General features: G+C 56.9%; 39 protein-coding genes (2 of these 39 only partly in view). 18 read left to right on the forward strand and 21 right to left on the reverse strand.

The annotated features are described in order from the left end of the window. From dnaQ to IEI95_RS26560, 5 genes are all read right to left on the reverse strand, one after another. Positions 1–221, reverse strand: the 5' end (the start) of a protein-coding gene (dnaQ, locus tag IEI95_RS26540; RefSeq protein WP_156531668.1) for a DNA polymerase III subunit epsilon. Its footprint begins 490 nt before the window's first position; 221 of the gene's 711 nt are visible here — the first part of the coding sequence; it begins with the start codon at positions 219–221; its stop codon lies off the left edge, out of view. Positions 222–321: 100 nt separating this feature from the next. Then, entirely contained in the window at positions 322–909 is a 588-nt protein-coding gene (gene coaE / locus IEI95_RS26545; RefSeq protein ID WP_156531669.1) for a dephospho-CoA kinase, read from the reverse strand. Then, positions 906–1,766, reverse strand: a complete 861-nt coding sequence (locus IEI95_RS26550; protein ID WP_156531670.1) for a shikimate dehydrogenase — start codon at positions 1,764–1,766, stop codon at positions 906–908. Before IEI95_RS26550 ends, coaE begins: the two co-directional genes overlap by 4 nt. Next, complete coding sequence (locus IEI95_RS26555) at positions 1,759–2,358, reverse strand: Maf family nucleotide pyrophosphatase (protein WP_087729506.1); 600 nt, start codon at positions 2,356–2,358, stop codon at positions 1,759–1,761. The genes IEI95_RS26550 and IEI95_RS26555 overlap by 8 nt, the downstream gene beginning before the upstream one ends. Positions 2,359–2,389: 31 nt before the next feature. Continuing rightward, positions 2,390–3,211, reverse strand: a complete 822-nt coding sequence (locus IEI95_RS26560; RefSeq protein WP_071205335.1) for a pyruvate, water dikinase regulatory protein — start codon at positions 3,209–3,211, stop codon at positions 2,390–2,392. A 400-nt stretch (positions 3,212–3,611) separates the two neighbouring features. On the opposite strand from IEI95_RS26560, the gene hemE reads away from it, so the two are divergent. The 8 genes from hemE (at position 3,612) to IEI95_RS26600 (ending at position 12,449) form a co-directional block, all read left to right on the forward strand. Further along, on the forward strand, positions 3,612–4,652 hold the full coding sequence (hemE, locus tag IEI95_RS26565; RefSeq protein ID WP_015917604.1) for a uroporphyrinogen decarboxylase: 1,041 nt from the start codon (positions 3,612–3,614) through the stop codon (positions 4,650–4,652). A gap of 1 nt (position 4,653) precedes the next feature. Further along, the gene (hemJ, locus tag IEI95_RS26570) at positions 4,654–5,193 is read left to right on the forward strand and encodes a protoporphyrinogen oxidase HemJ (protein ID WP_156531671.1); all 540 of its coding nucleotides are present in this window, start codon (positions 4,654–4,656) and stop codon (positions 5,191–5,193) included. Between the two features lie 195 nt (positions 5,194–5,388). Then, positions 5,389–6,654: a transcription termination factor Rho gene (rho, locus tag IEI95_RS26575; protein ID WP_015917602.1), complete on the forward strand. Its 1,266-nt coding sequence runs from the start codon at positions 5,389–5,391 to the stop codon at positions 6,652–6,654. 148 nt (positions 6,655–6,802) lie between these two features. Next, complete coding sequence (mnmE, locus tag IEI95_RS26580; RefSeq protein WP_156531672.1) at positions 6,803–8,113, forward strand: tRNA uridine-5-carboxymethylaminomethyl(34) synthesis GTPase MnmE; 1,311 nt, start codon at positions 6,803–6,805, stop codon at positions 8,111–8,113. Positions 8,114–8,147: 34 nt separating this feature from the next. After that, a complete protein-coding gene (gene mnmG, locus IEI95_RS26585) occupies positions 8,148–10,013 on the forward strand; it encodes a tRNA uridine-5-carboxymethylaminomethyl(34) synthesis enzyme MnmG (protein ID WP_156531872.1) in 1,866 nt (621 codons plus the stop codon). Positions 10,014–10,017: 4 nt separating this feature from the next. Next, positions 10,018–10,653 carry a 16S rRNA (guanine(527)-N(7))-methyltransferase RsmG gene (gene rsmG / locus IEI95_RS26590; RefSeq protein ID WP_015917599.1) on the forward strand — a complete coding sequence of 212 codons (636 nt, stop codon included), beginning with the start codon at positions 10,018–10,020 and terminating at the stop codon, positions 10,651–10,653. 18 nt (positions 10,654–10,671) lie between these two features. Then, positions 10,672–11,466, forward strand: coding sequence for a ParA family protein (locus IEI95_RS26595; protein WP_015917598.1), 795 nt, complete (start codon positions 10,672–10,674; stop codon positions 11,464–11,466). 104 nt (positions 11,467–11,570) lie between these two features. After that, complete coding sequence (locus IEI95_RS26600; protein ID WP_015917597.1) at positions 11,571–12,449, forward strand: ParB/RepB/Spo0J family partition protein; 879 nt, start codon at positions 11,571–11,573, stop codon at positions 12,447–12,449. A 98-nt stretch (positions 12,450–12,547) separates the two neighbouring features. Here IEI95_RS26600 and holA read toward each other — a convergent pair whose 3' ends face one another. The 3 genes from holA to leuS form a co-directional block, all read right to left on the reverse strand. Continuing rightward, positions 12,548–13,591, reverse strand: coding sequence for a DNA polymerase III subunit delta (gene holA / locus IEI95_RS26605; protein WP_156531673.1), 1,044 nt, complete (start codon positions 13,589–13,591; stop codon positions 12,548–12,550). A 275-nt stretch (positions 13,592–13,866) separates the two neighbouring features. Next, positions 13,867–14,391 carry an LPS assembly lipoprotein LptE gene (lptE, locus tag IEI95_RS26610; protein WP_015917595.1) on the reverse strand — a complete coding sequence of 175 codons (525 nt, stop codon included), beginning with the start codon at positions 14,389–14,391 and terminating at the stop codon, positions 13,867–13,869. After that, the gene (leuS, locus tag IEI95_RS26615; protein ID WP_194417210.1) at positions 14,381–17,011 is read right to left on the reverse strand and encodes a leucine--tRNA ligase; all 2,631 of its coding nucleotides are present in this window, start codon (positions 17,009–17,011) and stop codon (positions 14,381–14,383) included. Before leuS ends, lptE begins: the two co-directional genes overlap by 11 nt. Positions 17,012–17,211: 200 nt before the next feature. Between leuS and IEI95_RS26620 the strand changes: the two genes are divergently transcribed. Next, on the forward strand, positions 17,212–17,871 hold the full coding sequence (locus tag IEI95_RS26620) for a YggS family pyridoxal phosphate-dependent enzyme (RefSeq protein WP_156531675.1): 660 nt from the start codon (positions 17,212–17,214) through the stop codon (positions 17,869–17,871). Positions 17,872–17,960: 89 nt separating this feature from the next. On the opposite strand, the gene IEI95_RS26625 is transcribed toward IEI95_RS26620, so the two are convergent. After that, entirely contained in the window at positions 17,961–18,656 is a 696-nt protein-coding gene (locus tag IEI95_RS26625; protein WP_156531676.1) for a DUF1013 domain-containing protein, read from the reverse strand. Positions 18,657–18,945: 289 nt separating this feature from the next. Between IEI95_RS26625 and acs the strand changes: the two genes are divergently transcribed. Continuing rightward, positions 18,946–20,901: an acetate--CoA ligase gene (acs, locus tag IEI95_RS26630; protein ID WP_015917591.1), complete on the forward strand. Its 1,956-nt coding sequence runs from the start codon at positions 18,946–18,948 to the stop codon at positions 20,899–20,901. A gap of 332 nt (positions 20,902–21,233) precedes the next feature. Next, a complete protein-coding gene (locus IEI95_RS26635) occupies positions 21,234–21,677 on the forward strand; it encodes a metallopeptidase family protein (protein WP_015917590.1) in 444 nt (147 codons plus the stop codon). 180 nt (positions 21,678–21,857) lie between these two features. Here IEI95_RS26635 and pyc read toward each other — a convergent pair whose 3' ends face one another. Both pyc and IEI95_RS26645 read right to left on the reverse strand, forming a co-directional pair. Beyond that, positions 21,858–25,319 (reverse strand): pyruvate carboxylase, encoded by a 3,462-nt coding sequence (gene pyc, locus IEI95_RS26640; protein WP_194417211.1) that lies wholly within the window; start codon positions 25,317–25,319, stop codon positions 21,858–21,860. Positions 25,320–25,425: 106 nt separating this feature from the next. Next, on the reverse strand, positions 25,426–26,166 hold the full coding sequence (locus IEI95_RS26645) for a helix-turn-helix transcriptional regulator (RefSeq protein ID WP_194417212.1): 741 nt from the start codon (positions 26,164–26,166) through the stop codon (positions 25,426–25,428). Between the two features lie 275 nt (positions 26,167–26,441). On the opposite strand from IEI95_RS26645, the gene IEI95_RS26650 reads away from it, so the two are divergent. Further along, entirely contained in the window at positions 26,442–28,193 is a 1,752-nt protein-coding gene (locus tag IEI95_RS26650) for a glucan ABC transporter ATP-binding protein/ permease (protein WP_156531678.1), read from the forward strand. A gap of 113 nt (positions 28,194–28,306) precedes the next feature. Here the strand turns inward: IEI95_RS26650 and IEI95_RS26655 are convergent, their stop codons facing one another. Beyond that, on the reverse strand, positions 28,307–29,446 hold the full coding sequence (locus IEI95_RS26655; RefSeq protein WP_156531874.1) for a M20 aminoacylase family protein: 1,140 nt from the start codon (positions 29,444–29,446) through the stop codon (positions 28,307–28,309). 598 nt (positions 29,447–30,044) lie between these two features. Here IEI95_RS26655 and IEI95_RS26660 point away from each other — a divergent pair. Continuing rightward, positions 30,045–38,546 carry a glycoside hydrolase family 94 protein gene (locus IEI95_RS26660; protein ID WP_194417213.1) on the forward strand — a complete coding sequence of 2,834 codons (8,502 nt, stop codon included), beginning with the start codon at positions 30,045–30,047 and terminating at the stop codon, positions 38,544–38,546. A gap of 87 nt (positions 38,547–38,633) precedes the next feature. Here the strand turns inward: IEI95_RS26660 and IEI95_RS26665 are convergent, their stop codons facing one another. Further along, positions 38,634–40,010 carry an MFS transporter gene (locus IEI95_RS26665; protein WP_194417214.1) on the reverse strand — a complete coding sequence of 459 codons (1,377 nt, stop codon included), beginning with the start codon at positions 40,008–40,010 and terminating at the stop codon, positions 38,634–38,636. A gap of 102 nt (positions 40,011–40,112) precedes the next feature. Beyond that, entirely contained in the window at positions 40,113–44,906 is a 4,794-nt protein-coding gene (locus IEI95_RS26670; RefSeq protein WP_194417215.1) for an NAD-glutamate dehydrogenase, read from the reverse strand. 237 nt (positions 44,907–45,143) lie between these two features. On the opposite strand from IEI95_RS26670, the gene pdxY reads away from it, so the two are divergent. Both pdxY and IEI95_RS26680 read left to right on the forward strand, forming a co-directional pair. After that, positions 45,144–46,022 carry a pyridoxal kinase PdxY gene (gene pdxY, locus IEI95_RS26675; RefSeq protein WP_015917582.1) on the forward strand — a complete coding sequence of 293 codons (879 nt, stop codon included), beginning with the start codon at positions 45,144–45,146 and terminating at the stop codon, positions 46,020–46,022. Positions 46,023–46,093: 71 nt separating this feature from the next. Further along, a complete protein-coding gene (locus IEI95_RS26680) occupies positions 46,094–46,735 on the forward strand; it encodes a carbonic anhydrase (protein WP_156531682.1) in 642 nt (213 codons plus the stop codon). A 113-nt stretch (positions 46,736–46,848) separates the two neighbouring features. On the opposite strand, the gene IEI95_RS26685 is transcribed toward IEI95_RS26680, so the two are convergent. The 3 genes from IEI95_RS26685 to IEI95_RS26695 form a co-directional block, all read right to left on the reverse strand. After that, positions 46,849–48,705: a di-heme-cytochrome C peroxidase gene (locus IEI95_RS26685; RefSeq protein WP_234934270.1), complete on the reverse strand. Its 1,857-nt coding sequence runs from the start codon at positions 48,703–48,705 to the stop codon at positions 46,849–46,851. 217 nt (positions 48,706–48,922) lie between these two features. Further along, positions 48,923–49,741: a lytic murein transglycosylase gene (locus IEI95_RS26690; RefSeq protein WP_041697284.1), complete on the reverse strand. Its 819-nt coding sequence runs from the start codon at positions 49,739–49,741 to the stop codon at positions 48,923–48,925. A 128-nt stretch (positions 49,742–49,869) separates the two neighbouring features. Continuing rightward, entirely contained in the window at positions 49,870–50,904 is a 1,035-nt protein-coding gene (locus tag IEI95_RS26695) for an aspartate-semialdehyde dehydrogenase (protein WP_015917578.1), read from the reverse strand. 498 nt (positions 50,905–51,402) lie between these two features. Between IEI95_RS26695 and IEI95_RS26700 the strand changes: the two genes are divergently transcribed. Then, entirely contained in the window at positions 51,403–53,286 is a 1,884-nt protein-coding gene (locus IEI95_RS26700; RefSeq protein WP_015917577.1) for an MFS transporter, read from the forward strand. 67 nt (positions 53,287–53,353) lie between these two features. Here the strand turns inward: IEI95_RS26700 and IEI95_RS26705 are convergent, their stop codons facing one another. From IEI95_RS26705 to IEI95_RS26720, 4 genes are all read right to left on the reverse strand, one after another. Next, a complete protein-coding gene (locus IEI95_RS26705) occupies positions 53,354–54,160 on the reverse strand; it encodes a phosphatase PAP2 family protein (RefSeq protein ID WP_071203175.1) in 807 nt (268 codons plus the stop codon). Positions 54,161–54,294: 134 nt separating this feature from the next. Then, entirely contained in the window at positions 54,295–55,407 is a 1,113-nt protein-coding gene (leuB, locus tag IEI95_RS26710; RefSeq protein WP_015917575.1) for a 3-isopropylmalate dehydrogenase, read from the reverse strand. A 175-nt stretch (positions 55,408–55,582) separates the two neighbouring features. Further along, positions 55,583–56,188, reverse strand: coding sequence for a 3-isopropylmalate dehydratase small subunit (leuD, locus tag IEI95_RS26715; RefSeq protein WP_071203173.1), 606 nt, complete (start codon positions 56,186–56,188; stop codon positions 55,583–55,585). Between the two features lie 128 nt (positions 56,189–56,316). Next, a complete protein-coding gene (locus IEI95_RS26720; protein ID WP_156538258.1) occupies positions 56,317–56,565 on the reverse strand; it encodes a TrbG/VirB9 family P-type conjugative transfer protein in 249 nt (82 codons plus the stop codon). A 114-nt stretch (positions 56,566–56,679) separates the two neighbouring features. On the opposite strand from IEI95_RS26720, the gene IEI95_RS26725 reads away from it, so the two are divergent. Beyond that, the gene (locus tag IEI95_RS26725) at positions 56,680–57,579 is read left to right on the forward strand and encodes an HpcH/HpaI aldolase/citrate lyase family protein (RefSeq protein ID WP_156538257.1); all 900 of its coding nucleotides are present in this window, start codon (positions 56,680–56,682) and stop codon (positions 57,577–57,579) included. Between the two features lie 5 nt (positions 57,580–57,584). Then, positions 57,585–57,671, forward strand: the 5' portion of a protein-coding gene (locus IEI95_RS26730) for a DUF1737 domain-containing protein (RefSeq protein ID WP_156538256.1). The gene runs 120 nt beyond the window's last position; only the first 87 of its 207 coding nucleotides appear in the window; it begins with the start codon at positions 57,585–57,587; the stop codon falls past the right edge of the window.

Raw genomic sequence — 57,671 nt, forward strand, 5'->3', positions numbered from 1 at the left:
ACAATATCGGCGAAGACGGGTTTATCCTTCAAAAACTCCGGTGTAATGCCGTGAACCGCCAAGGCATCCGGGTGAATGGCCCGGTCGGCAGGATTGATATAGACATGAAAACTGCGACCGGTCGGGAAATGATTGAACAATTCGATGCCACCGATTTCAATCACCCGGTCCAGCTTGCTTTCCAGTCCGGTGGTTTCCGTATCGAAAACGATTTCCCGCATTATTGCTCCATTGTCAGGTTTTGTGTTTGGATTCGGCTGCTGGCAGATCGCTATTCCAGACGCCACGCCATTTTCCGACGAAAACTCTGGTGGTTTAATTTTAGGTTTCCCCACGAAGGGTGGAAACAATGGCTTTTACCTGGGTCTGTGCGACCTTAAGGCCTTGTCCGGTTTCGATCACAAAATCCGCACGGGCCCGCTTTTCGGCATCCGGCATCTGCCGCGACAAAACCAGCGCAAGTTTTTCTTCGCTCCAGCCTGGTCGCGCCAGAACCCTACGCCTTTGTGTATCGGCATCGCAACTGACGACAACGACCTTATCAAGCCGTTTTTCTCCGCCGGTTTCAAACAGCAGCGGAATATCGAAAACAACCAGATCGGCGCCCGCCAATTCCTGATCTTCCAGAAAGTCCTGCTGCTTGTCACGCACCAGTGGGTGAACGATTGCCTCGAGCTGCTTAAGTTTACCCGGATTCTGAGCCAGAGTCCGACTGAGAATTTCCCGATCCACAACGCCAGAAATAACCGCTTCGGGAAACACCGCGCCGATCGGAGCGACCGCATCACCCCGGTATAAGTCATGCACGGCCGCATCCGCATCATAGACCGGCACACCTTCCTGGCGAAAAAAATCTGACGTCGTTGTCTTGCCCATGCCAATAGAGCCCGTGAGGCCGATGCGGATCATGGCTGCTTCTCCAGATCGGCAATCAACAACTGGCGTAACTCATCCGTCACCTGTGGCCGGACGCCGAACCATTTTTCAAATCCGGGTACCGCCTGATGCAAAAGCATACCCAGACCATCCACCGTGGCAAAGCCCGCCGCCCTCGCCTGCCGCAGCAGACCGGTTTCCAGCGGCGTGTAGACGATATCCGTTACCAAAGCGCCAGGAGAAAGCTTGTCCCAGTCGATTTGTGGAACATCTTCGCCATTCATGCCGAGAGAGGTGGTGTTGACCAAGAGGTCCGCGCCCTGCAAAACCTCCTGCAACTCGTCCCTCCCATGCGCATGGACGGCAGTGCCAAAATGATCCGCCAGATCCTGGGCTCGCGCCAGCGTCCGATTGACAACATGAATGGGGTCCAATCCCCGATCGAGTAACCCCTGAATGATCGCCCGACTGGCACCACCCGCCCCAAGAACGACAGCCTTGCGCGCCTTGTCCCAGCCTGCATGGCCCTGATCAAGATTGGCCAGAAAACCGTAAACATCGGTATTGGTGGCGTGAATAAGACCATTTTCAAGCCAAAGCGTATTGGCAGCCCCAAGCTGCTTTGCCACAACGTCCGGGACATCCGCTATCTGAAAGGCCGCCTCTTTATGCGGAATGGTAATGTTACCACCCCGATAGCGGGTCTTGCCTGACTTCATTCGGGCGAAGAAATCCGCGATGTCTGCAGGGTCGATCTCCAGTTTATCATAGCGACCTATGAGACCGTGCTGTTGAAGCCAATAGCTGTGAATGATCGGCGACCGTGAATGCTTGATTGGATAGCCGGCAACAAAGGCGCCCGTCAGAAATGTTTCACGTGAATCATGCATGCACAATATCCAATTCGCGTAGTTTCTCCATCAAAGGCAAGAGCGGCACACCGACGATGGTAAAATAGTCCCCGACGATATCCGAAAACAACTGCACGCCCAAGCCTTCGATCTGGTAGCCACCAACGCTTTTCAGGATCGCCCCGCCTGCCCGATCGAGATAATCGTCCAGAAACGTCTCACTGAACATCCGCATCGTCATGCGGGCCTGGGAGACATGCCGCCAGATCACTTCACCCTGTTTCGCCAGCGCCAGCGCGCTATAAAGCACATGGGTTTCACCCCGCAGGCTGAGCAATTGGTCACGAGCGGAGCTGAGATCCTTCGGTTTATGATAGATCCGTTCGCCCAGAGCCAAAACCTGATCGCCGCCGATCACAAGACCATCCGGCGCCTGTCGGCTCACGGCCAAAGCCTTTTCGCAGGAAAGCACCTGAGCCAGCTCTTGCGGCGACACGTGCTGATGTTCGGCCCGACCTTCGATTTCGCGCTCATCGATATCCGGTGCCATGGCCGTGAAGCGCAAACCAGCCTGCTCCAGCAATTGCCGGCGGAAAGGGCTGGTCGATGCAAGAATAACGGGAATTGTCATGATTGCCTCAACTTTAAAAAACCATCCGGCATTAGCGCGGCTTGGCACGTAGCGCAATGATTGCCGCCGCTGTCTCTTCAATTGATCGCCGTGTCACATCGATCACCGGCCAATTGTGACGGGCACACAGCGAACGGGCATATTTCAATTCTTCTGCAATGCTCGCCCTGTCCGTATAATCACTTGGATCGAAACCACTGACAGTCCCCAATTCACGATGGCCGCGAACTTGTGAAATCCGATCAGACGTGGCGATCAATCCAACGATCAATGGCCCTTTTGCAGCGAGCAGCGATTCCGGTAAGGGCGAATCTGGCACGATGGGAATATTGGCGGTCTTAATGCCACGATTGGCAAGATAGATGCTGGTCGGGGTTTTCGACGTACGACTGATCCCTACCAGAACGACGTCGGCCTGATCGTAATCCTCGGCCATCTGGCCATCATCGTGATCCATCGTGTAATTCAGCGCCTCAATACGCGCAAAATAATCGGCATTCATCACATGCTGGGCGCCGACGCGCCGACGCGCCAGTGGACCAAGATAGGCCTGAAACGTCCCGATAACAGGCTCAAGCACGTTAACGCTGGGTACACCAATCTCGATACAACGACGGTCAATAAAGTCCGCCAGCTCCGGATCGACAATGGTGTAAAGCACGATGCCGGGTTCCTTATCGATCGATTGGAGCACGGCATCCGCCTGCCGGCGGTTGCGCACCAGTGGATAGACATGCTCGATTGGATTGGAATGCGGAAACTGAACCGCTGCTGCCCGTCCAGCCGAGATCAGGGTTTCTCCCGTTGAGTCAGAAATGAGGTGCAGATGAAAGAAGTTTTTTCTGTTCTCCACGCTATCCTGACCCTGCTGTTGATACACCTGTAGAAATCAGCCTCACTTTTCCCCCGGCGTTTCGCCCTGGGGATATCAGCCGGTTTTTCCACAGCACTAACCCGTTCAGCGTCGTTTTCACAGGCCCTGTGCATAAGGTGGCCGTTTTTTATCTGTTCAGCCCAAATCCCCACTCTATCCACAGGCCGAGCTATTCTTTATGCTGACCTTATCATTCTGATTATAATTGGCTTTTTATGATATGTCGGTACAATTATCCAAATTCCCCATCGTTCACTCCCCGCCGCAGGCCTTCCCGCCTTAAAACATCGTTAATCTGTGCATTGTCTTTAACCCTTGCTACTCACAGACTCTTAGAAATAGAAAAAAGAAAGATCTCTCTTTTTATAATTTGAAAGGCATGACTTTGAGCGCTGAAAACCGTAAAGTCCTGAAAGTGCTTGAAGGCCAGAGCCTTTCACCACCGCCAATCTGGCTGATGCGTCAGGCTGGCCGCTATCTTCCCGAATATCGTCAAACGCGGGCACAGGCCGGAAGTTTCCTCGATCTCTGTTATTCACCCGAACTGGCGACGGAAGTCACGCTCCAGCCAATCCGCCGTTACGCATTCGATGCTGCCATTCTGTTTTCCGACATTCTCGTCATTCCCGATGCCCTGAATCGAAACGTCACCTTCACCGAAGGCAAAGGCCCTGAAATGACGCCGATCACCGCCGATGAGATTCTGGCTTTACCCGAACAATCGGTTTTCCCGCATCTGAACCCGGTGATCGAAACAGTGTCGCGATTGCGCCAGACATTGCCGGATGAAACCACTCTGCTTGGATTTTGTGGTGCCCCCTGGACTGTGGCAACCTATATGATCGCCGGGCATGGCACACCCGACCAGGCCCCGGCCCGGCTGTTTGCCTATCGTCATCGCCAGGCTTTCCTGCGGCTTCTGGATCACCTCGCTGATCTTTCTGCCGAATATTTGCAGGCCCAGATCGATGCTGGTGCAGATGCGGTGCAAATCTTTGATTCCTGGGCTGGGGTTCTGGGCGAAGAGGAATTTGCGGATTTTTGTGTCAAGCCGGTCAAACGGATCATCGACAAACTGCGTCTCAGCCGCCCCGACGCGAAAATCATCAGTTTTGCGAAAGGGGCTGGAACACTCCTGAAGGATTACCGTCGCCGGACCGGAGCTGACGCAATTGGGCTGGATTGGAGTGTGCCTTTGTCCTTTGCCGCCGAGTTGCAAAAAGACGGACCTGTTCAGGGTAATCTCGATCCGATGCTGGCGGTTGCTGGTGGTCAGGCGATGCGTGATGGCATAGACCGGATCCTGGATCGGCTCGGGACCGGTCCGCTGATCTTCAATCTGGGCCATGGGATTACGCCACAAGCCGATCCGGAAACGGTGCGAGAGCTCGTGCAGCATGTCAGGCAAAAGGTGCAATGAGATGAGTGGCAGGCAAAGCGGAGAAACAGCTGGGAAGACCGCACGCCTGCGGGCCTTGGTGGCCCTTGCCATTTTTTGCCTGATCGTGATTGCCTTGTTTTGGGCTGGTCCCGATCAATCCTATCTCTGGATAAAGGCCTTGCATGTCATCGCGATCATCTCCTGGATGGCGGGTCTGCTCTATATGCCGCGGCTGCTGATCTACCATTTCGATGCCCCGAAGGGATCGCTCCAAGCCGAGACATTTGCGGTTATGGAGCGTCGCCTGATGAATGTTATCATGCGCCCCGCTATGGCCCTATCCTGGATTCTAGGTCTTTATCTCGCCTGGTCGGTTTTTGGACTCCAAGGCGGATGGCTGCACGCAAAACTGGCTGCGGTTGTTTGTCTCACCCTCGCTAACGAATATCTCGGCATGGCCACAAAATCCTTTGCCAAAGGCAATTATTTGAAAACCCCGCGATTTTGGCGGGCTTTCAATGAAATCCCGACAGTCCTGATGATCGTGATTGTCATTCTGGTCATTGTAAAACCCTTCTAAAGCAAGGTTCTCACTGACAAGTTGACCGAAATGTGAATGAAATTTCTGCCGCCTCTTGCGGCGCGCCCTATGAATCGCTATTTTCCCGCTACCCCTCTTCATGGCATGCATTTCTCGTATTCGCCGGTTTCGCTGGCAGAACCGAATTTATCCCCCGCACGCCTTCCCCAACAGTTTTAAATTATGGTCCCCTTCATGGCTGAAATGAAGCTACAAGAACTCAAGAGCAAATCGCCAACCGATCTGCTGGCCTTTGCGGAATCGCTTGAGGTCGAAAATGCCAGCACGATGCGCAAACAGGAATTGATGTTTGCCATTTTGAAAATGTTGGCCAGCCAGGATGTCGAAATCATTGGTGAAGGCGTTGTCGAAGTCCTGCAGGATGGTTTCGGGTTTATGCGTTCGGCCAATGCCAACTATTTGCCGGGTCCGGACGACATTTACATTTCGCCGTCTCAGATCCGTCGGTTTTCGCTGAAGACCGGCGATACCGTCGAAGGACCGATCCGCGGACCCAAGGAAGGCGAGCGCTATTTCGCGCTGCTGAAAGTCAATACGATCAATTTCGAGGATCCGGAAAAGATCCGCCATAAGGTCCACTTCGATAACCTGACGCCGCTTTACCCGAACGAGCGGTTCAAGATGGAACTGGAGATTCCTACCTCCAAGGATCTTTCCTCCCGGGTCATCGATCTGGTCGCGCCGCTTGGCAAAGGCCAACGTGGTTTGATCGTCGCGCCGCCGCGGACTGGTAAAACTGTCCTTCTCCAGAATATCGCTCATTCCATTACCGCCAACCATCCGGAATGCTATCTGATCGTTCTTCTGATCGACGAACGTCCTGAAGAAGTGACGGATATGCAGCGCTCCGTGCGGGGCGAAGTCGTTTCATCGACCTTTGACGAACCGGCCGTGCGCCACGTTCAGGTCGCGGAAATGGTCATTGAGAAGGCCAAACGGTTGGTTGAGCACGGTCGTGACGTTGTCATCCTGCTCGATTCCATTACCCGCCTTGGCCGCGCCTATAACACTGTCGTTCCGTCTTCTGGCAAGGTCCTGACGGGTGGTGTGGATGCCAATGCGCTGCAACGCCCCAAGCGCTTCTTCGGCGCAGCGCGTAATATCGAAGAAGGTGGTTCGCTGACGATTATTGCAACGGCATTGATCGATACCGGCAGCCGTATGGACGAAGTGATCTTTGAAGAGTTCAAAGGCACCGGCAATTCCGAAATTGTGCTTGACCGCAAGGTTGCCGACAAGCGTATCTTCCCGTCCATGGATATTCTGAAATCCGGAACGCGCAAAGAAGACCTGCTTGTGCCGCGTCAGGATCTGCAGAAGATCTTTGTTCTTCGCCGGATTCTTGCTCCAATGGGAACAACCGACGCTATCGAATTCCTGATCGACAAATTGAAACAGACGAAGACCAATGGCGACTTCTTCGAATCGATGAATACCTGATTGCTCTCGCTTTCTTAAGCCGGATTCATAGTTTCAACCTCCGACCGCAAGGTCGGGGGTTTTGCATTTGGGGCACACTGTTGATTATGAAGGTTTTGGCGTGCCCAAGCACAAGGCAGGTTGCGCGTTCAAGGAGTAAGTTCAAGCAATGGCAGGCGATACTATTTTTGCCCTCTCGACCGGATCGCTTCCGAGTGGTGTAGCCGTCATTCGGTTATCGGGTCCTGATGTCCAAGCCGTTGTAACAGAACTCTGTGGGATGGTTCCTGAGCCACGCCAGGCCACGTTACGATCGATTCGGCACCGTGATGGACTGGTGATTGACCGCGGACTGGTCCTTTTCTTCTCCGGCCCCTCCTCGTTCACTGGTGAGGATTGCGGGGAACTGCATGTGCATGGAAGTCGGGCCGTGGCAAGTGCTTTGCTTTCGACACTGGCCTCGTTCTCCGGTTGCCGGCTTGCAGAACCTGGAGAGTTTTCGAGACGGGCTTTTGAAAACGGCAAGCTGGACTTGGTTGAAATTGAAGGCCTAGCCGATCTGCTGGCAGCGGAAACAGAAATGCAGCGGCGTCAAGCTCTAGCCCAAGCCAGCGGTCACGCGACCGGTATCTATGAGAGCTGGCGTGAGAAATTGATCTATGGCCGCGCGATGATTGAGGCTGAGTTGGATTTTGCTGATGAAGGCGATATTCCCGGCTCGGTGTCAGACCAGGTTTGGGATACCGTTACAGACCTTCGCACGCAGATTTCAGCGGCTATTGTCGATGACCGGCGGGGTGAGATTATTCGTGACGGTTTCAGCGTTGTGATTGCTGGGCCTCCTAACGCTGGCAAGTCGAGCCTCATCAATGCGCTTGCCGGTCGGGATGTAGCGATTGTTACCCATTATGCCGGGACGACACGGGACATTCTGCAATGTGATATAGACCTTGAAGGATATGTTGTTCGCCTGTATGACACCGCCGGTATTCGAGAGACCGAAGAGGTCATCGAACAGGAAGGCATACGGCGGGCATTACGCAAGGTTGAAGAAGCCGATCTCGTTCTGTTGCTTGATGACGTTTCATCTCCAGGCCACACAATTAATATTGTTTCGGTTCCGTTTATCACCATAGGCACAAAAGTTGATCTCGTGTCGGCAAATGATGAGATTGGACGAGATCTCGTCATTTCGACTTACGTTGCAGATGATGTGGATAGGGTTCGAAGCGTAATTCTTGATTCGATTCGGAAACGGTTTGGTCAGAGTGAATCAGTGATCCCAAGTCGTTTGCGACATATTGAATGCCTGCGAGATGCAGTTTCATTTATTGATCAGGCCTTGGATGGGCGACTGAACTTGGAAATCAGGGCGGATTTCCTGCGTTTAGCCAGTGACTCGCTTGGTCGTCTGGTTGGGCGTATCGATACCGAAACGCTTTTGGGCAAAATCTTTTCGGAATTTTGTGTCGGAAAATGATTCACGTGAAACACTGGTGGTCGAGATGAAAATGATGCCGCGGCGATTTGATGTGATTGTGATTGGCGGTGGGCATGCGGGCAGTGAAGCTGCCTATGCGAGTGCGCGGCTTGGTGCGCGAACATGCCTAGTAACGCATCGGCACGATACGATCGGTGTTATGTCTTGTAATCCGGCCATTGGCGGTTTGGGCAAAGGGCATCTTGTCCGGGAAATTGATGCGCTCGGGGGCCTCATGGGCAGATGTGCTGATGCCGCAGGAATTCAGTTCCGGTTGCTTAACCGTAAGAAAGGACCGGCGGTACGAGGGCCGAGAACTCAAGCCGACCGAAAGCTTTACCGCCAAGCCGTACAAAATGTTCTCTTCAATCATCCGCAGCTCGAGATCATCGAAGGGGATGTGTTCGATCTTGATGTCGAAAATGGCACGGTTAAAGGGGTTATTTTGGCAGATGGGCAAAGCCTGTCCAGCGCGTCAGTGATATTGACCTCCGGTACTTTTTTGCGCGGTCTCATTCATATTGGACAGACAAAAATTCCGGCCGGACGTGTTGGCGAAGCCCCTTCGCTCGGTTTGAGCGCGACATTGGGGCGGTTGGGCCTAAGGCTGGGTCGGTTGAAAACCGGAACTCCGGCCAGGTTGGATGGTCGAACTATTGACTGGGCACAGCTCGAAATGCAGTCAGCTGATGAGCAACCAGTCCCGTTCTCATTCATGACCGATCGGATTACCAATCCGCAGATCGAATGTGGAATCACCCGTACCACTGCCGCAACCCACACAATCATTCGAGATAATATTCATCTCTCTGCCATGTATTCTGGGCAGATCGAAGGTGTCGGCCCACGCTACTGTCCTTCGATTGAGGATAAGATCAGCCGGTTTGGAGATAGGGATGGCCATCAGGTTTTTCTTGAGCCTGAGGGTCTGGATGACCATACGGTTTATCCGAATGGAATATCGACGTCTTTGCCGGAGTCCGTGCAGAGAGAGTTCATGAGAACACTGCCTGGCTTGGAAAATGTGACCATTCTCCAGAGCGCTTATGCAATCGAATATGACCACATAGACCCGCGGGAATTGTCGGCGAGCCTCGAGTTGAAACGCCTGAGTGGTCTTTATCTCGCTGGGCAGATCAATGGAACCACTGGTTACGAAGAAGCTGCGGCACAAGGCCTGGTGGCAGGATTGAATGCCGCACGCACGGCAGGCGGCCAGGATGTGGTTCATTTCAGCCGGGCTCAATCGTATATTGGCGTGATGATTGATGATTTGATCAGCCATGGCGTGACTGAACCCTATAGGATGTTCACCTCGCGTGCGGAGTTTCGTTTGTCGCTTCGGGCAGATAATGCCGATATACGTTTGACGCCTATTGGCATCGCGCTCGGATGTATCGCTTCAGACCAAGAAAAACGGTTTAAAGACTACAGGCATCAGATTGATGACACGATCAATATGCTTGAGACGAGGAAACTAACACCCAATGAAGCCGCTGCCGTTGGCATCCCTGTTAATCAGGACGGGCGCCGGCGCACTGCCCTTGAGCTGTTGGCCTATCCCGATATTTCGATTGCCGATCTCTCCCGGCTCTGGCCTGAACTTTCTGCTTTAGATAGTAAGGTCGCGGAGGCTGTTGAAATTCACGCGACCTATGCTGTTTATATGGATCGACAAAATGCCGATATTGCCGCAACCAAACGAGATGAAGATAGACTGATTCCAAAGGATTTCGATTATGCTTCCCTATCGGGCCTATCCAACGAGCTAAAGCAGAAACTGGAAAAGACCCGTCCTGAAAATCTCTCCCAGGCCGCCAAGGTCGAGGGTATGACCCCCGCGGCCATTTCTCTGCTTATCGCTTTCTTAAACAAGGGTATGTTGCGACATGTCGGTTGATGCAATGTCCGCGAGTCTCTTTCAGCGGCTTACCGGTCTACGTGTTTCACGTGAAACATACGAAAAATTGGATCATTTCGTCGATCTGTTTGGCAAGTGGTCCAAGGTCATCAACCTTGTTGCCAATTCAACGAAAGATCAGATCTGGCATCGACATGTCATTGATAGCGCGCAGCTGTTTAAGCTTCGTCCGAACCCACAGCACTGGATCGACTTGGGAAGTGGTGGCGGATTTCCGGGCGTCATTACTGCGATTTTATTGTCGGAAAAGAGCGACGGCTGGGTTGATTTGGTCGAGAGCAATAACAAAAAAGCAGCTTTCCTCCGCACGGCTCTGATGGAAACGGGCGCCCGAGGCAGGGTTCATCCCGTGCGAATCGAAGAGGCACATAAAAGTCTGTCGGATTGCGATACAATTTCGGCACGAGCGCTTGCGGATCTCGATCTGCTTTTCTCTTATGCCTCTCCTTGGGCCGAAAAAAACAAAAATCTTAATTTTCTCCTGCATAAAGGTCGGGATTACCAGTCTGAAGTTAACAATGCGCGTGACCGATGGACGTTTGATCTGATAATACATCCTAGCGTGCTTGAAGCCGACTCTGTCATCCTGGAAGTGAGCGGGCTTGCACGATCAAAGTAAGATCAGTCAGGTGACCTCATGCCCTACGAGAAGAACCGGATCATAACAATTGCCAATCAAAAAGGCGGTGTCGGCAAGACGACGACGGCCATTAATCTTGCAACCGCATTGGCTGCGATTGGCGAAAGAGTATTGATTGTCGATCTCGATCCCCAAGGCAATGCAAGCACGGGTTTGGGAATTGACCGCCGTGACCGTAAATTGTCCTCCTATGATTTATTGATTGGAAGCCATAGCGTTTCCGAAACGGTTATCGATACTGCGGTGCCTAATCTGTCGATTGTACCCTCCACCCTCGATTTGCTAGGGCTTGAGATGGAAATCGCCCAGAAGGCTGACCGGGTGTTTCGCTTGAAGGCTGCTTTGCAGTCTCAGGATGGATTGGCATATTCCTATGTTCTGGTCGATTGCCCTCCGTCTTTTAATTTGCTGACAATGAACGCCATGGCTGCGGCGCATTCTATTCTGGTGCCGCTGCAATGTGAGTTTTTTGCTCTGGAAGGTCTTAGCCAGTTGCTTGAGACGATTGGTCAGGTCAGGCGCAACGTTAATCCCACCTTGGATATCCAAGGTATTGTTCTGACAATGTTCGACTCCCGGAATAATCTCGCTCAGCAGGTGGTGACAGACGTCCGTAGCCATCTGGGTGAAAAGGTCTATCACACGCTCATTCCACGCAATGTCAGGGTCTCCGAAGCACCGTCTTATGGCAAGCCGGCTATTCTTTATGACCTGAAATGCGCAGGCAGCCAGGCTTATCTGCAGCTGGCGTCAGAAGTTATCCAAAGGGAGCGGCAACGTCGCGCGGCTTAGATCGTCTATCCCGCGCCTATGGGTGTGGTTCTGGCGATTTGAATGGTGTAGACGCGGCGAGTGGAAGCCTATTCCAGCGTGAAGAGTGAACGAAGAGGTTCGTGATGAACGACGATATTTCGAAACGGCGTCTTGGTCGTGGTTTAGCCGCCTTGATTGGCGAAATGGATCAACCTGTTCCTGTCGATGAAAGCAGAGCTGTGGTCTCCGCCGACCGGATGGTGCCGATTGAATTTGTGTCCCGTAATCCACGCAATCCTCGTCGTTACTTTGACGAAACGGTTCTTCAGGAACTTGCCGGCTCCATTCGCCAGCACGGCATTGTGCAGCCAGTCGTGGTGCGAACGATTGCAACAGGCCGTTACGAGATCATTGCTGGCGAACGTCGCTGGCGCGCAGCCCAGCTCGCCGGATTGGTGGAAATACCTGTCATCGTTCGAGATGTGGATGATCGCACTGCTCTGGAATTGGCAATTGTCGAAAACGTTCAACGTGCCGATCTCAATCCGCTCGAAGAGGCGATGGGATATGAACAACTGATTGCAGAACACGGATATACCCAGAATGATCTCGGCGAGATTATCGGCAAGAGCCGAAGCCATGTGGCCAACAGCCTGCGGCTTTTGAAGCTTCCTGATCCAGTGCGTGACATGCTTGCAGACGGTTCTCTGTCTGCCGGTCATGCTCGCGCTTTGGTCTCGACATCGGACCCGAATAGCTTGGCCCGTCAGATCGTGTCCAAGGGCATGTCGGTCCGAGATGCTGAACGTCTGGCGCAAAACGATATCAAGGGCCAAGGCCAGCCAAAGCCGCACGTGGCGCCTGCAAAGGATTCTGATACAGTCGCATTGGAGAGAAGCCTGTCGGATCGTTTGGGGTTGGATGTATCGATCAATCACAAAGGTGGCGGTGGCCAGCTTCGAATCAATTACAAAACCCTGGAGCAGCTTGAGGAAATTTGCCGGTTGCTTGAGGCGCGCTAACCTCTGAATGGACTTTTGCGCTGCCGTTTATCTTCCAAATAAAGCAGAAGACAATATTCTTTGCCATTTCCCGAACGTGAAATGGCAAGCAGGAGAAGTTACTGGCGGCTTCTCCTGGCCGATTGCAGGGTAATGGCCAGAAGGGTTTGAAGCGACAGGCTGTCTTCTAACGTTGGCTGACGCCTGCTGGCGAGAATACCTGCCTGTAATCGGCGCATCTCGACCGAAAGGGCGTCGGACGGCCAATTCTTTAAAGATTTTTCAAACAGGGGCTTTCGCTTGAAATGTATCTGACGGCCAAGCGTTTGCATGACTTGGCCAGCCTGTTGGCGTTTTTCATCCATCTCACTTCGCATAATGTCCAGCAACTGAAACTGTCGAAGGCACCCCTGAAGAACGAGGAACATCGGTGTTTTGGAGGTGGCAATTTTCTGGACGGCGTGCAAGAGAGCGTCGGAATTGCCAGCAAGCACGGCATCTACCGCTTCGTCCGTCGAAACGGCGCTGGCATCGCCAATAATCTGCTCGACATGGGTTTCATCGACGAGATCGTCATGCAGACAATAGAGCAGCAGCTTGGATATCTCATTGCGAGATGCGCGGCGGTCACCGCCTAGACTTTCACTGAGCAGTGAACGAGCCGCAGGGGTCAGTCTCTTTCCTGCGGCGCTGAATTCCGCGTCAATCAAGGCATTGATGGCGCGTGCATCGTCCTGATAGCAGGGAATAACTGCAATATTGCGGGCCGATTCGGCTATCTTTCGGGTCGCTGATCCCTTTTTGAGATCCCCGGCTTCAAGGATAAGGCAACTGGATTCAGGCGGGTCCTTGGCAAGAATTTGCAGCCCATCGACCACACTCTTTTCATTGGCGACGCCTCTGATCCAGACCAATCGGTCGCCGCCGAAGAGGCCGAGGGCATTCATTTCATCCAATAGTTTTCCCGGATCGCTCTGCAGGTCGCTGCTATCCAGCCGAATGACCGAGAAGGGATCGTCAAGCGCAACGCCTGTCGATTTGGCAAGGGCCGCCGCGCGTTCCGCCACAAGGCCAACATCCGGGCCATAGACCAGAAACATCTTGTAGTGGCGGACTGATTTTTGCAGAAAGCCATCGAATTCGTGTGACTTGACTTCAACCATGGGCTTCAAGTCTCTCCGCTTGACCGTGTATCAGACAGGCAGTGCAGCAAATTTAAAATGATAGGGCATCATGCGTTTGATTATAAACGCATGATGCACTGGAGTTTGTCAGTGAAAGTAGAACCGGTTTTCCAAAGAGACAAGCGGATTGAAGGATGTCTATAGGTTGTCCGGTTCAATGTGATCCCAAACAACCTATGGCGCTGTGCCATTGCGATTTTAGGCACATCCTATAGAAGATCCCAGGGGCTTCGTGTTGGCAAAACTCGCGTTTATTATTTACGAACCAGCAGGCTAGCCAAATCTGCGGAGATCAACTCTGCCAATTCCCGCGCAGCGCGATTTTCAGCATCTCTTACAGCGCGAAGCTTGGCAAACTCCTGGGTCGGAAAATCAACCAGCGCGACGGACTGGCGATGGGCAATACGCATAACCGAAAGGTCGCTTGCCTTCTTCAATGTATAGTCTGCGCTGACTGTCACGCGACCGGCTGTCGCACGGTCGGTACTTTCGTTGATCAGAACTTCCGTCGTGTCGGTATGAACGACCAGGGTGACGAGATATTCAGGATGCGCCGGCTCGCCCTGCCCGCCCGCGGCGAGGAAGATCAATCGGTTCCGAACCTCCTGCCCCACCCTGTCCGTTGCTGGAGAGAAGCCAATGGAGGCCATCAGCTTACGGGTGCCAAGAGCCTCCCCATAGAGCGGCCTGACCTGACAACCCGCGAGGGCGCCAAGCAGACCAACGGACGCGGCAAGAACCGCGCGACGGGATAGATTTACGCGTGAATCAGACGACAATGTTCACAATCCTCTGCGGAACCACAATGATCTTCTTAGGCGTTTGCCCTTGAAGAGCGGCTTTAACGGCATCCAGATCGAGCACCGCTTGGCTGACGGCATTCTGATCCTCATCGCGACCGATTGTCAATTCGGCCTTCTTCTTGCCGTTGATTTGCACCGGCATGACCACTTCGTTTTCAGCCACCAATTCAGCGTGGAAAACCGGCCAGTCTGCTTGCGACACCATTCCGGAATGGCCCAACACCGCCCAGCATTCTTCTGCCAGATGCGGCATCATTGGAGCAATGATCTGGATTAGTATTTCCGTGGCGTTGCGCATCGCAGCGGCGAAGTCAGCATCGGCTTGTCCAGATGCCACCTGCGTCAGCGGTGATGCCAGAGCATTGAGCAACTCGTAAATCCGCGCCACGGCCTTGTTGAAGGCCAGTTTGTCCAGATCGGCACCGACAGCCTGCAAGGTCTTGTGGGCAATCTGGGAGACCGCCCTGCCCGCACCATCCTTAGCCGGAGTCGATGCAGAGGTTCTCAGCACGTCGGCAGCCTCGGAAACCAGCCGCCAAAGCCGCTGGACGAAGCGATGCGAGCCTTCGATACCGGCTTCCGACCAGATCACGTCGCGATCCGGTGGTGAATCCGACAAAACGAAAAAGCGGGCGGTATCTGCGCCGTAGGAGCCCAGAATATCATCGGGGTCGATGACGTTCTTTTTCGACTTCGACATTTTTTCAACGGAGCCGATCGTCACCTCCTCGCCGGAGGACAGAAGGAAGGCGCGGCGTGTGCCATCGACATCCTCGACGCGGATATCCGCAGGCGCCACCCATTGGCCATTCGCGCCGCTGCCAAGACGGTAGGTCTCGTGGACGACCATGCCCTGGGTAAACAGACCTTTGAAAGGCTCGCTGACGGCCACATGGCCTGTTTCGCGCATGGCGCGGGTGAAGAATCGGGAGTAGAGCAGGTGCAGGATCGCATGCTCGATGCCGCCGATATATTGATCGACTGGCAGCCAATGATTGGCCACAGCCGGATCGGTCGGCTTGTCTTCCCACGGTGCGGTGAAGCGGGTGTAATACCAGCTGGAGTCGACAAACGTGTCCATCGTATCCGTTTCACGCCGGGCCGCCTTGCCACAGCATGGGCAGGAAACGTTGCGCCAGGTCGGATGGCGGTCCAGCGGATTGCCAGGTACGTCGAAAGTGACGTCATCCGGCAGTTTGACCGGCAGATCCTGTTTCGGAACCGGAACAACACCGCAGTCTTCACAGTGAATAACCGGGATCGGGCAGCCCCAGTAGCGCTGGCGTGACACGCCCCAGTCGCGCAGGCGGAAATTGACCTTGCGCTCGCCAACAGGCGCGCCATTCAGCTGTTCGGCGCACAGTTTTGTGGCAACGGCTTCAAAAGCTTCATCGGTGGTCTTGCCGTCGAGGAAGCGTGAATTGATCATCACGCCGTCTTCCACATAGGCGGTGTCGCCCACCGTGAAGCTGGCTGCATCGCCATCCTTTGGCATCACAACAGGCACAACAGGCAGATCGTATTTGCGGGCAAAATCCAGATCGCGCTGGTCTCCGGACGGGCAGGCGAAGATCGCGCCGGTGCCATAGTCCATCAGCACGAAATTGGCGACGTAAACAGGCAATTCCCAGTTGGGATCAAGCGGATGTCTGACCTTGATTCCGGTGTCCAAGCCTTTTTTCTCGGCGGTTTCCAGCGCAGCCAGCGAGGTCCCTGCCCTGCGGCATTCGTCGCAGAAGTCAGCAATGTCGGTGGATGTTTCGGCCAGTGCCTTGGCCAGCGGATGATCGGCGGCAATTGCCAGGAAGCTGGCGCCAAACAATGTGTCAGGCCGTGTCGTATAGACCTGCACGTCGGCAAAGCCCTGCGGACCTGTCCCAGCGGCGATCTCCCATCGCACCGTCAGGCCTTCAGACCGGCCGATCCAGTTCTTCTGCATCAGCCGGACCTTTTCGGGCCAGTGATCCAGCGTGTCCAGAGCGTCCAGCAGATCCTGGGCGAAATCGGTGATCTTGAAGAACCATTGGGTCAGTTCGCGTTGCTCGACCAGCGCACCGGAGCGCCAGCCACGGCCATCGATCACCTGTTCATTAGCCAGCACCGTCTGGTCGACCGGGTCCCAGTTGACCTTGGACTGCTTGCGATAGACCAGGCCCTTTTCCATCATGTCGAGGAAGAGATATTGCTGGCGTTGGTAATATTCGACATCGCAGGTGGCGAATTCACGCGACCAGTCCAGCGACAGGCCCATGGATTTCAACTGGGCGCGCATGGAGGCGATGTTCTGATAAGTCCAGTCCTTGGGATGAACCTTGTTCTGCATGGCGGCGTTTTCGGCTGGCATGCCGAAAGCGTCCCAACCCATTGGATGCAGGACATTATAGCCGCGGGCGCGTTTGTAGCGGGCCACGACATCGCCCATGGCATAATTGCGCACATGGCCAATATGAATGCGGCCAGACGGGTAGGGGAACATCTCGAGTACGTAGTATTTTTCGCGAGGATCGTCGTTATCGGTCTCGAAGATTTTCGCTTCAGACCATTTTTCCTGCCAACGAGGTTCCGCATCGCGCGGATTGTAACGTTCTGTACTCATGGGATGCTACGTCCGGATTGCTTGAAAATTTGGGTGGACCTTCACCATGAAACAGCCCTAGCGTCAAGGTTTTGCACTGGAATCGGGCAATCCGGGGACGCATTCCTTGCTGGGGTGCCGATAATGCGCTTGCAAGGCTCTTGCCTTTCACGGCCAGTGCCGCGAAAACAGGCGGAATTTCAAAATATGGATGGCTGGCGATGACCATTGAAGAACGACTGGATGAGGTGCGGACCCGGATCGCCGCTGCGGCCCGCGAAGCGGATCGGACCCCGGAGGCGGTCACGCTGGTCGCCGTTTCCAAAACCTTCGATGCGGAGGCGATCCGCCCGGTCATCCTGCATGGCCAGCGGGTGTTCGGTGAAAACCGCGTGCAGGAATCGCAAGGAAAATGGCCGCAGCTGAAGGCAGAAACGCCTGAGATCGAGCTGCATCTGATCGGACCGTTGCAATCCAACAAGGCAGCGGAAGCCGTGGCGCTATTCGATGTGATCGAAACGGTGGACCGGGAAAAAATCGCCCGCGCACTGGCCGAGGAAATGGCCAAGCAGGGCCGGCAGCTGCGGCTTTATGTGCAGGTCAATACCGGGTTGGAGCCGCAAAAGGCGGGCATTGCCCCGCAGGACACGGTGGATTTTGTCGCCCTTTGCCGGTCGGAACTCGGCCTCGATATTGTGGGATTGATGTGCATTCCACCAGCCGATGAAAATCCCGGGCCACATTTCGCTCTTCTGGCGAAGCTGGCCGGGCAATGCGGCGTCGAGCGCCTGTCGATGGGCATGTCGGGTGATTACGAGACAGCTATTGCCTTCGGCGCCACCAGTGTTCGGGTGGGATCGGCGATTTTCGGGAGCCGGTGAGGGCTGCTGATTTCACCAACAAAACCCTCAAAATAAAACCCCGGGGCGGAGCCACCGGGGTTTGAATTTTCCAACGCTGATGTAGCGGATCAATACTGATCGTCTTCTTCTTCGGTATTGGTCGATTTCAACGATTGCAGCTTCTTGAACACGGCATTGGCGTCGATTTCCTTTTCCTCTTCCTGGGCGTAGAAATCGAGATGTTCGGTCTGCGAAGCCGATTGCAGAGTGGCGCCAAGCTCGGCAGCTGTCGGCAGCGGACGGCCCTTCGAGGCCTTTTCCACTTCCATGTCCAGATCGATCTGGCTGCACAGGCCAAGCGTTACCGGGTCCATCGGCGCGAGATTGGCCGAATTCCAGTGGCTGCGGTCACGGATCTGCTCGATCGTGCTCTTGGTGGTGCCGACCAGCCGGGAAATCTGTGCATCCTTCAGTTCAGGATGATTGCGCACCAGCCAGAGAATGGCGTTCGGGCGGTCCTGACGCTTGGAGACCGGCGTATAGCGGGGGCCACGGCGTTTCGAATCAGGCACGCGCACCTTCGGCTCGGAAATCTTCAGCTTGTGGGCAATATCTTTTTCGCCGCGTGCGATCTCGTCGCGGGAAAGCTGGCCGGTGGCAATGGGATCAAGACCCTTGATGCCTTGTGCGGCTTCGCCATCGGCAATGGCTTTTACCTCAAGCGGGTGCAGCTTGCAGAACTGGGCGATCTGCTCGAATGACAGCGCCGTATTGTCTACGAGCCATACGGCCGTTGCCTTTGGCATAAGCAGTGTCTGGGCCATGCAATTACAATCCTTCTGTAGGTACGCGCCGTCGGGCGCGAGCCGTGGATACAACCAGAATTTCCGGGAAATCACCGGCTATATACGCCGGTTGACGCAGAAATGCAATTCTTTGAAAGACAAATGACCTTTGTCTAATTGCCGCCATGTGGCGACCTGATAAGAATTGGCAGTATGACACCTATATCATGATGCAGAGCCACTGCACCGCATCATGCCGGGTCGCATGTTGAGAGAGGTGAGGAGCTCTCCGCAGCCTGTCATGGCTGCGTCACATCAGGAGGATTTCATGTCTGCGAAGACCTATCCCGTTTTAAAGGCCGCCAAGGCCCAGGCTTTGATCGATAACGACAAATACCTGAAATGGTACGAGGAAAGCATTGAGGAGCCGGAGAAATTCTGGTCGAAACACGGCAAGCGGATTGATTGGTTCAAGCCCTATACCAAGGCCAAGAACACCAGTTTCAAGGGCAAGGTGCCGATCAAATGGTTCGAGGACGGGCTGACCAATGTGTCCTACAACTGCATCGACCGGCATCTGAAAACCCATGGCGAGCGCACCGCGATCATCTGGGAAGGCGACAATCCCTATATCGACAAGCGGATCACCTATAATCAGCTTTATGACAATGTCTGCCGGCTCGCCAATGTGCTGAAAGCCCATGGCGTCAAGAAAGGCGACCGCGTCACCATCTATATGCCGATGGTGCCGGAAGCGACCTATGCCATGCTGGCGTGTTCGCGTATTGGTGCTGTGCATTCGGTGGTGTTTGGCGGTTTTTCGCCTGAAGCCCTGGCTGGCCGGATTGTCGATTGCGAATCGACCTTCGTGATCACCTGTGACGAAGGGGTGCGCGGCGGCAAGCCGGTGGCGCTCAAGGAAAACACCGATGTCGCCATCGACATTGCGGCGAAACAATATGTCATCGTCAACAAGGTGTTGGTGGTGCGCCGTACGGGCGGCAAGGTCGGCTGGGCTCCGGGGCGCGATCTCTGGTACCATCAGGAAATCGCCAAGGTGAAGCCGGATTGCCCGCCGGTGAAGATGAAGGCGGAAGATCCGCTGTTCATTCTCTACACCTCCGGCTCCACCGGCAAGCCAAAGGGCGTGCTGCACACGACGGGCGGATACCTCGTCTATGCGGCGATGACCCACGAATATGTGTTCGACTACAAGGACGGCGAGATATTCTGGTGCTCGGCAGACGTGGGCTGGGTCACCGGCCATTCCTATATCGTCTACGGGCCGCTAGCCAATTGCGCGACGACGGTGATGTTCGAAGGCGTACCGAATTTCCCCGACCAGGGACGATTCTGGGAAATCATCGACAAGCATAAGGTCAATATTTTCTATACCGCGCCGACCGCCATCCGCTCGCTGATGGGGGCCGGAGACGATTTCGTCAAGCGTTCCTCGCGCTCCAGCCTGCGATTGCTGGGCTCGGTCGGTGAGCCAATCAATCCGGAAGCCTGGGAATGGTATTATAACGTGGTCGGCGATCAGCGCTGCCCGATTGTCGATACCTGGTGGCAGACCGAGACCGGCGGCATTCTCATCAGCCCCCTGCCCGGCGCCACGGATCTCAAGCCCGGTTCCGCGACCCGGCCGTTCTTTGGCGTCAAGCCGGAACTGGTGGACAATGAAGGCAAGGTGCTGGAAGGGGCTGCCGATGGCAATCTCTGCCTGATCGACAGCTGGCCGGGCCAGGCACGGACGATTTACGGCGACCACAATCGCTTCGTCCAGACCTATTTCTCCACCTATAAGGGCAAGTATTTCACCGGCGACGGCTGCCGTCGTGACGAAGACGGTTATTACTGGATCACCGGCCGCGTCGATGACGTGCTGAATGTGTCCGGCCACCGTCTGGGGACTGCTGAGGTGGAATCGGCGCTGGTCTCGCATCATCTGGTCTCGGAAGCCGCCGTGGTCGGTTATCCGCACGGCATCAAGGGTCAGGGCATTTATTGCTATGTGACGCTGATGGCGGGCCATGAGGGCAATGAGGAATTGCGCCAGACGTTGATCAAGCATGTCCGTTCCGAAATCGGCCCGATTGCCTCTCCCGACAAGGTTCAGTTTGCTCCCGGCCTGCCGAAAACCCGGTCCGGCAAGATCATGCGTCGTATCCTGCGCAAGATCGCCGAGGACGATTTTGGCGCGCTGGGCGATACATCGACGCTCGCCGATCCTGGCGTTGTCGACGACCTGATTGCCAACCGGCAGAACAAAGCATCCGCCTGAGACTATTTTTCTTAGGTTTTGCAAAGGGGGCGGGGTCTCTCCGCCCTCTTCACCAAGTCGCCAAGATGCTCACGCATTCTCGTCTTGAACGAATAAGAAATATAAACTGTCGGCTTCAATGGCAGTTCATATTTTCCGCATTTTCAAGCGGAACTGGCCGGGTTTTGAATGGCACTCGTAAAGTGCAATTAAACAGACTATATGGGGGATCTTACTGCGGAACGACCCTTACCTGACCTTCGAGCCGGTCGGTGACAGGCCTCCACAGTCCATTCGAGTGTTATGGCGGGTGCGCGATGTCAGTCCTGCGCGGCGCTGTAGTAGGAGTTCCCATGGCCCGGGTAGACCAATCCGACGACTGGCGCGAAAAACACGCGCCGACAATCAGCACGTTCGAGTCGCTGGCGATCGAAGCTTTCGGCAATTTACCGAAGGAGTTTCGGGACCTGACCGGAAACCTGATCATCGAGATTGCCGATTTTCCCACCGACGACGTGTTTGAAGACATGGCCCTCGAAACGCCTTTCGATCTGTTGGGCCTGTTCGAAGGGCGCGGCATTTCCGAGCGTTTCAGCATGGAAACCGGCGAGGTGCCCAATAAGATCACCCTCTATCGCCGCCCCATTCTCGATTATTGGGCTGAGAATGAAGAAACGCTGGGCGATATCGTCACCCATGTGCTGATCCATGAGATCGGTCATCATTTCGGCCTCTCCGATGATGATATGGAACGGATCGAGGAAAGCGTTGACGACGGAATGGCTGACCGGTCGTAACGCCTGCGAGACGTCAGGGAAAAGCGTCCAAGATTAGGGCGGCGCATCCTGAGGGACGCGCCGCTGCTTTACAGCGCCGTGCGTTTTATAAAACGCACAAAGGACGCTGTAACACTTTAAATCTGCTGCATAATTTTCTCCTTAGATCGATTCCGATTTAAGGAATTATGCAGTAGTTTGTTATGCCTCAAGGCCGATCAGCAGGTCCTTGGCGTCGATCTGGTCACCGGCCTTCACCAGCACTTCGGCAATCTTGCCATCGCGTTCGGCATGCAGCGCGGTTTCCATCTTCATCGCTTCGATGGACAGCAGCACGTCTCCGGCTTTCACGTCCTGTCCGGCCGCGACGAAGACCCGCGAGATGACACCAGGCATCGGTGCGCCGATATGTGCGGCATTGGCGGCCTCCGCCTTGCGGCGGGCGGCGGCCCCGGAGGCTCCATGGCTGCGGTCCGGCACCTTGATACGGCGTGGCTGGCCGTTCAGCTCGAAAAACATCGTCACCAGGCCCTGGGCATCGGGAGCACTGGCTGCTTGATTAACGATGACAAGTGTCTTGCCTTTTTCGATTTCGGCAAACAATTCCTCGCCATCGCCCATGCCGTAGAAATAGGAATGGGTCGGCAGGACCGAGACCGGGCCATAGGTATCGGAGGCCAGGGCGAAATCGGTGAACACCTTCGGATACATCAGGTAGGATGCGAATTCGAAATCACTGACACTGCGCTCCAGCTTGTCCTCGATGGTCTTGCGTTCGGCATCGAGATCGGCGGGCGGTAAAAGCGAGCCCGGCACATCCGTATATGGTTTTTCGCCCTTCAACGCCTTCTTTTGCAGGCTCTGCGGCCAGCCGCCGGGTGGTTGGCCGAGATCACCCTTCAGCATCGAGACGACCGAATCGGGGAAGGCAATGTCCTTATCCGGATTCTCGACATCGTCCACCGTCAGATCCTGCGCCACCATCATCAGCGCCATGTCGCCCACCACCTTGGATGAGGGCGTGACTTTGACGATGTCGCCGAACATCTGGTTGACGTCTGCATAGGTCTGCGCCACCTCGTGCCAGCGGGTTTCCAGCCCCAGCGAACGGGCCTGTTCCTTCAGGTTGGTGAACTGGCCGCCGGGCATTTCATGCAGATAGACTTCTGAGGCCGGCCCCTTGAGATCGCTTTCGAAGGCCGCATATTGGCCGCGCACCGCTTCCCAATAGAAGGAAATGCGACGGATCCATTCCGGGTCGAGCCCCGGGTCGCGCTCGGTTCCGGCCAAGGCTTCGACAATTGAGCCCAGGCAGGGCTGGGAGGTGTTGCCCGACAGCGCGTCCATGGCGGCATCCACGGCATCGACACCGGCATCAATGGCTGCCAGCACGGTAGCGGCGGAAATGCCCGATGTGTCATGGGTGTGGAAATGGATCGGCAGGCTGGTTGCCTCACGCAGCGCCTTGAACAAGACTTTCGCGGCTGCGGGTTTGAGCAACCCGGCCATGTCCTTGACGGCAATGATATGGGCGCCTGCTTTTTCCAGTTCGGCGGCGAGAGCCGTATAATATTTCAGGTCGTATTTCGGTCGGGCGCTGTTCAGGAGATCGCCGGTATAGCAGATTGCGGCCTCGCACAGCTTGTTTTCTTCCTGCACGGCATCCATGGAGACGCGCATATTATCGACCCAGTTCAGGCAATCGAACACCCGGAACAAGTCGATGCCGCCCTTTGCTGCCTGGCGGACAAAATATTTGACGACATTGTCAGGGTAATTGGTATAGCCGACACCGTTTGCGCCGCGTAGCAGCATTTGTAGCAGCAGGTTGGGTGCGCCTTCGCGGATCAGTGCCAGCCTCTCCCACGGATCTTCTGTCAGGAACCGCATGGATACGTCAAAGGTCGCGCCGCCCCAGCATTCCAGCGACAGCAGATTGGGCAGGGCGCGGGCGTAGACGCTGGCGATCCGGGCAATGTCGTGGGTGCGCATCCGGGTGGCCAGCAGCGATTGATGGCCGTCGCGCATGGTCGTGTCGGTCAGCAGCACACGCGGTTCGTTGCGCATCCACTCGGCAAAGCCCTTTGGCCCCAGCGCATCAAGCTTCTGCTTGGTGCCATCGGTGATACCGGCATCGATATAGGGAATGACTGGCTTTGCCGCCTTGTCCGAGGGCTTGGGACGGCCCTTGGTTTCCGGGTGGCCGTTGACGGTCACGTCGGCCAGATAGGTCAGCAGCTTGGTTGCCCGGTCCTGGCGCTTGACCTGGGCGAACAGTTCCGGCGTGGTATCGATAAAGCGTGTCGTATAGGTATTATTGCGAAATTTCGGGTGTCCGATGATCGCTTCCAGGAAGGTGAGATTGGTGGCGACACCGCGGATACGGAATTCGCGCAGCGCCCGATCCATCCGGCTAATCGCTTCCTGTGGTGAGGCGCCAGCAGCGGTCACTTTCACCAGCAGTGGATCATAAAAACGGGTGATGATCGCGCCGGTATAGGCGGTGCCGCCATCGAGCCGGATGCCGAAACCTGCCGCCGAGCGATAGGCGGTGATACGGCCGTAATCGGGAATGAAATTATGCTCGGGGTCCTCGGTCGTGACCCGGCATTGCAGGGCATGGCCATGCAGGCGGATGTCTTCTTGGCGGGGAACGCCCGATTCCGGCGTGCCGATCGCAAAGCCTTCCAGGATATGGATCTGCGCCTTGACGATGTCGATACCGGTCACCACTTCGGTGACAGTATGCTCCACCTGAATGCGCGGGTTGACCTCGATGAAATAGAATTTTCCAGTATCGGCATCCATCAGATATTCGACGGTGCCGGCACCGATATAGCCGGTGGCTCTGGCAATTTTCAGCGAATAGGCGGCAAGTTCCTGGCGCTGCTCCTCGGAAAGATAGGGGGCGGGTGCCCGTTCCACGACTTTCTGGTTGCGGCGCTGCACCGAGCAATCGCGTTCAAACAGATGCACAGCATTGCCATGGGTATCGCCGAGGATCTGGCTTTCGACATGGCGGGCATTTTCCACCAGCTTTTCCAGATAGACTTCATCCTTGCCAAAGGCTGCCTTTGCCTCGCGCTTGGCTTCCGTGACTTCGCGGGCCAGATCGTTTTCGGAGCGGATTACCCGCATGCCGCGCCCGCCACCGCCCCAGGAGGCTTTGAGCATCAGCGGATAGCCGATCTCGCCCGCCATTTTGGCCACGGTGTCCATGTCATCAGGCAGCGGTTCGGTGGCGGGCACCACGGGAACGCCCACTTCGACCGCCAGATTGCGGGCGGCGACCTTGTTGCCCAATTGCCGCATCGTATCGGATGTCGGGCCGATGAAAATCAGACCTGCATCGTTACAGGCATCGACAAATTCAGGACTTTCGGACAGAAGGCCATAGCCCGGATGGATGGCGTCCGCGCCTGACAGTTTGGCGACACGGATGATTTCCTCAATGGAAAGATAGCTTTCGATCGGGCCGAGATCCCGCTTCAGATGCGGGCCGCGACCGACCTGATAGCTTTCGTCCGCCTTGAAGCGATGCAGGGAGAGCTTGTCCTCCTCAGCCCAGATGGCGACCGTTTTTATGCCGAGTTCATTGGCAGCCCGAAACACGCGAATGGCGATTTCGGAGCGATTGGCAACTAGGATCTTGGAAATAGACAAATGGGCCTCCTCTTCATCAGGCGCTCATTGTGCGCCTGCGAAGAGAATCCATAGCGGTTTGCAAGACATCGCGCAATTTAGGCAAGTCAGCAGAACGATGAAAATATCAGCTGATCAGGCCAAGGCGGTAAGCGATTGCTACCATATGTTGCCGGTTCTTGGCGTTCAACTTATCCTGCAATTCGTTGACGTACCAATCGACGGTGTGGTTCGAAATCTCGAGCAATTTGCTCATCTCGTTCGAGGTCATGCCTTCCCCGAGATAATTGAGAATTTCAAGCTCGCGTCGGGTCAGGCGCACATCGACTTTTTGCACCATCGATAGAAGTTCGTCTTCGCCATTGATTTCCGCCAGCCGCCAGAAGGCGCATTTCGCCACCGTGTCGAACAGCATGATCTCAATCGGGGTCAGTTCCACCGGTCGTCCGCCAATGGTCATGTTGGCCAGCAATCCGCCCCGTCCGTGAATGGGGAAGATGTAGCCTTCCTCGAGGCCAAAACGCTGGGCATCCATCATCATCCGCTGCATGCGTTTGAAATGTGGGTCCTGGGCGAAGGCCGTCAGCGTTTCGCTCCAGCGGAACGGCCGTTGCGCTTGCGCCAGATAGCGAATGGCAGGGTCAATCAGCACGAATTTTTTCGTGATATAGACCTGCGGCCATTTTTCCGGCCAGCGTCCTGCAAGCACCAGCGACATGGGGTTTTGGTCAGGTTTGGGACTGCGCACGAGGCCGTAATAATCGAATTTATAAAATTCGAGGAGTTTCTCCAATTCTAGGATCAGCTCCTCGCGACTTCGGCATCCCTGAGATACAGCCAAAAACTGTATGAGATGATTGACACTCACACGCACCCCCTAGGTCCAGCACCAGACTGAACATTAACATTCTCTAATTATTATCAAACACTATTTCTTAAAATACACGTTAAGCTTATGTGTTTGTTAATTCGGCTACCTGAAATTTTACCCATAGCAAGCATGGTGAAAAAGAGAATTCCAAAACCGGACTTTGCACAACATCTGCGGGTCTGTATAGGCAGCGTTCAGGTTCGTCTCCTTAAAATATCGTGATACGATGCCTCAACCGGCCAATTCGAAGCCGATCAGGAGAAACTGACGCCATGTCCCTGTTACAAATTTACTGGCGAGCCTTGCAATATCTTGCCGCTTACCGTCTGAAGGTCAGCATCGTGGTGGCAGCCAATGTGATATTGGCGGTGATCACCATTGCCGAGCCGATCCTGTTTGGTTGGATCATCGACGCAATTTCCAGTGGCAAGCCAGTCAAGGATATTCTGTTCCTCTGGGGCGGCTTTGGCATATTCAACACCATTGCTTTCGTGCTTGTTGCCCGCGAAGCCGACCGGCTGGCGCATGGCCGTCGGGCCAGCCTGCTGACCGAAGCCTTTGGCCGGATCATTTCCATGCCGCTGTCCTGGCATCACCAGCGCGGCACATCCAATGCGCTGCATACGCTGCTGCGCGCCAGCGAGACGCTGTTCGGCCTCTGGCTGGAATTCATGAGAACCCATTTGGCCACGGCAGTGGCGCTCGTGTTGCTGGTGCCGACCGCCTTTTCCATGGATGTACGCCTGACCCTGGTGCTGATCGTGCTTGGTCTGATCTATGTGGCGATCGGCAAGATGGTGATGGACAAGACCAAGGATGGTCAGGCCTCCGTCGAGAGCCACTACCACACGGTGTTTTCCCATGTCAGCGACACGATCAGCAATGTCTCGGTGGTGCATAGCTATAACCGTATCCAGGCCGAAACCTCTGCGCTGAAGACCTTTACCAGCAAGCTGCTCGATGCTCAGTATCCGGTGCTGGACTGGTGGGCGATTGCCAGCGGCCTCAATCGCATCGCCTCTACCGCTTCGATGCTGATCATCCTGATTATCGGCACGATGCTGGTGCAGAGCGGCGAGTTGCGGGTCGGCGACGTTATCGCCTTCATCGGCTTTGCCAATCTGCTGATCGCCCGTCTCGACCAGATGCGCCAGTTTTCGACGCAGATCTTCGAGGCGCGCGCCAAGCTTGAAGATTTCTACGTGCTGGAGGATTCCGTGCAGGATCGTGATGAGCCGGTCGGCAATCGCGACTTGCAGAGCGTGCGCGGCGATGTCGAATTCCGCCATGTCTCCTTCGATTTTGCCAATACGACACAGGGCGTCAAGGACGTGTCCTTTACGGTCAAGGCCGGACAGACGATTGCCATCGTCGGGCCGACCGGTGCCGGCAAGACCACCTTGATCAACCTGCTGCAACGGGTGCATGAGCCGCAGCAGGGGCAGATCCTGATCGATGGCGCCGATATTTCCACCATTACCCGCCAGTCGCTGCGCAACTCGATTGCGACTGTGTTTCAGGATGCTGGCATTCTCAACCGGTCGATTGCCGATAACATCCGCATCGGGCGCGAAAATGCGACGGACGAGGATATCGTCAAGGCGGCCGAGGCTGCCGCAGCCACCGACTTCATCGAAAGCCGTCTGTCTGGCTTCGATACCGATGTTGGTGAGCGTGGCAACCGTCTGTCGGGCGGCGAGCGGCAGCGTATCGCCATTGCCCGTGCCATCCTGAAGGATGCGCCGATCCTGGTGCTGGACGAGGCAACCAGTGCGCTCGACGTCGAGACCGAAGAGCGGGTAAAATCCGCTATCGACCGGCTGCGCCAGAACCGCACGACCTTTATCATTGCCCACAGGCTATCGACTGTGCGTGAAGCCGACCAGGTGCTGTTCCTGGACCATGGCCGTATTGTCGAAATGGGTGGCTATGACGAATTGAGCGCCAAGGGTGGCCGTTTTGCAGCCTTGTTGCACACCAGCGGCCTGTTGAACGATGACGACAAGGTCGCGGTGAAGGCCTGATAAATCAATTATTCTATCTTTTGAAGATAGGCGCGGTTCCGCAGCGAGCCGCGCCCATTGTTTGTCTGCATTATCGCCCTGAACAGAGCGTTTCTGAATATCCTTGGAATACCCTATTCCAGCTTCAGGCGGCTTTCCACTAGGTCCACCCAGAATGCGGTGCCGGTCGGGATGATATCGTCATTGAAATCATAGCGCGGATGGTGCAGAGGCGGGTCGTTTTCGGTGCGTTTGGTGCCGAGGAAGAAGTAGGTGCCGGGCTTTTCCTGGAGCATATAGGCGAAATCCTCGCCGCCCATGGTCGGACGCGGCATATCGAAAACCTTGCCTTCGCCGGCAAAGCGTCTGGCAAGGTCGCGAACGTAATCGGTTTCCGCCTTGTGATTGACGGTGGCCGGATAGCCCCGCTCATAGTCGATCTCCACGGTCATGCCGTAGCTGGCCGCCTGCCCCTCGGCAATGGCTCGAACGCGGTTTTCCAGTTCATCGCGCACATGATCGTCGAAGCTGCGGATGGTCAGGACCATGTCCGCCCGCTCCGGTATCACATTGCTGGCGGCACCGGCATGAAAGGCCCCGACGGTGACGACGACGGGATCGAGCGGGTGGATATTGCGCGACGCAATGGTTTGCAGCGCCATGATAATGCTCGCGCCTGCAACGATGGGATCGCTGGTGCTTTGCGGCTCAGCGCCATGGCCGCCCCGGCCGATCACGGTGATCTTGCATTCATCCACCGAGGCCATGATCGGCCCTTCCCGGAAGGCGAAATGGCCGAATGCAATGCCGGGGTCGTTATGCAGGCCAAACACTGCATCGCAGGGGAAGCGCTCGAACAATCCGTCTTCGATCATCAGCCGGGCGCCGCCGAAATTTTCTTCCGCCGGCTGGAAAATCAGATGCACGACGCCATCGAAATTGCGGCGTTCGGCCAGAATACCGGCGGCACCGAGCAGCATCGCCGTGTGACCATCATGACCGCAGGCATGCATCAGGCCGGGAGTGAGGCTGGCATAGTCGAGGCCGGTTTCCTCAGTGATCGGCAGCGCATCGAAATCCGCCCGTAGGCCTAGGGAACGCTGACTGGTGCCATTGCGCAAGGTGGCGACAATGCCGGTGCGGGCCAGGCCCCTGGTGACCTCATAGCCCAAGGCTTCCAGTTTTCCAGCCACATAATCGGAGGTGTGAAACTCCGAGAGTCCCAGTTCCGGGTGCTGATGGAGGTAGCGCCTGATCTCGACGACATCTTTCATGGCATTGGAGAAAAAGAGAGACATAGTTAACCTAAAATGTGGATGGTCTGTTTCCGATTCGAAAAGTCCACCTCGGGCGGAGGGTCTTGGATTAGTCCTACGTGGATTTATAGAGGAAGACCCTAACACCCGTTCAGCTTCGGTTCAAACTGCGCATTGCAGGGTGGAAGGCTAGGATGAACAGTCGTGCCGACAAAATTGCCGGGAAGACATCATTTGCAAAGGACCGGCAGATGGATGAGCCCAAGCAAAGGAAGTGGTTATCGTCGTGAAACTCTGTTTAGAGCATCTCCACCCGTCTTGCCGGATTGACGGATTAATACGTGGAGTCATTGACGATGACTCTTCGTATTCCGTTTGCAAATATCTCAAGCGATTGATGCATTTGAGATATTTGCAATGCCTTCAAGGCGAGGATGCGTCAGCATCTTCGAGACTTGGTATAACGCCTGACCAAGCCTTTTTTAAAGGCGCCTGTCATGGGCGTATTGATTTTCCCGCAGCCGCGGGCCTTTCCCTAGGCCCCGTTGCGCATATGTAAGTGCTGCATCCTCCCAATGCAGCAGATTTCACTCTTGCTGGTAACAGATTCGAAAACATGTCCCCATCTATGACGCCATCCACAGCGCCACGCGATACAGAAACCCGCAATATCGATCACAACGATTCGATCCGGGCCACCTATCTGACAATCGATGAGTTGCAGGAGAAATCCAAGGCTCTCGCCACTTCGGTGATGAGCACGCTTCCGGGTTTCTTCGATTTCGATTTCTTCGCCCGGCATAAGGAAAACGAGCGGGAAATCCTGCGCGTCTATCGCACCACCGCTGCCGATGTCGAGGCGGGGGCAACGATTACGCCTGCTGCCGAATGGCTGCTGGACAATCACTACATTATCGAAGAAGCGATCCAGGAAGTCCGCCGCGATTTTCCCAAAAAATTCTATCGGCAATTGCCGACGGTCAAGGTTGGCGACCGGATTATTCCCCGCGTCATGGCGCTGGCCTGGCTCTATGTAGCCCATACTCATTCCACGGTGACGCGCGAGAGCATGACGGCGCTGGCGGAAGGCTATCAGTCCGAGCATTCGCTGGAGATTGGCGAATTGTGGGCGCTGCCCTCCATGGTGCGCTTCGTGCTGGTGGAAAACCTGCGGCGCATTTCGACCCGGGTGGAAAAATCCCGGCAGATGCGGCGCAAGGCCAATGAGGCCGCCGATGAAATCGTCCGGCTGAATGACGAGGCCGCCTGCCGCGAATATTTGAAGCAGCTGGAATCGCTTGCCGACGACAATACGTTTGCGACACAATTTCTCTATCGCCTGCGCAACGGTTCGCAGACATCTGCGGTTGCCGTCAGCTGGCTGGAACAGCGGTTGGAGGCCAATGGCCGCACCACCGAAGAGGCGATGGCCGCCGAGCATAACCGGCTTTCGTCCGGCAATGTCAGCATGGGCAGCATCATCAAGGGGCTGCGCACCATCGACGATACCGAATGGTCGGTCTGGGTCGAAGAGGTCAGCCATGTCGACAAGATCCTGCGCAGCCACAGCGATTACGAAGCGCTGGATTTCGGCTCGCGCAACAGCTACCGCAATACAATTGAAAAGCTGGCCCGCCGCTCCGACAAGAGCGAGCTGGAAATAGCCCAGATCGCCATCGATCTGTCGAAGGCCGCTGCCTCGACCGGCGATCTCTCCGATGCGCCGTCCAACGTCGGCAGCGTTCTGGTGGGCGCGCAGAAGGAGGCGCTGGAACGTGCGGTCGGTTACCGCGTGCCAGCGCATATCGCCGTCACCCGAAGCTTCAAGCGGTTGCATTGGCTGGCTATCGCCCTGCCCGTCCTGGCGCTGACGGCATTGGCGCTGGCGCTCGTTGCCTGGTACCTGTCTTACGCTGGCCTTTCGGTACCGCTGATCACCATTCTCGTGGTGCTGTTTGCCCTGCCGGCATCCGAAGGCGCGACCGGCCTGTTCAACACGCTGTCCACCTTTGTTCTGAAGCCGGCTCGTCTGGTCGGCTATGAGTTCAAGGAGGGCATTCCAGATGATGCGCGTACGCTGGTTGCTGTTCCCTGCATGATTTCCAAGCGCGACCATGTCGATGAACTGGTGCGCAATCTGGAAGTCCACTACCTCACCAATCCGCGTGGCGAAGTGTATTTTTCGCTGCTCAGCGACTGGCCGGATGCCAAGGTCGAAGAGACCGAAGCTGATCTCGAAGTGCTGGAATATGCCAAGCGGGAAATTGCCGCGCTGAACGCCCGCTACAACGAAGACGGCAAGACCCGTTTCTATTTCCTGCATCGCCGCCGTCTGTTCAATCCCCAGGAAGATTGCTGGATGGGTTGGGAACGTAAGCGGGGTAAGCTGCATGAGTTGAACCTGCTGTTGCGTGGCGACAAGGATACGTCCTACCTGCCGGGCGCCAATGCGGTGCCTGATGGTGTGCAATATGTGATGACGCTGGACGCCGACACCCGGTTGATGCGCGATGCCGTGACCAAGATGGTCGGCAAGATGTATCATCCGATCAATCGACCCGTGCATGACCCGAAAACCGGTCGTGTGGTCAGCGGTTATGGCATTCTCCAGCCGCGCGTTACCCCTTCGCTGACAACAGGCAAGGACGCCTCGGTGTTCCAGCGGGTGTTTTCGATCAATCGCGGTCTCGATCCTTACGTCTTTACCGTGTCTGACGTCTATCAGGACATTACCGGCGAAGGCAGCTTTACCGGTAAGGGTCTTTACCACGTCGACGCTTTCGAGCGGGCCATCAAGGGCCAGATCGATGAGAATACCGTTCTTAGCCACGACCTACTGGAAGGCTCGTTCGCCCGCTGCGCGCTGGTGACCGATGTTGAGCTGGTCGAGGATTTCCCGACCCGTTACGAAGTGGAAATTTCCCGCCAGCATCGCTGGGCACGCGGCGATTGGCAGTTGCTGCCTTATATCCTCGATCCAAAGCGTGGCATTACATCGCTTGGCCGCTGGAAAATGGTCGACAACCTGCGTCGGTCGCTGACCCCGATTGCCTGGTTCGCCGCGTCTGTGATCGGCTGGTTCGCCATGAGCCCGATCGACACGCTGATCTGGCAATTGCTGTTGATCTTCTCGCTGTTCGTTGCGCCAACAATCTCTCTGATCAACGCGCTTGTGCCACGTCAGACGGATATCGTGCCAAGCGCACACTTCCAGTCGCTCTGGGCCGATTTGCGCGGTGCCAATGCGCAGGTGGCACTTCGTATCGTGTTCATCGCCGATATGGCCTGCATGATGGCCGATGCTATCGTGCGCTCGATGTATCGCCTGCTGGTCAGCCGCAAGCTGCTGCTGGAATGGCGCACCGCCGCCAGCATCCAGTCGGTGGCTCAGGGCAGTATTCCGACCTATTACCGCACGATGCGCTATGCACCGACGCTTGCCCTCGTCGCCTTCGGCCTCTCGGCCTATGAAGCCGGTTACGGTGCGCTGATCGGCCTGCCCTTCACGCTGATGTGGGTGCTGTCGCCGCTGGTCGCCTGGTATGTCAGCCAGTCCGCCGAAACGGAAGACCGGCTGCTGGTGCCGGAAGAAACCGTGATCGAACTGCGCCGCATCGCGCGCCGCACCTGGCGCTACTACGAGACCTTCGCCAATGCCGGCGAACATTTCCTGCCACCGGACAATTTCCAGGAAACGCCGGAGCCGGTGGTGGCGCGGCGCACCTCGCCGACCAATATCGGCGTCTATCTGCTGTCGATTGTCTCGGCCCGTCACTTCGGCTGGCTCGGTTTCGAGCAGACCATCGAAAAGCTGGAACAGACCATCGGCACTGTCGAGAAGATGGACAAGTTCCGGGGCCATCTTTACAACTGGTACCATACCGATACGCTGAAATCGCTCGGCAACCGCTACATCTCTGCGGTCGATAGCGGCAATCTCGCCGGTCATCTGATTGCGATTTCGTCTGCCTGCCGCCATTGGGCCGAAGCCCCGTCTGCCCATCTCCAGGGCAGCCTTGATGGCATCGGCGATGTCGGCGGTATCCTGATGGAAGCGCTGAAGGAACTGCCTGACGACCGCAAGACCGTGCGCCCGTTGCGCACCCGTCTCTATGAGCGGATCATCGGCTTCAACAATGCGCTGGCCTCAGTCAAGCGCGAGCATGAATTCGCCTCGATCCGGGTGATCAACCTCGCCGTCTTGGCACGCGACATCCAGAAGCTGGCCGCCAATCTTCACCACGAGCTGCGCTCTGACAAGAGCACGGACCTGTTGCGTTGGAGTGAGGCGCTGGTTGCGGTCTGCGAATCCCATATCGCCGACAGCGCTTTCGACCTGTCCAATATCGAGCCGCTGCGCCAGCGTCTGGCCAGCCTGCGTGATCGCAGCCGCGATCTCGCGTTCTCGATGGATTTCGCCTTCCTGTTCCGGAAGGAGCGGCGTCTGCTTTCCATCGGTTACCGCGTTGAGACCATGGAACTGGACGAGGCCTGCTACGACCTTCTGGCCTCTGAAGCCCGTCTGACCTCGCTGTTTGCCATCGCCAAGGGCGACCTGCCCACCGAACATTGGTACAAGCTGGGCCGTCAGGTGGTGCCGATCGGCTCACGTGCCGCACTGGTGTCCTGGTCCGGTTCGATGTTCGAATACCTGATGCCGCCGCTGGTCATGCAGGAACGGCAGGGGGGTATTCTGAACCAGACGAACAACCTGATCGTCAAGGAACAGATGAACCACGGCAAGCGTCTCAATATCCCCTGGGGTATTTCGGAAGCGGCCTTCAACGCCCGCGACCATGCGCTCGCCTATCAATATACCAATTTCGGCGTGCCCACTCTCGGCCTGAAACGGGGTCTCGGCCAGAACGCCGTCATCGCGCCCTATGCGTCGATTCTCGCCAGCCAGTACGATCCGAAGGCAGCGGCTGAAAACCTGAAAAAGCTGCGGGCGCTTGGCGCGCTTGGCGCCTATGGGTTCCATGACGCTGTCGATTTCACCCCGACCCGCGTGCCGAAGGGCAAGACCTGCGCTGTCGTCTACAATTATTATGCCCACCATCACGGCATGTCGATTGCGGCGATTGCCAATGTCACCTTCAACGGCTTGTTGCGTGAACTCTTCCACGCCGATCCGGTGATCGAGGCGGCAGAACTGCTGTTGCAGGAAAAGGCACCGCGCGAAATCCCTGTGATGAGCGCCAAATACGAGCCGCAGACCCCCGGCAAGGGCCAGGCCGACTTGCTGCGTCCGGAAATCCGCACCATTACCGATCCGCTCTCCAAGGACCGCGAACTGGTTCTGCTGTCGAACGGCCATTATTCGGTGATGCTGACGGCCACCGGTTCCGGCTTCTCGCGCTGGAATGGCCTGTCCGTTTCCCGCTGGAAGGCCGATCCGACCGAAGACCGCAACGGCACCTTCATCTTCTTGCGCGATACGGCGTCGGGCGAATGGTGGTCAACGACCGCTGCGCCGCGCCGTGCGGCTGAAGAAAAGACCCGCGTCGTCTTCAGCGATGACAAGGCCGAATTTACGAAGTCCGTCGGTGATATCACTTCGACTGTCGAATGCGTTGTCGCCACAGAGCATGACGCCGAAGGCCGTCGTGTCACCCTGCTCAACACCGGCACCGAGGATCGCTTCATCGAAGTGACCTCCTATATGGAGCCGGTTCTGTCGAGCGACGACAACGACAACGCCCATCCTGTCTTCTCGCGGATGTTCGTGAAAACCGAACTGGGCCGCAAGGGCGACGTGATCCGCATCGAACGCAACAAGCGCTCGCCGAGCGATCCGGATATCTGCGTGGCGCATCTGGTCTCCGATACATCGGGACCGGGCCGCAATACTGAATTCGAGACTGACCGCTACAAGTTCATCGGTCGCGGTCGCACGCTGGCCGAGGCTGCGGCCTTCGATCCGAATGCGGTTCTGTCGGGTTCGGACGGGTTTACGCTCGATCCAATCGCCAGCTTCCGCCGCGTGCTGCGTGTTCCCGCGGGCAAAAAGGTCAGCGTGGTCTATTGGACCATTGCCGCCCCGAGCCGTCAGGAAGTCGATGTGGCCATCGAACGCTATCGTCATCCCGATGCGTTCAACCATGAAATGCTGCATGCCTGGACCCGTACCCAGGTCGAGATGCGCCATATCGGCATCACCTCGCAGCAGGCTGCCGCCTTCCAGCAGCTCGGTCGCTACCTGGTCTATCCCGACATGCATCTGCGGGCCGATCCGGAAACCGTGCGCGCCGGTCTTGCCTCGCAATCGGCGCTGTGGCCAAACTCGATCTCCGGCGATTATCCGATCTTTGCTGTGCGCATCAATGACGAGATGGACACCGAAGTGGTCCGCGAAGCTTTGAGCGCCCAGGATTATCTGCAACGCCATGGCGTCGTCACCGATGTCGTGATCCTTAACGAGCGGGCTGCATCCTATGCGCAGGATATGCAGCATGCCCTGGAACAGTTGGCTGAGGGCATGCGCACCAAGCAGGCCGAAGGTGGTCAGCAACATGTGTTTGCGGTGCGCCGCGACCTGATGGACGAGAGCGGCTGGAATGCCGTGCTTGCTGCAGCCCGCGTCGTGCTACATGCCCGCAATGGCAAGATCACCGATCAGGTGACGCATGCCGCCGAGCTGTTTGCAGCGCCGCGCGGTGTGGATGCCATTGACGCCGACTGGTATCCGCCAGTGCCGGTCATGGCTGGCCGTGCCGATCATGTTGCGCCTGCCATCGATGGCAGCGATCTGGAATTCTGGAACGGTTACGGTGGCTTTGCTGCTGATGGTGCCGAATATGTGGTGCGGCTTGGCCCCGGCCAATCGACGCCGCAGCCGTGGATCAACGTGATCTCCAACGACAATTTCGGCTTCCATATCGCAGCCGAAGGCTCGGGCTTCACCTGGAGCCGCAATTCGCGCGACTATCAGCTGACACCATGGTCGAACGATGCTGTCACCAACCGTACCGGCGAGGCCTTCTATGTGGCCGATCTCGACAGCGGTGAGGTGGTCAGCCCGATCTCTGCCGCCAGCAACCGGCAGGACGTCGTCTATGAGACCCGTCATGGCCTTGGCTATTCGGTGTTCTCCACCGAGGCTGCTGGACTTGCCGTCGACCTGACGGTCACAGTCGATCAGGTCGAGCCGGTCCGCTTTACCCGGCTTACGATCCGCAATACTGGCGATAGCGCTCGTCGTCTGCGCAGCTACGGTTATGTCGAATGGATTCTCGGCAACAATCCGCAGAAGACGGCTGCCTTCGTGCTGCCATCCCATGATGCGGAAACCGGGGCACTGATGGCGACCAACCCCTATAGCATCGACTATTCGGGACGCTTCGCCTTCCTCACCGCCGTAGAAACGGCATCGGGCTTTGCCTCCAGCCGCCGCGAATTCATTGGTCGGCATGGCGATATCAAGATGCCACAGGCCGTGGCCAAGGGCTCGCCGCTGTCCGGCTCCATCGATCCGGAAGGCGATCCCTGCGCGGCGCTGGCCTTCGACATCACCTTGCAGCCCGGCGAAGAAGCGTCCGTCACCTTCCTGCTGGGCGATGCCGAGAGCATCGAACAGGCCCGCAGCGTGATTGCGGCTGCCAAAGCCAAGGGCTTTGACGGCGCACTGGCCGAGGCCGAGTCCTTCTGGGGTGATTTCACCGGCCATATCAAGGTGAAGACCGGCGACAAGGCCTTCGACCATATGGTCAATCACTGGCTGCCCTATCAGACGCTGGCCTGCCGCATCAAGGCACGCGCCGGTTTCTATCAGGCATCGGGAGCCTATGGTTTCCGCGACCAGTTGCAGGATAGCCTGGCCTTCCTGCTCTACAGGCCAGAGCTTGCTCGCGACCAGATCCTCAACGCTGCTTCGCGGCAGTTTAGGGAAGGCGACGTGCAGCATTGGTGGTTGCCGCAAAACGGTGCTGGCATTCGCAGCACGATCTCCGATGACGTGGTCTGGCTGGCCTATGCCGTTCATTCCTATGTCACGGCGACCGGCGACAAGGCGATCCTGGATACAGACGTTAGCTTCCTCGATGGTCCGACGCTGGCCCTTGGTCGCCACGACGCCTTCTTCAAGCCGGAAATTTCCGCTGAGAAGGCACCGCTCTACGAACACGCGGCACGGGCGCTCGATCTCGCCATCACCCGTACCGGCACCAACGGCCTGCCGCTGATCCTTGGCGGTGACTGGAACGACGGCATGAACCGGGTCGGCGTTGCCGGACGCGGCGAAAGCGTCTGGCTTGGCTGGTTCCTTGCCAATGCGTTGACGGTGTTCACGCCCTTTGCCGAGGAGCGCAAGGATTCAGCCCGCGTCAAGGCCTGGGCGAAATACCTGAAGAGCCTGAAGGCCGCGCTGGAAAAAGCCGGTTGGGATGGCGATCACTACCGCCGTGGCTATTTCGATGATGGCGATCCGTTGGGCTCCGACCAGTCGGACGAATGCCGGATCGATGCCATCGCCCAGTCCTGGTCGGTTCTGTCTGGCTTTGCCGAGCCGGAGCGTCAGCAGCAGGCTATGAACTCGGTGGTCGGACGGCTGATCGATGACGAAGTGGGGATCGTTCGTCTCTTCACCCCACCGTTCGAAAAGAGCCGTCTGGACCCGGGCTATATCAAGTCCTATCCGCCGGGCGTGCGCGAAAACGGCGGCCAATATACCCATGCGGCAATCTGGACGGGTCTGGCTCTGTCCAAGCTTGGCCGCAATGACGAGGCCTGGAAAGTGTTCTCGATGCTGAACCCGGTTCATCATGCCGAGACCACGGATGAAGCCGATCGTTACCGGGTCGAGCCCTATGTCGTGGCAGCCGATGTCTATGGCGGCCCCGGCTATGAAGGGCGCGGCGGCTGGACCTGGTATACCGGTTCGGCTGGCTGGCTCTACCGCTTCGCTCTGGAAGGCTTCCTCGGCATCCACCGTCAGGGTGAGGGCATCAGCCTGAAGCCTGCCTTGCCATCCAGCCTTTCCTCCTATGAGGCAGAGGTCAGCATTGGCGGCAAGGCCGTGGCGATCACCGCAAGCCGCAAGGCCGATGGTTCCGGCTACGAGGTGACGGCCAACGGCGCAGCGGTGACTGAAAAGGACGGGGCTTTCGCCATTAGCTTGTAAAACCTTCATTATCTGACACAAGAAAACCGGCTGAGAGTGATCTCAGCCGGTTTTTTTATGCTGCATTCAGATTTAATGCTGGATTTTTCAGCTCCTCTTAGCTGCCGGGTAGGGCGTTGCCAGCAGCAGCACCAGCCCAACGCCGAGAAAGATAATCAAGCTTGCCATGCCCGCCCGCGACGAACCGGTGGCGGTGGTGATCAGCGAAAACGACAGGGTCGCCATGAAGCTGGTGGCGCGGCCTGACAGCGCATAGATGCCGAAATAGCGGCCTGCTTCCTCAGGGGCGATGCTGCGGGCGAGATAGGAGCGGGACGAGGCCTGAACCGGGCCGAAGGCAAGGCCGATCAGGATGCCGTAGAGGATATAGACTTTCTCCGCCGCTGTGCCGAACAGGCCGCCGGTACTATCAGGCGAAAGCGGTATCAGACCGAAGGCGGTGAAGCTGGGGCCGGTGGAAATAATCCCGAAGGTGGCCGTCAAAAGCAGGATCAGGCTGATGACCACCATGGTTTTCGAGCCAAGCGCCGCATCCAACCGGCTGGCAAGGGCGCAGCCGAAAATGGCGACGACATTGAGAATAATGCCGTAAATGCCGATTTCCATCGTTGACCAGCCGAACATGCCAGCGGCAAACACCCCGCCGAGGATCAGCAAGCCGTTGACGCCGTCCTGGTAGATCATCCGGGCAATCAAAAACCTGAGGATACCCGCCCGGTGCCGCACCTCGCGTAGCGTCGCCTTGAGATCGGCAAGCCCGGCTTTCACCGCCTTGCCAAACGGATCGCCCTTCTGTTGATCGGGCGTGAAGAAGAACATCGGCAGGATGAACAGCAGATACCAGAGCGCCGAGACCGGTCCGGTGACGCGGGCATCCTCGCCCGTTGCGGGATCAAGCCCGAACAGCGGCGTGCTGCCTAAAATGGTCTTGCCCGTGTCGGGATTGGCCGCAACAAACAGCACGACGGCAATCAGCACGATCATGCCGCCCAAGTAGCCGAGCCCCCAGGCCATATTGGAAATCCGACCGACATCCTTGGCGCTCACCAGCCGTGGCATCATCGAATCATTGAAGACGATGGAGAATTCGGCGGCTATCGAGGCAAGGCTGAACAGCACCAGCGGAAAGATCACAGGTGAGCCGGGGACCGCTTGCCACAGTAGCAGCAGGCAGGTGATCTTGATAACAGCAAAAAAGGCGATCCAGGGCTTGCGTGAGCCGCTGCGGTCGGCAATGGCACCCAGAACCGGGGAGAGCAGGGCGATGACCACGGAGGCGACGGTGGCGGCATTGCTCCAGGCGGCCTGTGCGCTGACCGGATCGCTGGTGAAGCGGGAGACGAAATAGGGACCGAAAATAAAGGTCGTGACCACGGTGAAGAAGGGTTGCGCGGCCCAATCGAACAGCATCCAGCCCCATATGCCGGATCTGCTGGTCTGCCTTGTCTGTGCATCTGATTGCATTGTCGTGCCTGTCGCCGCCGATGATCTCGGCGGCGACACTGGCATTATCTCATGACAGCTTCAATGGGGCTGGAAACCGGCCACATTAAAGCAACGAGCCTTTCACGCAGCCCCTTGGGCGATGTCCGTCAGCAGGCTGGCGGCAACGGTGAGGCGCGACAAGCTCGGATCGCCTTCCGTGAGCGCGATCAACTCGCTGCCCAACCTGTTGATCCGCAGTGCATCCGCAGACCGCCAGGCGGCAACCGGATCGCGGCTGTCCCCGTGCTGGGTCAGGGCCTGGACGACGATATTGCGCCGCGCCTTCAGCACCAGATCCAGGCTGCGCAGCCGGGCCAGGCTGTCGTAATGGTCGCTGGTCGGAATTTTTTCGACCGAGGACAGCAGCCTGCCAATCCGGAAGATTTCGCTGACCTTGTAATAGCCTTCCGTTGCCTTTTGCAGGCTGGCATCGGCCCGAAGTGCGACGGAAATCACCTCCGGGGTGACCGTCAGGCTCCACAATTCGGCGAGGTCCTCCGCCAGATCCTCCGGCACGCCCGCAGCGGTCATGGCGCTGGCCTCGGCACCGATCTGCGCCGAGAAATCGGCTGGGGTGACCGAGCGGCTGAAGCCCTTGAAGGATTTGATCGCGCTTTTCAACTTGCGCACCACATCCGACAGGTCACCGGCGGCCAATCGTGTATCAATCGCCAATTTGGTGAAGACGCGGTAGACCGTGGCGACCCGCTGGTAGAGATCGTTCTGTGCTTCGCCGGAAATTTCCCCGTCCAGCGCGTCGATCCGGTCCCAATAGGCACGCAGATCCAGCCCATCGCGGGTGAGAAGGGCAGCTCTGGCAATATCCTCCGCCGTACCGCCAGTCGCGTCGCTCATCCACGCCATGAAGCCTGGGCCGCCACGGTTGATAATGTGGTTGGCGAGCACGGTGGCAATGATTTCGCGGTGCAGCCGATGCGTGGCAATGTCATCGGCGTAAGGCTTGCGCATTTTCTTCGGGAAGTAATTGCTGAGAATACTGGCGCAATAGGGATCGTCCGGCAGGCTGGTTTCGACCAGATCGTCGAACAGCGAGATCTTGGCATAGGACAGTAGTACGCCGATTTCCGGTCGCGTCAGGGATTGACCGCCTGCATAGCGTTCGGCCAGCGCCGCGTCGTCGGGCAGGGTTTCCACTTTGCGGTTCAGTCGGCCCGAGGCCTCCAAGACGGTCATCAGCCGGGACAGCTCATCGCGATTGCCGCCGCCCTGACGCGCCACCAGCGAAATCGCCAGGGATTGGAGATAGTTGTTGCGCAATACCAGTTCGCCAACCTCCTCGGTCATCGAGGCCAGCAGTTTGTTGCGGGCCGGGAGATCAAGGCGACCGCTTGATACCGCCGTTGACAGGGCAATCTTGATATTGACCTCGACGTCGGAGGAGTTGACGCCTGCCGAATTGTCAATGGCGTCGGAATTGCACCGTCCGCCCTTCAACGAAAAGGCAATGCGACCCTTCTGGGTGACGCCGAGATTGGCACCTTCGCCAATCACCTTGGCGCCGACCTCATCGGCCGTAATGCGGATCGGGTCGTTCGCACGATCGCCGACCTCGGCATCGGTTTCCGACAGCGCCTTGATATAGGTGCCGATACCGCCGAACCACAGCAGATCGACCGGCGCCTTCAGGATCGCGGTCATGATTTCAAACGGTGTCGCTACTTTCTTGGCAAGGCCAATTGCCTCGGCGGCTTGCGGGGTCAGAGTGACGGACTTTTCCGTCCGTGAAATGATCATCCCGCCTTTGGATAGCAGCGTCTTATCGTAATCCTGCCAGCTGGAGCGGGCGAGCCCGAACATCCGCTTGCGTTCCTGGAAGGATTTTTCCATGTCCGGATCGGGGTCGATGAAAATATCCCGGTGGTCGAAGGCGCCGATCAGCCGGATCTTGCGTGACAGCAGCATGCCATTGCCGAACACGTCGCCCGACATGTCACCGACGCCTGCGACCGTGAAGGGCGTCTTCTGGATGTCGACGCCCATTTCGCGGAAATGCCGCTTGGCGGCTTCCCAGGCACCTCGGGCGGTGATGCCCATTTTCTTGTGGTCATAACCGGCGGAACCGCCTGAGGCGAAGGCGTCGTCCAGCCAGAACCCGGCCTCGCGGGCCAGACCGTTGGCCGTATCGGAAAAGGTTGCCGTGCCTTTGTCGGCAGCGACGACGAAATAGGGATCGTCTCCATCCAGCCGCACCGTATCGGCGGGGGCGACGACTGCGCCGTCCTTGATATTGTCGGTGATCGACAGCAGCGTGCGGATATAGGTCATATAGGCTTCCCGGCCCATCCGTAGGTAGTCTTCACGGTTGGCGGGGCTTGGCAATTGCCGGGGAAAGAAGCCGCCCTTGGCGCCAACAGGCACGATCACCGCATTCTTCACCTGCTGCGCCTTGACGAGACCGAGCACTTCGGTGCGGTAATCCTGGGCGCGGTCCGACCAACGCAAGCCGCCACGGGCAACCTTGCCGAAGCGCAGATGCACGCCCTCGACCTCTACCCCATAGACAAACATTTCCCGGAACGGGCGCGGTTGCGGCAGGCCGTCCAGTTGCTGGGGGTCGAATTTGAAAGCCAGCATCGGCTTGACATTGCTGCTGCTGTTTTTCTGCGAAGAGAGGCTTTTCTGGAAATAATTGGTGCGCAGGGTCGAATCCACTGCGTTCTGGTAACGCCGCAAGATACGGTCCTCATCGAGGCTCGGCACGGAGGCGAGCGCCGTCTCGATGCCGTCGCGCAGTTCCGCCAGTTTGCGCGGACGCGATTTTTCAGAAAGCTTCGGATCGAAAGACTGGTGGAAGAGAGTGAAGAGATCGGCGGTGATCTCAGGATATTTGTTCAGTGTTTCGGCAATATAGGTCAGGGAATAGACCAGGCCCGCCTGGCGCAGATAGGCCGCATAGGCGCGCAGAACAGCCACTTCGCCGACATTGAGCCCAGTGCTCAACACCAACCGGTTGAAGGCATCGTTGTCGACCACGCCGTTGAAGACGGCAAGGAACGTTGCCTCCACACGTGCGCCGTGCCGGGCAATGTCGAAATCCTGGCCAGCGCGAACTGACAGCTCCATGTCATGCAGCACGACCAGCTGATCCTTGGATTCGCCAGTGCCGTTGACGGTAATGTCGAAGGTTCGCTCGCTGACGACGCTGAAGCCAAGATTTTCCAGCAGTGGCACGCGCCGCGAGAGCGGCAGGTGATGACCGGCGTGGAACACTTTGAGATACAGCGTCTGGCCTTCCGCTGTCTGGCGATTGTGGAAGGCGATGGAGGCTTTCGCGCCGGACAGGCAGGTCTGGATATGGCTGAGATCGGCGACAGTCTCTTCCGGTGAAAACGCATCCTCAAAGGCGCGACTGACGACCAATTGCGGCGATTTTGGCGGCGCAAGGCTGGCGAAGCGGTCATCCCATCGGGCGGTAATGGCCTTGACCGCTTCTTCCAGCTTGTTCTGGGCGATGCGCGGTGTCTTGCCTTCCGAACGGCCGATGATGAAATGTACCCGTGCCACGCCACCTTCCGGGAAAGCCGGATAATAAGCCGAGAGGCGGCCATCATAGACCTTGGTGAAATAGGCACCGATCTTCTCGCGCACCAGCGAATTATATTCCTCGCGCGGCACGAAAACCAGCAATGAGACGAAACGGTCGAAATGGTCGATGCGTTGCAGCACCCGCACCCGTGGCCGCTCGCTGAGATCCATGATCTGCTCGCAGAAACGCGAAAGCGTTTCGGTATCGATCTGGAACAGGTCGTCGCGGGGATAGGATTCCAGCGTGTTCTGCAATATCCGTCCGGAATGGCTCAAAGGGTCGAAATTGAACTGGTCGGTGACCTTTTCGACCTTGGCGCGCAGCAGGGGAATGTGATTGACGGAATGGGTATAGGCGGTGGCTGTGAACAGGCCGACGACCCGCAACTCCCCGACAACCTTGCCCGCGGCATCGAAGCGCTTGATACCGATATAATCCATATAGGCGCGGCGATGCACCACGGATTTGACATTGGCCTTGGTGACGATCAGGTCATCCGGCCCCTGAAGGAAGGCCAGGATTTCCGGTGTTGTCGTTACTGCATTGCGGCCCTGGCGCAGCACCAGAACATCGGGATTGGAGAGGATGCCTAGTCCACGGCCCTTGTCACGCTCCAGCTTGGCGTTCGCGCCATCACCGGAATAAAGATATTCGCGCATACCGAGGAAGGTGAAATTATCGTCGCGCAGCCATTCCAGAAAGGCGATGGCTTCGGCTCGTTCTGTCTTGCGCTTGACATTGGACTGCTCGGTCAATTCGGCCATGACGCTGTCGAGCAGCGAGATCATCGGCTGCCAGTCACTGGCAACGGTGCCGACCTGGGCAACGACGGATTGTAGCCGTTCCGCAAGGCCCTTGGCTTGATCCTCGTTCAAGGGCGCCAGATGCAGTTGGATATAGCTCACGCGGTCGCTGGTCTCGGTCTGGGTGTCGGCGAGTGCCCAGCGGCCCTCCGCCTGGACCAGAATCGGATGGATGGTGAGATGAATATCACGAAACTGGCTTGTGACCTCGCCCATGACTGAATCGTAGAGAAACGGCTTGTTGCGATCGACGATGGACAGCACGCTGAGGCTTGCGCCATCGGCGGCGATGCCTTCGACGGGGGAAATGCGCACCTGCGCTGCCTTGCCCTGCCAGTCTTGCAGATCCTGGCTGGCGCGAAGGGCCGCGGCTCGAAGCATCGCGGCATCGTAATGCTGGAGATCGTCATCGCTGGCGCGTCCGAAAAGGGCGCCCGGATCGATGAGGCCGGGCTGGTTTTCTCCGGCTGTGGATCTGGCAAGCTCAAAGAGCTGGTCCCGTTTTACCCGTTTTGCTGCAACCACGACTTTCCTCCAAGGCATTTTGCTGCGGTATCTTCGTCACTATGCACTACCAGTGATTTCAGAATCATATCTGTGAGGGCAAATGTGGGTTCCACAAGCCGAATTTTTGTTTTTTTCATTTTTTTGGAGACAAAATCCCAAAAAGCGGTCGAATTTTCGCCGCTAGCCATCAAAATTTGACAAAACAGCCTCAAAAGCGTCGAGTAGGATCACACGTTCACGAGGTTTCATCCGTCCATGTCCGAAAGCCCAGCCGGTGCCGTCATCGCCATTTCCAGCCATGTCATTCGCGGATCGGTCGGCAATCGCGCCGCCGTCTTCGCGCTTGAAAGTCTTGGCTTCCCGGTCTGGTCGATGCCAACTGTGGTTTTGCCCTGGCATCCGGGCCACGGCCCTTCCACCCGCATGAGCTTTCCCGACGATGTTTTCGATGCGGCCATCGATGACCTGATCCGGGCACCCTGGCTTTCCGAGGTTAAGGCTGTGATGACGGGCTATTTCGGCAGTGCCCGTCAGCCATTGGCTGTGGCCCGGCTGGTTCAGGCGTTGAAGCAGCATAATCCCGATCTCGTTTATCTCTGCGATCCTGTCATCGGCGATCTGCAGGGCCTCTACGTGCCGGAGGCAACGGCGGTTGCGATCCGCGATCACTTGATCCCGCTGGCCGATATCGCCACGCCCAACCGCTATGAACTGGCCTGGATGGCCGGTGCAGAGCTGGACACCAATGCAGCGATCATCGATGCGGCCCTGTCGCTCGGGCCGTCGCTGATGGCCGTTACCTCAGCGGTGCCGATGATGGCGGGCAGTATCGGTAACCTGTTGTTGTCGAACCGCAATGCGCTTCTGGCCGAACACCGGGCCATGGACGGGGTGCCGAACGGGTTGGGCGATCTGTTTTCGGCGCTGCTTCTGGCCAGACTTCTCCAGCAGCATAGCGAGGAAAAGGCCCTGCAACTGGCGACAGCCAGCGTATACGAGGTCCTGGCACGATCACTGAAACGCCAGAGTGACGAACTGACCCTGGAACAGGACCAATCGAGCCTGATCACGCCGATGGCGCTGGTGCAGATTCGCAGGCTGCTGCATCCGGCCAGCCGACCGGTTCGCTCATGACGTGTAAAGGTGGCGGGCACTGGTGGTTTTCCTTGCTTGTCAACCGTGCTGCATCGCGATAATCCAAAGCCATGACAGATTTTCCAGCTTCCCTTCTCGCCGGTTACAGCAACTTCATGAACGGCCGCTATAGCGACGAGCGGGACCGGTATCGTGCCTTGGCCGAGCAGGGCCAGAACCCCAAAACCATGGTCGTCGCCTGTTGCGATTCCCGATCAGCTCCTGAAACCATCTTCGACTGTGGTCCGGGTGAATTGTTCGTGGTGCGCAATGTCGCCAATATGGTGCCGCCCTATGAGCCGGACGGCCAATATCACTCGACCTCTGCGGCGCTCGAATTTGCCGTTCAGGCATTGAAGGTCGAGAATATCATCGTCATGGGGCATGGGCGTTGCGGTGGTATCCGTGCTGCATTGGACCCGGATTCCGAACCATTATCTCCTGGTGATTTCATTGGAAAATGGATGAACCTGATCAAGCCCGCCGCCGAGCAGATCCAGAATGCCTCTGTCATGACCGATGCTGAGCGCCAGACGGCCATGGAGCGGATTTCGATCCGCAACTCCATTGAAAACCTGCGCACCTTTCCCAATGTCCGGGCTTTGGAAGAAGAGGGCAAACTGGCCATCCATGGTGCGTGGTTCGATATCTCCAACGGTGAATTATGGGTGATGGACCCCGACAGCCGTGATTTTCTGCGGCTGGACCCTTAATTTTGGTCGGAAAAACGTCGCCCATCGTCAATGTATCGAAGGCTTGAGAGCCTCTTCTATGCAACGGGACCGGATAAACCGGTCCCGTTGTTTGTTTACAGTGGCGTAATTTATTACAGTGTCTTGAGATATTCGAGCAGTGCGGCCTTGTCATTGTCGGACAGATCGGTGCCGAACTCGTGGCCACAGCGGCTATTACCGGAATTTCGCTGGCTGCAATCCGTCGTCTGCGTGACCGTATTCAATCCGGTCTGGGTGGCGGCGATACCGACCAGCTTCGGATCGTAATCGGCGCCGACAGCGAATTTCTGCGGTCTCTGGTCGGTCGATTTCAACAGATCCGCAAGGGTTGGAACCGAACCGTTGTGCAGATAGGGTGCCGTGGCCCAGATGCCGTAGAGAACCCGGGACTCGTATTTGAATTCTGTGGTGGGAGAATTCGACGAGTCCGGTGCCTGGCCAGCCGTGGTTCCGGTCGCTTTGAGCGCAGCATTTTTCCTTGCGGTCGAGATTTTTGCCTGGAGCCCCGCCACTGTCTGACCCTGTGAGCGTGGGAAGGCATTCTTCAATTCTCTGAGATCCGAGGACAGGTTGAGCTCTGGCAGCTTCGACTCGAACGCATCGTCGATGGCGCTCTGCAACAACGGAAATTTCAGGTCGCGCAGATCAAAAATGCTCTCGGCATAATGCTGTATAATACTGCCTTCGACCGCAACGGTCAGAATATCGATGGACGGCGAGGTTGCGGCGAGTTTGTCGTTGGCGAAGGGAATGCGGGCGCCCGTCATCACACCGGGTGATGCTGTCCAGCTCATGACATTATATTCACGGCTGTCAGTTCCGACATCCACCAGGGGTGTGGCCCAGGTGGCATTACCGAGCGAGGGCGTGCCGGGCTTCTGGCCATGGCAATCGAAACAACTGCTGCCATTTCCATTGGTACCGCGCCAAGTGTTGAAAAGTGTCTCGCCTTTGCTGGCGAGCGTCGCATCGACGGGAAAGGGGTATTTGGGAGGCCCCATCTGCTTGATCAGGTCCTCCAAAGTGCTGAGCCCATCGAAGTTGAGGGAGTTACCCTTCAAATAATCATAGCCGAGCAGCGACCATTTTTCCTTGGTGGGTTCGAAAACACCGAACACCCCATAGACTTCACCCACGTTGCGCGCCAGGCCCAGAATATCGCTGCCATTGGCCGCAAAGCCTGGCCATTGGGTCCGGTCTTGTATGGCGGCATTCCACAGGAACGGATAACGGACCGGCGCATCGGCGGGCTGGATATTGTCTTCTATTAACCGTGATGGCGGCGGACCGAGATCAAGGCCCGTGAGCCGGTTGAAGATCATGCCTACTGCGTCCAGTCGGCCAACACCCCAACTCTCATGGGGAACGCCCTTGCTGACGATCGCATGATAACGCTGCGTCCAAAGCGTAAAATCCACCTGCAATTGCGCGCGGCTACTGGGATCCTGGTAGTCCGTTCCTAGAACCGTTTTGCTAAAACTATCAAAGGCTGCGGGATTGGAGGCAAGTTTCTGTGTGGCTGCATCCAGATCCAGCAAGAAGCTATGAAAATCGGAGAGTGCTGGCCCGCCATCAATGCGGTATCGGATGTTGGAAACGGCAATTTCCCGCGTGTGGCAGGCGGCGCAAGTCATGCCCACCTCCTTGCGGGAATCCGGGCCCGTCACGGTAAAGCCAACCGGAAGCCCGTTGTTCGGGCCGTCCATTGTCAGGTAGCCATATCGCGTCAGATTGTCGGTGAGAAACGGTGTGCCATCCGGCAAGGTGAGCGCCTGCATCCAGGAAAGCGGCATCAGGCGCGATCCCTGGTCCTGAGTGTAATAGATCGCTCGATCCATCGCGGACCAATTCTTACCCTGATCCGTATAGACAAGGCTCTGGGCGCTGGCCGAGCCAGCGATAAGACAGAGTATTGCGGCAAGTGATGATGCGACTTTGATATTTTTCACGAAGCCCCCCTCGATCATATCAACCTAAGTTTGAAATTTAGAGGGTATTAATGCACGCAATAACTGATATTGCAACCAATAAGATAATATCAAATCAGTACACCTTTAAGCAAAAAGGCGGAGCATTTTTCAACGCTCCGCCCTTCATTCATGGATTGTTCTAATCTATAGAAACGAAGCGAAAACCATGCCGGTTTTCTCCATCGTGCGATAGGTCTCAGGGAGCGTCGATCTGCTTGCCGATATAGGCAATCGCCTGCTGGTAGACCGTCGCCGCATTCCAGCCGCCGATGGCGGAGAAATTCGGTTCGCCCGGCTGATAGCCAAGGCCGGGCTGCCAGCCATGACCTTTGAGAAAATTGGCCGTGGATGACAGGGCGTCGGCGCGGGAATGGATGAGATCGATATGGCGGTCGCCGTCGCCGTCAACGCCGTAGAGCGTGACGTTTTTCGGCAGGAATTGTGTCTGGCCGATTTCCCCATGGGCAGCACCTCGGGAATTTACGTCCAGATCGCCATCGGCCACCAGTTTCAAGGCGGCGTAAAGCTGTTCACGGAAATAATCGCTGCGGCGACAATCGTAGGTCAGGGTCGAGACAGCAGACAGCGTGTGTTCATTGCCCATGTAGCTGCCAAACCCGGTTTCCATGCCCCAGATGGCGATGATCGGGCCAGCCGGAACGCCGAAACGCCGTTCGATGCTGGCGAAAAGCGGGGCATTGGCCCTTTTCATCGACTTGCCGCGGCTGATAATGGTTTGCCCACCGCGCTTTTTCATGAATTCATCGAAGGAGAGCTTGAAGCTCTTCTGGCCGCGATCGGCCCGGATGGTCGGGACATTGTAACGAACATTGGCAAAGGAGCGGTCGAGAACCGATTGGCTGATGCCACGGCCCACGGCTTCCCGCTTGAAGCCTTCCACCCATTGCTCGAAACCGGCGGACGTATTGCCGCATTGGGCGGCATTTGCAGCCTGTGCTGTCGCCAGTGTGGCGAGAGCCGTGAAAGCTATGGCAAAAAACGTCCTGGTTCGCATCGATACCTCGTCTGGAAAAGGGAAGGGGGGCAGCCGCCTTTCGGCTGCATCCGGCTTATCTGCATTCAAGTCGGGCAAGGCAAAACGGCTGAGCGCGATTGCGTCCAGCCGTTGCCGAAATCCCGTCTTCAGGCTGCCAGGGCCTTTGGCTTGATCAAACCGCGATTGACCAGCAATTCCGCGATCTGAACGGCATTGAGAGCCGCGCCCTTGCGCAGATTGTCGGAAACGACCCAGATATTCAGGCCGTTTTCAACCGTGGCGTCCTCGCGGATCCGGGAAATATAGGTGGCATCTTCGCCAGCGCATTCGACGGGGGTGATGTAGCCGCCGTTCTCGTGCTTGTCGATCACCAGGCAACCGGGTGCTTCACGCAGGATGTCGCGGGCCTGGTCAGGAGAAATTTCCCGCTCGAACTCGATATTGACCGATTCCGAATGACCGATGAAGACGGGAACGCGCACGGCTGTGCAGGTCACGCGGATCTTCGGATCGAGCATCTTCTTGGTTTCGGCCAGGACCTTCCACTCTTCCTTGGTATAGCCATCTTCCATAAAACTATCGATATGGGGGATGACGTTGAAGGCGATCCGCTTGGTGAACTTCTTGGATTCGACCGGATCGGCGACGAAGACGGCGCGGGTCTGGGTAAACAGCTCGTCCATGCCTTCCTTGCCGGCGCCGGATACCGACTGATAGGTGGAAATGACGACGCGCTTGATGGTGGCGAAATCATGCAGCGGCTTCAAGGCCACGACCAGCTGGGCCGTCGAGCAATTGGGATTGGCGATGATGTTGCGGTTCTTGAAGGCGGTGATGGCGTCCGGGTTTACTTCCGGCACGATCAGCGGCACATCCGAATCGTAGCGCCAGGCCGAAGAGTTATCGATGACCACGCAGCCCTGGGCACCGATCTTCGGCGACCACTTCTGTGAAATCGTGCCGCCCGCCGACATCAGGCAAAGATCGGTATCGGAAAAATTATAATTTTCCAGATTTTGGACCTTCAGAACCTTGTCGCCATAAGACACTTCCGTGCCTTGCGAACGGGACGAGGCGAGTGCCACGACTTCGCTGACCGGAAAACCGCGTTCGACGAGAATGTTGAGAATTTCGCGACCGACATTGCCGGTGGCGCCTACGACTGCAACTTTGAAACCCATTTTCCTGCTCTCTTTCTGTCTCTCCTCGGTTTTTTGAGGGGGAAGGCGCGTGACCGCGTCTTCCTTGTCCCCGGCCGTGCCGGGGAGAGAGCGGAGGCCAGAGACGTCAGACGGTTTTGGTCGTCGTTTTGGCCTTGGTGGTTGAGGACATGGCAAACGCCATCATCTCCCGGGCAGATCCTGCCGGTTCCAGATGATCAGCACTGTAAAAGCCGAGTGCGCGCATTCCATGATCCTTTCGTCCTTGCCTTTACCGGGTTTTGTGCCGGTGTCAAGAAATTCACGCTGTAAATAGGGGACACATGCGTGCAAATTCCGGAACGGATTGTCCATTTGCATGCCGACGAACCGGCTATAACATTAGACGAAAGTCATAAGCCCAAAGCATGCCTCTCGATTTTCCCTGAATTCTGTCAGTCTGTTGGTAATTCGGAGCCGCGAATTGAGCCTTGGAGGAAGGTGCGCGGTCATCGGAGAACTCGTTCTGGAGGAACAGCAATGGCAAATGCCGCAAGCCTGCACGCCGCGCCGCGCAGCATGACCAAGGAAGAGCGAAAGGTCATCTTCGCCTCTTCGCTCGGCACGGTTTTCGAGTGGTATGATTTTTATCTCTACGGTTCGCTGGCGATTTATATCGGCGCGACCTTCTTTTCCCAATATCCTGAAACCACCCGTAATATTTTCACGCTGTTGGCTTTTGCCGCCGGCTTTCTGGTGCGGCCTTTCGGCGCGCTGGTGTTCGGACGGCTGGGCGATCTTGTCGGGCGAAAATATACGTTTCTGGTGACGATTCTGATCATGGGCGCCTCGACCTTCCTGGTCGGTATTCTACCAGGGTCAGCGACCATCGGCATCGCTGCCCCGATTATCCTGATCATATTGCGCATGTTGCAGGGCCTGGCGCTGGGCGGTGAATATGGTGGCGCTGCGACCTATGTGGCCGAACATGCGCCGCATGGCCGTCGCGGCTTCTATACGTCCTGGATCCAGACCACGGCAACGCTTGGCCTGTTCCTGTCGCTGCTGATCATTCTCGGCATCCAGACGGCCATGGGCAAAGAAGCCTTTGCTGCCTGGGGCTGGCGTCTTCCTTTCCTTCTGTCGGTCATTCTGCTGGGGATTTCCGTCTGGATTCGCATGCAGATGAACGAATCGCCCGCCTTCAAGAAAATGAAGGAAGAGGGCACCCAGTCGAAAGCGCCGATTTCTGAAGCTTTCGGCCAGTGGAAGAATGCCAAGATCGCCATTCTCGCCCTGTTCGGTGCTGTCGCAGGCCAGGCAGTGGTCTGGTATTGCGGCCAGTTTTATGCGCTGTTCTTCCTGCAGAATGTTCTGAAGGTCGATCCACAGGCCGCCAATATCATGGTGGCTATCGCCCTGGCGTTCGGCACGCTGTTCTTCGTGGTCTTCGGCTGGCTTTCCGACAAGATCGGCCGTAAGCCGATCATCATGGCAGGGCTGCTTCTGGCCATGGTGACGTATTTCCCGTTGTTCAAGGCGATGACCTGGGCTGGCAATCCGGCTCTGGCACAGGCGCAGGATACGTTGAAAGCAACGGTTACTGCCGATCCCAAGGATTGCAATTTTCAGTTCAATCCGACCGGCACAGCAAAATTCACCACCTCTTGCGATATAGCCACGGCGCTTCTGACCAAGAATTCGGTGCCGTATGAAGTGGTGCCCGGCCCGGCTGGCTCGGCTGCGACGGTAAAGCTTGGCGATAGTCAGATCGAAAGCTATGACGCCGTCAAGGCTGGCGCCAACGCCAAGGCTCTGGATGCCGCCCTGCAGAAAAAGATCAATGTCGCCCTGCAACAGAATGGTTATCCGCTGGTTCGGGCGCCGGTTCAGGTCCCCGATAGCAAGCTTGACGGCTTTATCGCCGCCAATGCGGAACTGGGTCTGAGTGCCGACACTGTCCGTACTGGTGCCAAGACCATGGTGCCCACGGCAAAGCTCGTCACCGACAAGTTGCTGACCCCGGAAGAGGCAACAGCTGCCGCTGCGCCTGAAATGGCGGTCTATACCGTTGCCAATGGCGGTGCATTCAGGATGGTGGCGGACCCTGCCCAGGTCAAATGGGTGCCGCTGATTGCCGTGCTGACGGTGCTGGTGATCTATGTCACCATGGTCTACGGGCCGATTGCCGCGATGCTGGTGGAGATGTTCCCGACCCGCATTCGCTACACGGGCATGTCGCTTCCCTATCATATCGGCAATGGCTGGTTCGGCGGCCTGCTGCCAGCAACGGCCTTCGCGATGAGCGCGGCCAAGGGCGATATCTATTACGGCCTCTGGTATCCGATCATCATCGCCGGGATGTCCTTCATCATCGGCATGATCTTCCTGAAGGAAACCAAGAACAACGATATCGACGGCTGATCCTCTTCCCGTCACACGTCAAGGCGCCTGGAAATCATTTTCCGGGCGCCTTTCTTGTGCGCTAAGATCACGCCGCAGCCGCAGACAAGGACGGGTCCGGTTCCTGTTGGGGTGTCTGGGCCCTCTGCGGCATGTCATACCGTTGGCCACTATCCTGGATCAGCCTTTGCCGTAGAACGAGATTGCCATCGGAGGAGAGGCGGAAAACCAGTCCGCGACGGGCAAAGCCGAGCGCTGCGATCCAGGCGAACCAGGCTCCGAACCCCAGACCGGCCACCACGTCGCTCGGGTAATGCGCACCGACCATCACCCTTGTCATGCCGAGCCAGAGGGCGGCGATGGCAAAACCCAGCCGGTAGCGGGGGGCGATCAGGGCTGCAATCATCATCAGCGCTCCGATGGTGGTGGCATGGCCGGAAGGAAAGCTTTCAAATCGCGCTGAATTGGCAAAAGGCAGGAAGTCGAAGGCGCCGGCATCGGTGAATTGATCTGGCCGGGCGCGACCGAGGGCGCGTTTCAACAGATTTGCCGCAAGACCTGAACCCGCGATGGTCACAAAGGCGTAGCAGCCAAGCATGGCGATAAACAGCGCCCGGAACCGCTCCTCGACCGTATTGGCCAATCGCGATTTGGCCGCAGCTTGGACGGCGATCACAAAACTCGCCAAAAGACACCAGTCCGATTGGCCGATGCGGGTCAGAACGGTGGCAATCCGGTAAAAGACCGGGCAGGTCAGGCGGCCTGCATTGCCGATGGCGGTATCGAACAGCAGCGCCATCAACACAACCAAACTTGACCCCGCCAACAGACACAGGCGTGTCCGGCAATCCGGCACACGTCGCCGCCCGCTCTTGATCCTGGCAAGAATTGTCATCGCGACCCCCGTGCGCTGCGTCCCTTATCAGAGAACCAGCACATACAGGCGGATGTCTTCAACTATGTGACACTGTAATCCTGTTCCAGCGCAAGCCTGTGTCTTGCGCTGGAAATCCTTATCAATCCCGTCGATCAGTTCATCAGGGACTGGAATTCGGCGAGGATTGCATCGCCCATTTCGACAGTGCCGACCTGCTTGCAGCCGTCCGCCATGATGTCGCCGGTGCGAATGCCCTTGTCGAGCACGTTGGCAATGGCCTTTTCCAGCTTGTCGGCTTCATCAACCATGGCGAAGGAATAGCGAAGGCACATGGCAAACGAGGCGATCATTGCAATCGGGTTGGCAATGCCGCGGCCAGCGATATCCGGTGCTGAGCCGTGGACGGGCTCATACAGGGCCTTGCGCTTGCCGGTCTTGGCATCTGGTGCGCCAAGCGAAGCGGAAGGCAGCATGCCGAGCGAGCCGGTCAGCATGGCGGCCACGTCCGACAGCATGTCGCCGAACAGGTTGTCGGTGACGATGACGTCGAATTGCTTTGGCGCGCGTACCAGCTGCATGCCGCCAGCATCGGCCAGCATATGCTCCAGCTTGACGTCGGAGAACTTGGCCTTGTGCAGCGCTGTTACCACCTGGTTCCACAGCACGCCTGATTTCATCACATTGCGCTTTTCCATCGAGCAGACCGCATTGCGGCGGGTGCGGGCCAGTTCGAAGGCCACGGCAGAAATCCGCTCGATTTCGTAGGTGTCGTAGACCTGGGTGTCGATGGCGCGCTTCTGGCCATTGCCGATGTCGGTAATGGTCTTCGGCTCACCGAAATAGACGCCACCGGTCAGTTCGCGGATGATCAGGATGTCGAGGCCTTCGACCAGCTCTGGCTTCAGCGAGGAAGCAGAAGCCAGCGCCGGATAGCAGATCGCCGGACGCAGGTTGGCGAACAGTTCGAGGTCCTTGCGCAGCCGCAGAAGACCGGCTTCCGGGCGAACGTCGTACTCGACGGCATCCCATTTCGGGCCACCGACGGCACCGAACAGCACGGCATCCGCCGCCATTGCCTTGGCCATGTCAGCCTCGGAAATTGCTGCCCCATGAGCGTCGTAGGCGCAACCACCCACCAGACCTTCATCGGTCTCGAAGCCGGCACCCAGCGCGGAATTCATATAGGAAACGATCTTGCGAACTTCGTTCATGGCTTCAGGCCCAATGCCATCGCCAGGAAGAAGGAAGAGTGTGCGAACTGTCATGAGCCGACCTCGTTTGAAACAGGAGTGCGGCGGTTTTATCGGGCGATCAAGGGCAATTCAAGGACGCCAGCGCTGCTAACGGTACGGTTTGGCCATGCGACATGGCAAAGAAAAAGGCGGAACCTGCGTTCCGCCTTAGCTATGACTGCCACGGGTTGTGGCGAATGACTTCAGATCAGGCCCAGGGGCGCGATGCGGCGTTGGACGTCTCGAACGAAGCAATCGCGCTGGATTTTTCCATGGTGAGGCCGATGTCATCGAGGCCGTTCAACATGCAATGGCGCTTGAATTCATCGATTTCGAAGCTGATGCTGCCACCATCCGGGCCGGTGATTTCCTGGGTTTCCAGATCCACGGTCACCACGGCGTTGGAGCCGCGCTGGGCGTCATCCATCAGCTTTTCCAGGTTTTCCTGGCTGACGACGATCGGCAGAATGCCGTTTTTGAAACAGTTATTGTAGAAAATATCGGCAAAGCTGGTGGAGATCACGCAACGGATGCCGAAATCCAGCAAAGCCCAAGGCGCATGTTCACGCGAGGAGCCGCAGCCAAAATTATCGCCAGCGACCAGGATCTTGGCGTTTTGATAGGCTGGTTTGTTGAGCACGAAATCCTGATTGATCGAGCCATCCTGATGATAGCGGGCTTCGGCAAACAGGCCTGTTCCAAGGCCAGTGCGCTTGATCGTTTTCAGGTAATCCTTCGGAATGATCATATCCGTATCGATATTGACGACCGGCAGCGGTGCCGCGACCCCGGTGAGCTTCGTGAACTTTTCCATAGACGTTACCTTCACTGGACCTGAATGAGATTGGGTTTTCGCATAACCGAAAAGCCTGTCGATTTGAAGGAGAATCTTGGAGCCACTTAATTCATCGACGCATGGTCTCACGCGTATACGGCGACCTATTACATATCGATGATGGTGCCGCGCCCGTCATTCCAAATCCGCACTGGCTGCTGCTCTGCGGACTGACCTGTGTGGCGCTTGCGGGCGTGGACGGCAACCGGCTTCGGCTTGAGCGTCAAAGCGCGCCATGCCAGCGTTCCCGTCAAAACGGCACCGAGCACAAGCGTCAGCGAGAAAGTCAATAAAGCTGCCGCAGTCAAGGCGATGACCCCAAGGCCGAGCAATCCAAGAGCACGAAGGTTCTGCATCATAGTGTTCCTTTCAATGGTTTGAAGGTGGGGCTTCTCCTGACGCTTTACAAGAGTTATTGAGGTCGCAACCCTTGTCGCAATGAAGGTCAAACAACCGAAAGGCGAAGCGCCATGCAGACCAATCCGCCCAATCGCAGGCCGCGTTTTCGTCGCTCGTTGATCAGCGTTCCCGCTATCAACCTTCGTGCATTGGAAAAATCCCTGTCGCTTCCTTGCGATGGAATGATTTTTGATCTGGAGGATTCGGTTGCAGATGCTAGCAAGGCCGAGGCACGCGACATCCTGCGGCGGTTTCTGCAACACGCGGATTTGAACGGTCGTGAAGCCATTATTCGCGTCAATAGCAGTGATACTCTCTGGTTTGCCGAGGATTTAGCCCTTGTCGAGGCGATCAAGCCGGATGCGGTTTTGCTGCCCAAGGCTGAACGGGTGGAAGACCTGCACCGGCTTCGCAGTGCAGCCGGGGTGGGGCCTGCCCTCTGGGCGATGATAGAGACACCGAAGGCCGTCCTGGCGGCGGTGGAGCTTGCCAGTGCGGGCGCAGCACTGGGGCTGGAATGCCTTGTGGTCGGGTTGAACGACTTGCGCAAGGAAACCCGGGTGCCACCGGGCCTTGGCCGTCAATATCTGGTTCCGTGGCTGATGCAGGTGGTCTTGGCTGCCCGTGCTTACGGACTTGAGGTTATCGATGCAGTTTCCAATGATTTTCGCGATCTGGACGGCTTTGCAGCCGAATGCAGCCAGGGCCGTTCGATGGGCTTTGACGGAAAGATGCTGATCCACCCGGCCCAGATCGAGGCGGCTAATCGGTATTTCGGTCCATCGGAAGCCGAGATTGCCGAGGCGCGGGAGATTGTCGCGGCTTTTGCGGCGCCGGAGGCGGCGCATCTCAATGTCATCAATCTGGATGGCCGGATGATCGAGCGGCTGCATGTCGCCGAAGCCGAGTATCTTCTGTCCAAGCTGTCTCTTCTTGAACCACGACTATCATCTCCAATCAAGAAAGGATGATCCCCATGAAAGTCTATCGTTTTCTCACCGGTCCCGACGACGCCACCTTCTGTCACCGGGTGACCGATGCCCTTAACAAGGGCTGGGAACTG

It is taken from the genome of Agrobacterium vitis, assembly GCF_014926405.1.
GTDB lineage: Bacteria > Pseudomonadota > Alphaproteobacteria > Rhizobiales > Rhizobiaceae > Allorhizobium > Allorhizobium vitis_H.

Excerpts from the sequence above, each read along its gene's own strand:
- coaE (WP_156531669.1), bottom strand. The coding sequence starts at position 909 with ATGATCCGCATCGGCCTCACGGGCTCTATTGGCATGGGCAAGACAACG.
- IEI95_RS26550 (WP_156531670.1), bottom strand. The coding sequence starts at position 1,766 with ATGCATGATTCACGTGAAACATTTCTGACGGGCGCCTTTGTTGCCGGC.
- IEI95_RS26555 (WP_087729506.1), bottom strand. The coding sequence starts at position 2,358 with ATGACAATTCCCGTTATTCTTGCATCGACCAGCCCTTTCCGCCGGCAA.
- hemE (WP_015917604.1), top strand. The coding sequence starts at position 3,612 with ATGACTTTGAGCGCTGAAAACCGTAAAGTCCTGAAAGTGCTTGAAGGC.
- hemJ (WP_156531671.1), top strand. The coding sequence starts at position 4,654 with ATGAGTGGCAGGCAAAGCGGAGAAACAGCTGGGAAGACCGCACGCCTG.
- rho (WP_015917602.1), top strand. The coding sequence starts at position 5,389 with ATGGCTGAAATGAAGCTACAAGAACTCAAGAGCAAATCGCCAACCGAT.
- mnmE (WP_156531672.1), top strand. The coding sequence starts at position 6,803 with ATGGCAGGCGATACTATTTTTGCCCTCTCGACCGGATCGCTTCCGAGT.
- mnmG (WP_156531872.1), top strand. The coding sequence starts at position 8,148 with ATGCCGCGGCGATTTGATGTGATTGTGATTGGCGGTGGGCATGCGGGC.
- rsmG (WP_015917599.1), top strand. The coding sequence starts at position 10,018 with ATGTCCGCGAGTCTCTTTCAGCGGCTTACCGGTCTACGTGTTTCACGT.
- IEI95_RS26595 (WP_015917598.1), top strand. The coding sequence starts at position 10,672 with ATGCCCTACGAGAAGAACCGGATCATAACAATTGCCAATCAAAAAGGC.
- IEI95_RS26600 (WP_015917597.1), top strand. The coding sequence starts at position 11,571 with ATGAACGACGATATTTCGAAACGGCGTCTTGGTCGTGGTTTAGCCGCC.
- holA (WP_156531673.1), bottom strand. The coding sequence starts at position 13,591 with ATGGTTGAAGTCAAGTCACACGAATTCGATGGCTTTCTGCAAAAATCA.
- leuS (WP_194417210.1), bottom strand. The coding sequence starts at position 17,011 with ATGAGTACAGAACGTTACAATCCGCGCGATGCGGAACCTCGTTGGCAG.
- IEI95_RS26620 (WP_156531675.1), top strand. The coding sequence starts at position 17,212 with ATGACCATTGAAGAACGACTGGATGAGGTGCGGACCCGGATCGCCGCT.
- IEI95_RS26625 (WP_156531676.1), bottom strand. The coding sequence starts at position 18,656 with ATGGCCCAGACACTGCTTATGCCAAAGGCAACGGCCGTATGGCTCGTA.
- acs (WP_015917591.1), top strand. The coding sequence starts at position 18,946 with ATGTCTGCGAAGACCTATCCCGTTTTAAAGGCCGCCAAGGCCCAGGCT.
- IEI95_RS26635 (WP_015917590.1), top strand. The coding sequence starts at position 21,234 with ATGGCCCGGGTAGACCAATCCGACGACTGGCGCGAAAAACACGCGCCG.
- IEI95_RS26650 (WP_156531678.1), top strand. The coding sequence starts at position 26,442 with ATGTCCCTGTTACAAATTTACTGGCGAGCCTTGCAATATCTTGCCGCT.
- IEI95_RS26655 (WP_156531874.1), bottom strand. The coding sequence starts at position 29,446 with ATGAAAGATGTCGTCGAGATCAGGCGCTACCTCCATCAGCACCCGGAA.
- IEI95_RS26660 (WP_194417213.1), top strand. The coding sequence starts at position 30,045 with ATGTCCCCATCTATGACGCCATCCACAGCGCCACGCGATACAGAAACC.
- IEI95_RS26665 (WP_194417214.1), bottom strand. The coding sequence starts at position 40,010 with ATGCAATCAGATGCACAGACAAGGCAGACCAGCAGATCCGGCATATGG.
- pdxY (WP_015917582.1), top strand. The coding sequence starts at position 45,144 with ATGTCCGAAAGCCCAGCCGGTGCCGTCATCGCCATTTCCAGCCATGTC.
- IEI95_RS26680 (WP_156531682.1), top strand. The coding sequence starts at position 46,094 with ATGACAGATTTTCCAGCTTCCCTTCTCGCCGGTTACAGCAACTTCATG.
- IEI95_RS26690 (WP_041697284.1), bottom strand. The coding sequence starts at position 49,741 with ATGCGAACCAGGACGTTTTTTGCCATAGCTTTCACGGCTCTCGCCACA.
- IEI95_RS26695 (WP_015917578.1), bottom strand. The coding sequence starts at position 50,904 with ATGGGTTTCAAAGTTGCAGTCGTAGGCGCCACCGGCAATGTCGGTCGC.
- IEI95_RS26700 (WP_015917577.1), top strand. The coding sequence starts at position 51,403 with ATGGCAAATGCCGCAAGCCTGCACGCCGCGCCGCGCAGCATGACCAAG.
- IEI95_RS26705 (WP_071203175.1), bottom strand. The coding sequence starts at position 54,160 with ATGACAATTCTTGCCAGGATCAAGAGCGGGCGGCGACGTGTGCCGGAT.
- leuB (WP_015917575.1), bottom strand. The coding sequence starts at position 55,407 with ATGACAGTTCGCACACTCTTCCTTCTTCCTGGCGATGGCATTGGGCCT.
- leuD (WP_071203173.1), bottom strand. The coding sequence starts at position 56,188 with ATGGAAAAGTTCACGAAGCTCACCGGGGTCGCGGCACCGCTGCCGGTC.
- IEI95_RS26720 (WP_156538258.1), bottom strand. The coding sequence starts at position 56,565 with ATGCAGAACCTTCGTGCTCTTGGATTGCTCGGCCTTGGGGTCATCGCC.
- IEI95_RS26725 (WP_156538257.1), top strand. The coding sequence starts at position 56,680 with ATGCAGACCAATCCGCCCAATCGCAGGCCGCGTTTTCGTCGCTCGTTG.